The organism is Xanthomonas prunicola, from assembly GCF_025266575.1.
GTDB lineage: Bacteria > Pseudomonadota > Gammaproteobacteria > Xanthomonadales > Xanthomonadaceae > Xanthomonas > Xanthomonas prunicola.
On sequence record NZ_CP096142.1, the window covers coordinates 1,722,400 to 1,780,070 of the forward strand.

At 65.0% G+C, this 57,671-nt stretch carries 30 protein-coding genes, 2 other RNA genes and 1 pseudogene (2 of these 33 only partly in view); 12 read left to right on the forward strand and 21 right to left on the reverse strand.

Annotation, left to right across the window (positions count from 1 at the left end):
- The 6 genes from M0D43_RS07480 to xerD all read right to left on the reverse strand — a co-directional run.
- A protein-coding gene (locus M0D43_RS07480; RefSeq protein WP_252164139.1) for a diffusible signal factor-regulated S8 family serine peptidase crosses the window boundary here: on the reverse strand, window positions 1-1,869 show its 5' portion. The gene continues 15 nt to the left of window position 1, outside the view; the window shows 1,869 of its 1,884 coding nt (coding positions 1-1,869); it begins with the start codon at window positions 1,867-1,869; its stop codon lies off the left edge, out of view.
- Between the two features lie 221 nt (window positions 1,870-2,090).
- Window positions 2,091-9,119: an ESPR-type extended signal peptide-containing protein gene (locus M0D43_RS07485; RefSeq protein ID WP_252164140.1), complete on the reverse strand. Its 7,029-nt coding sequence runs from the start codon at window positions 9,117-9,119 to the stop codon at window positions 2,091-2,093.
- A gap of 477 nt (window positions 9,120-9,596) precedes the next feature.
- Complete coding sequence (locus M0D43_RS07490; protein WP_260808070.1) at window positions 9,597-9,746, reverse strand: hypothetical protein; 150 nt, start codon at window positions 9,744-9,746, stop codon at window positions 9,597-9,599.
- Between the two features lie 270 nt (window positions 9,747-10,016).
- Window positions 10,017-14,063: a phosphoribosylformylglycinamidine synthase gene (gene purL / locus M0D43_RS07495; RefSeq protein ID WP_252164142.1), complete on the reverse strand. Its 4,047-nt coding sequence runs from the start codon at window positions 14,061-14,063 to the stop codon at window positions 10,017-10,019.
- Window positions 14,064-14,441: 378 nt separating this feature from the next.
- Window positions 14,442-15,239 carry a DsbC family protein gene (locus M0D43_RS07500; RefSeq protein ID WP_252164143.1) on the reverse strand — a complete coding sequence of 266 codons (798 nt, stop codon included), beginning with the start codon at window positions 15,237-15,239 and terminating at the stop codon, window positions 14,442-14,444.
- Window positions 15,240-15,733: 494 nt separating this feature from the next.
- Window positions 15,734-16,705, reverse strand: a complete 972-nt coding sequence (gene xerD, locus M0D43_RS07505) for a site-specific tyrosine recombinase XerD (RefSeq protein WP_252164144.1) — start codon at window positions 16,703-16,705, stop codon at window positions 15,734-15,736.
- Between the two features lie 393 nt (window positions 16,706-17,098).
- Here xerD and M0D43_RS07510 point away from each other — a divergent pair, with 393 nt between their 5' ends.
- Both M0D43_RS07510 and M0D43_RS07515 read left to right on the forward strand, forming a co-directional pair.
- On the forward strand, window positions 17,099-17,566 hold the full coding sequence (locus M0D43_RS07510) for an RDD family protein (RefSeq protein WP_260808071.1): 468 nt from the start codon (window positions 17,099-17,101) through the stop codon (window positions 17,564-17,566).
- Between the two features lie 34 nt (window positions 17,567-17,600).
- Window positions 17,601-17,692, forward strand: a non-coding RNA gene (locus M0D43_RS07515) — sX9 sRNA.
- Window positions 17,693-17,820: 128 nt separating this feature from the next.
- On the opposite strand, the gene M0D43_RS07520 is transcribed toward M0D43_RS07515, so the two are convergent.
- Genes M0D43_RS07520 through lptF form a run of 3 tightly spaced genes read right to left on the reverse strand, consistent with a single transcriptional unit; the run spans window position 17,821 to window position 20,385 of the window.
- On the reverse strand, window positions 17,821-18,198 hold the full coding sequence (locus M0D43_RS07520) for a hypothetical protein (RefSeq protein WP_252164146.1): 378 nt from the start codon (window positions 18,196-18,198) through the stop codon (window positions 17,821-17,823).
- Window position 18,199: 1 nt separating this feature from the next.
- Entirely contained in the window at window positions 18,200-19,306 is a 1,107-nt protein-coding gene (gene lptG / locus M0D43_RS07525) for an LPS export ABC transporter permease LptG (protein WP_101363074.1), read from the reverse strand.
- On the reverse strand, window positions 19,303-20,385 hold the full coding sequence (gene lptF / locus M0D43_RS07530) for an LPS export ABC transporter permease LptF (protein WP_252164147.1): 1,083 nt from the start codon (window positions 20,383-20,385) through the stop codon (window positions 19,303-19,305). The genes lptG and lptF overlap by 4 nt, the downstream gene beginning before the upstream one ends.
- A 107-nt stretch (window positions 20,386-20,492) precedes the next feature.
- Here lptF and M0D43_RS07535 point away from each other — a divergent pair, with 107 nt between their 5' ends.
- From M0D43_RS07535 to M0D43_RS07550, 4 genes are all read left to right on the forward strand, one after another.
- Window positions 20,493-21,965: a leucyl aminopeptidase gene (locus M0D43_RS07535; RefSeq protein WP_252164148.1), complete on the forward strand. Its 1,473-nt coding sequence runs from the start codon at window positions 20,493-20,495 to the stop codon at window positions 21,963-21,965.
- Window positions 21,965-22,336 (forward strand): hypothetical protein, encoded by a 372-nt coding sequence (locus M0D43_RS07540; protein WP_252164149.1) that lies wholly within the window; start codon window positions 21,965-21,967, stop codon window positions 22,334-22,336. Before M0D43_RS07535 ends, M0D43_RS07540 begins: the two co-directional genes overlap by 1 nt.
- Window positions 22,336-22,761, forward strand: a complete 426-nt coding sequence (locus tag M0D43_RS07545) for a DNA polymerase III subunit chi (RefSeq protein ID WP_003490202.1) — start codon at window positions 22,336-22,338, stop codon at window positions 22,759-22,761. Before M0D43_RS07540 ends, M0D43_RS07545 begins: the two co-directional genes overlap by 1 nt.
- Before the next feature lie 112 nt (window positions 22,762-22,873).
- Entirely contained in the window at window positions 22,874-25,795 is a 2,922-nt protein-coding gene (locus M0D43_RS07550; RefSeq protein WP_252164150.1) for a valine--tRNA ligase, read from the forward strand.
- A 406-nt stretch (window positions 25,796-26,201) separates the two neighbouring features.
- Here M0D43_RS07550 and M0D43_RS07555 read toward each other — a convergent pair whose 3' ends face one another.
- Window positions 26,202-29,081 carry a TonB-dependent receptor gene (locus M0D43_RS07555; protein ID WP_252164151.1) on the reverse strand — a complete coding sequence of 960 codons (2,880 nt, stop codon included), beginning with the start codon at window positions 29,079-29,081 and terminating at the stop codon, window positions 26,202-26,204.
- A gap of 280 nt (window positions 29,082-29,361) precedes the next feature.
- Here M0D43_RS07555 and M0D43_RS07560 point away from each other — a divergent pair, with 280 nt between their 5' ends.
- A complete protein-coding gene (locus tag M0D43_RS07560; RefSeq protein WP_252164152.1) occupies window positions 29,362-31,335 on the forward strand; it encodes a transglycosylase SLT domain-containing protein in 1,974 nt (657 codons plus the stop codon).
- A 527-nt stretch (window positions 31,336-31,862) separates the two neighbouring features.
- Window positions 31,863-33,137, forward strand: a complete 1,275-nt coding sequence (locus M0D43_RS07565; protein WP_252164153.1) for a multifunctional CCA addition/repair protein — start codon at window positions 31,863-31,865, stop codon at window positions 33,135-33,137.
- Window positions 33,138-33,391: 254 nt separating this feature from the next.
- Here M0D43_RS07565 and M0D43_RS07570 read toward each other — a convergent pair whose 3' ends face one another.
- Entirely contained in the window at window positions 33,392-35,956 is a 2,565-nt protein-coding gene (locus tag M0D43_RS07570) for a TonB-dependent receptor (RefSeq protein ID WP_252164981.1), read from the reverse strand.
- Window positions 35,957-37,800: 1,844 nt separating this feature from the next.
- On the opposite strand from M0D43_RS07570, the gene pgaA reads away from it, so the two are divergent.
- The 4 genes and pseudogenes from pgaA to pgaD form a co-directional block, all read left to right on the forward strand.
- Window positions 37,801-39,843, forward strand: coding sequence for a poly-beta-1,6 N-acetyl-D-glucosamine export porin PgaA (gene pgaA, locus M0D43_RS07575; protein WP_252164155.1), 2,043 nt, complete (start codon window positions 37,801-37,803; stop codon window positions 39,841-39,843).
- A 1-nt stretch (window position 39,844) separates the two neighbouring features.
- Window positions 39,845-41,743: a poly-beta-1,6-N-acetyl-D-glucosamine N-deacetylase PgaB gene (gene pgaB, locus M0D43_RS07580; RefSeq protein ID WP_252164156.1), complete on the forward strand. Its 1,899-nt coding sequence runs from the start codon at window positions 39,845-39,847 to the stop codon at window positions 41,741-41,743.
- A 1-nt stretch (window position 41,744) separates the two neighbouring features.
- Window positions 41,745-42,998, forward strand: coding sequence for a poly-beta-1,6-N-acetyl-D-glucosamine synthase (gene pgaC, locus M0D43_RS07585; RefSeq protein ID WP_260808072.1), 1,254 nt, complete (start codon window positions 41,745-41,747; stop codon window positions 42,996-42,998).
- Window positions 42,995-43,597, forward strand: a pseudogene (gene pgaD, locus M0D43_RS07590) (poly-beta-1,6-N-acetyl-D-glucosamine biosynthesis protein PgaD); the annotation flags it as partial. The gene pgaC and the pseudogene pgaD, both read left to right, overlap by 4 nt.
- 364 nt (window positions 43,598-43,961) lie before the next feature.
- Here the strand turns inward: pgaD and M0D43_RS07595 are convergent.
- The 10 genes from M0D43_RS07595 to M0D43_RS07640 all read right to left on the reverse strand — a co-directional run.
- A non-coding RNA gene (locus M0D43_RS07595) (sX9 sRNA) lies at window positions 43,962-44,037 on the reverse strand.
- Window positions 44,038-44,098: 61 nt separating this feature from the next.
- The gene (gene nagA / locus M0D43_RS07600; protein WP_252164158.1) at window positions 44,099-45,253 is read right to left on the reverse strand and encodes an N-acetylglucosamine-6-phosphate deacetylase; all 1,155 of its coding nucleotides are present in this window, start codon (window positions 45,251-45,253) and stop codon (window positions 44,099-44,101) included.
- 2 nt (window positions 45,254-45,255) lie between these two features.
- Window positions 45,256-46,284 carry an SIS domain-containing protein gene (locus tag M0D43_RS07605; RefSeq protein ID WP_101362719.1) on the reverse strand — a complete coding sequence of 343 codons (1,029 nt, stop codon included), beginning with the start codon at window positions 46,282-46,284 and terminating at the stop codon, window positions 45,256-45,258.
- A 6-nt stretch (window positions 46,285-46,290) separates the two neighbouring features.
- Window positions 46,291-47,358 carry a LacI family DNA-binding transcriptional regulator gene (locus M0D43_RS07610; RefSeq protein ID WP_252164159.1) on the reverse strand — a complete coding sequence of 356 codons (1,068 nt, stop codon included), beginning with the start codon at window positions 47,356-47,358 and terminating at the stop codon, window positions 46,291-46,293.
- 40 nt (window positions 47,359-47,398) lie between these two features.
- Entirely contained in the window at window positions 47,399-48,676 is a 1,278-nt protein-coding gene (locus tag M0D43_RS07615; protein WP_252164160.1) for a sugar MFS transporter, read from the reverse strand.
- Window positions 48,677-48,720: 44 nt separating this feature from the next.
- A complete protein-coding gene (locus M0D43_RS07620) occupies window positions 48,721-49,443 on the reverse strand; it encodes a GntR family transcriptional regulator (RefSeq protein WP_252164982.1) in 723 nt (240 codons plus the stop codon).
- A 258-nt stretch (window positions 49,444-49,701) separates the two neighbouring features.
- On the reverse strand, window positions 49,702-50,862 hold the full coding sequence (locus M0D43_RS07625; RefSeq protein WP_252164161.1) for an acyltransferase family protein: 1,161 nt from the start codon (window positions 50,860-50,862) through the stop codon (window positions 49,702-49,704).
- Window positions 50,863-50,983: 121 nt separating this feature from the next.
- On the reverse strand, window positions 50,984-53,380 hold the full coding sequence (locus M0D43_RS07630; RefSeq protein ID WP_252164162.1) for an alpha-N-acetylglucosaminidase: 2,397 nt from the start codon (window positions 53,378-53,380) through the stop codon (window positions 50,984-50,986).
- A complete protein-coding gene (galA, locus tag M0D43_RS07635; RefSeq protein WP_252164163.1) occupies window positions 53,377-56,271 on the reverse strand; it encodes a beta-galactosidase GalA in 2,895 nt (964 codons plus the stop codon). Before galA ends, M0D43_RS07630 begins: the two co-directional genes overlap by 4 nt.
- 153 nt (window positions 56,272-56,424) lie before the next feature.
- Window positions 56,425-57,671, reverse strand: partial view of a TonB-dependent receptor gene (locus M0D43_RS07640; protein WP_252164164.1) — the 3' portion only. 1,453 nt of this gene lie beyond the right edge of the window; the window shows 1,247 of its 2,700 coding nt (coding positions 1,454-2,700); its start codon lies beyond the right edge, outside the window; the stop codon is at window positions 56,425-56,427.

A 57,671-nucleotide genomic window follows, 5' to 3' on the forward strand; every position in this document is an offset into this window, starting at 1 on the left:
GAGCGTCAGCTTCGCGTAGCTCGCCGCGCCGACCAACTTGATGTAGTAAGTGCCGGCCTTGGGTGCAGTGAAACGCACGGTTTCGCTATTGCCCGGACGGGTCGACTTGGCGTCGTAGCTGGTCGCGCTGGGCTCGGCCGCGTAGCTGACGTACATCGACACATCGCCGGTGCCGCCGTAGGTCATGAAGCTGAGCACAGCACCGGCCTTGGCTTCGAAGCTGTACAGCGTGGAGCTGCCGGCGGCGCCGCTCAATCCGGCAACCGGTGCCTTGTTGGTCAGTTCGATGGCGCTGGGTGCGCAGCTCTCGGTGGCCGGGTCGCATGGCTCTTCCAACACCGCTTCCAGCGCGGCCTTGGCATCGACGATGCCGCTGCCGATCGGGGTGCTGGCCGGCGGGGTCACCGGGAAGCGGCGGCTGGTCTGCTTGAGCAGCGCTTCGACCGCAGCCGGGGTCAGCGGGCCGTCGCCCAGGCCGATTGCAGCGCTTTGCACCAGCGCAACGACGCCAGCCACATGCGGCGAGGCCATCGAGGTGCCGCCTAGACCCATATAGGTATAGCTACCTGAGGTCGGCGTGGTCGCACCGGTGTAGCCGGCCTGCCAGATGTAACCGCCCGGGTTGCCGTCCACGCTGCCGCCGCCGCCGGGGCCGGACACGTCCACCTTGCTGCCGTAGTTGGAGTAATAGGTGATGCCGCCGGTGATGCGCGTGGCGCCAACGGTGATGGTGTTGTTGCAGCTGGCCGGCGAGTGGTTGGCCGCATCTTCGCCACTGTTGCCGGCCGCCACCACCACGGTGGTGCCGCGCGACACGGCGCCATTGATCGCCAGCTGGGTGGCCGAATCGCAGGCGCCGCCGCCGCCCAGGCTCATGTTGATCACTTCAGCCGGGTTGGTGTTGGTCGGCACGCCTTCGACGGTGCCGCCGGAAGCCCACACGATCGCATCGGCGATGTCGGAGGTGTAACCGCCGCAACGCCCGAGCACGCGTACCGGCAGGATGGTCGCCTTCGGCGCCACGCCAGCCATGCCCACACCATTATTGGTCGCTTCAGCCACGGTTCCCGAGACATGGGTACCGTGCCAGGAGCTCTCCTGCGCCACCGAGCCGGTATAGCAGACGTTGTCGGCCTCTTCCCAGTCGCCGTAATCGAGTGCGCCCGGCACGCGCGCATCGGTGGGACGACGCGAGACTTCGGCGTCGGTGATGAAGTCATAGCCCTGCAGGATATTGTCAGCGAAATCGGGGTGGCCCGGCAGGATGCCGGTGTCCAGCACCGCCACCACCACGCCCGCACCCTGCGACAGATCCCACGCACCCGGCGCATTGATGCCGCCATTGGGGTTGCTCAGATGCCACTGGTACTGCGCGTACAACGGGTCGTTGGGAACCAGCTGCGGGCTCACATCGGTGGCGGGGACGCTCTTGCTGATGTCGATCGGGCGCAGCATGCGGTCGATCTGCACGTCGGCCACGGACGGGTCGTTCTTCAGTTCGATCACCACCTTGTCCACCTGCGCGGCGCTCAGCGTGCTGGACAGCTTGATCAGGTCCGAGCCGATGCCCAGCTTGCGCACATACGTCGCCTTGGCGGCGGCAGCGCTGCTGCGCGCGCCAGTGCTGACACCAACGCGGCCCACAGCGGCCTGCACGGCGCTCAGCTTGCTACTGCGATCGGTCGCAGCAGCGGCGTTGTCCTTGTAACGCACGATCAACCGGCTACCGAACGCTGCGCCGGCCGGAGCTGCCTGGGTCGGTTCCTTGACCAGCAGTTTTGGGGCAGCAGCAAGGGTGCCAGACGCACCAAGGGCCATCATCAGGATGGCGCCGGTCAGCGGGTTGAGACGGAAATTCTTGTCGATCACGGTGAAGTCCTCTTCGTATTTTTCGTGAATCAGGCTTGGAGCAGCCAGCGCAATCGCTGCGTACCGCGGTGCGGTTCACGGCGTCCTTGTCGGCCACCCCTGGTACGGCCATCACTCCATGCGAATCCGTTGGCCGGCCCAGCCACGGTCCTTGCCCGCCCCCTCAGGCCTTACAGATCGCGACGACGCACCTGGCGCCGCCGCGTTTGATGCAACCGCGCTTACCAGCCGAAACCGGCACCCACGCCGACCGAGCGGTCGTCACCACTGAGCGCGCCGCCCACGGTGACCGTGGCGCGCGGGCTGATCGCACGTTGGTAGCCCACCGACAGTGCCGACTCGCCGTTCTGGAAGCCGACACCGGCACCGATGCGGTTCTGCGACGCGATACCCGCCACGCTGGCGGACATGTTCAACATCGCCGAGCTCATCGCGCCCTGGCGATCCAGACGACGGTTCTGTCGGCGCAGACGATCTTCGATATCGCCCTGGTAGCTTTCGAAGCTGTCGGCCATCGCGTTGTAGCGGCTGTCGGTGTAGCTGTTGGCCGCAGCAACGCCGTTATCCAACTGGCCCTTGTTGACCGCATCGGTGGCACGCGTGCCGGCGGCCACATTGGCTACCTGACGCTCGCCGCCGACGCTGCCCACCGACACCGTGTTGGCACGATCTGCAACCGACCCCTGACCCAAGGCGACGGCACCTTGTGCAGTGGCACGTGCGCCCTGGCCGATCGCGGTACCGGAAGCCGCGGTGACCTGCGCGCCTTCGCCCATCGCCACGGCATTGGTTGCCACGGCCGCGATCTGCGTATTGGCACCCACCGCAGTGCTGCCATCGGCATTGACGCGTGCATTGCTGCCGATCGCGGTGTCGTTGGGGCCATGCGCATATGCGCTGCCGCCGATTGCCGTGCCGGTAATGTGATTCGCCACCGCAGCGGTACCGACCGCCGTGGACGTGGCTGCCGGCGTGACGCTGCCGACACCAGCGGCAGTGGGTGTGCCCTGCACCGCGGCTGTTGCCTCGCTCGCAGTGCTTGTGACATTGCTGGACACATCGCTGACCGCAGTCGCCGCCACTGCCGGCACTGTTGCGGTGCGCAGCGACGCGGTGCGTGCAGCGGTGTTGGCGGGAGTGCCACCACTGCGTGCATCCAGCTCGGTGACCTTGCTGTCCAACGCAGTCAATGCGGCACCAACGTTGTTGTAGCTGGCACCCTGGATCACATACGTCGGCGCCACGAACACGCCTTGCGCGCCGATCGCCGCACCGCCGCCGAGGAAGCTGGCTGCATTGCTCAACGATTGGAACAACTGGCCGCCATTGACCGCATCGGTGCTGGCACTGGCAATCGCGCCGGTGCCGACGTTGACGATGCGGCGCGTGGCCGGGCCGCCGCGACCGTTGCCGCTACCCACCGACACCGTATTGGCGTCATAGGTGCGCGAGCCCGAGCCCAGTGCCACCGAATCGGCACCGCTGGCACCGGCATTCGCACCAAGCGCCACGGAATTGCTGCCGCTTTCGCGCACGAAGGAGTTGTAGCCCAGCGCAACGCCGTTTTCGCCGATGGCGTTGGTCTGCCGGCCCATCGCGGTGCTGTTCACGCCGCTGGCGCTGCTGTCCACCCCCATCGCGCTTGCACCAGTGGCCGACGCGCGGCTGCCGGAGGCAATCGCCACGCTACGTGCACCCGTGGCAGCAGCGCCGGAGCCGGCCGCAGTGCTGCGGTCGCCGGTCGCCGTGGCTACCGCGTCGCCGGTGGTCTTGAACTTGCTGGTGGTGTTCTGCACATCGGCCGATACCGCATCCAGCTGTCCCTTGTTGACCGCATCGGTCGCCACCAGGCCATCGCTGACGTTGACGATGCGGCGCGTCGCCGGGCCGCCGCGACCATTGCCGCTGCCGATCGACACCGTATCGGCTTCATAGGTGCGCGAACCCGAGCCCAAGGCCACCGAATCAGCACCGGTCGCGCCGGCATTGGCACCCAGTGCCACGCCGTTAACTGCGCTCTGGCGCACGAACGAGTTGTAGCCCACCGACACCGCGTTTTCGCCGATGACGTTGACCTGACGACCGACGCCGGTGCTATTGATGCCGGTGGCCGATGCATCCACACCGATCACACTGGCACCCACCGCATTGGCGCGGCTACCGCCGCCCAATGCAAGCGTGTTGTCGGCAAGCGCGGCTGCGCTCTGGCCCAACGCAGTGGCATTGACGCCGTCGGCATAGGAGTTCCAGCCGATCGCGGTAGCGTAGTCCGCAGTGGCCCAGGCACCGGCACCGAAGGCCGCTGCACCCGTGCCGGAGGCCCGTGCCGGAATGAAGCCGAAAAACGTGCTGCCGCCGACGGCCACACTCTCATCGCCGGTGGCTTCGCTGAATTCGCCAACTGCAACCGCGCTGGCACCGGAGGCCAACGCAACGGCGCCGACGGCGGTGCTGTAATCACTCGACGCCACTGCGCCGTAGCCCAGCGCCGACGACAAGCGACCGCTGGATTCGCTGTAGCCACCGAAGGCGGCACTACCGACATTGGATGCGGTACTGCGGAAACCCGCAGCGATGGCCTGATTATCGGAGGCCACCGCTTCGCTGCCGAGGGCGGTGGTGTAGGTCGAAATCGCCTGCGCACCCGCACCGTGTGCGGTGGCGCCGATATCGCTGGCCAATGCGTTGCTGCCGACCGCGCTGCTGTTTTCGCCCAATGCCTGGGCATTGCTGCCCAACGCGGCCGCACCGATACCGCCAGCCACTGCGCCGACGCCTACTGCAGTGGCGTTGTCGACCACGGCTTGCGCGCCCGCACCCAATGCGGTGGCACCGTTACCGGTGGCATTGGCGCCCTCGCCTGCCGCCAGGGCGTCATCGCCCTCGACATAGGCACCGGCATCGCTGTCGGCACTGCCACTGGCCTTGAAGTACTTGCTGGTGGTTTGCGCGGTTTCGGCAACGGCGTTGAGCTGATTCAGATTCACCGCGTCGGTACCCTGCGTACCGGCCGCAACATTGGTGATCTGACGCTCGTTACCAGCACTGCCCACCGACACCGCGAAGTCGCGATCGGCGACCGAGTCGGCACCCAATGCCACGCTGCCTTCGCCGGTGGATTCAGCGAAGTTGCCCAGCGCGGTGCTGTTGAGGCCCGGTGCCCAGGCCGCGCCACCGACCGCAGTGGAGTAATCGCCGGAGGCTTCGGTCGGCAACAGACCGAGCAAGGCACCACCAACCGAGACGCTGTGGTAGCCACTGGCCACACTGCCCTGGCCGGCCGCAACGCTGTAGCCGCCGGTAGCAGCTGCATCGCCGCCCACGGCAACGGTGTTGGAGCCGCTGGCAGTGCTGAAATTCCCCAGCGCCGTGCTGTTGAAACCGCTGGCGGTGGAATAGCCACCCAAGGCGGTGGAGTAATTGGACGTGGCTTCGGCACCGAAGCCGAACGCCGCGGCGCTGGTGCCGTTGGCGACGCTCTCCGCGCCGACGGCGGTGGCCGATTCGCCGCTGGCGCTGGCGAAATAGCCCATGGCAGTGGATTCGCTGCCCTGCGCTTCGCTCAGCGAACCGACCGCCAGCGAGCCATCGCCATAGGCGCCGGCGGCGGCGCCGAGTGCGGTGCTCTGCGCGCCGGCCGCTTCGCTTTCGCCCCCAACGGCCACGGCATAGTCGCCGCTGGCCTGGCTGAAGGCGCCATTGGACACACTGCCGAAGCCGCTGGCCGCTGCGTTGTAACCGGCCGCATTGGCGTATTGCGCGGTGGCGCTGGCGCCGCTACCGATGGCCACAGCGCCGATCGCGGTGGCTTGGCTGCTGGACCCGAACGCGCTGCTGTAATCGCCTTCGGCCGTGGCATTGGAGCCGGCGGCGGTCGCGTCCTCGCCCTGCGCATCGGCCGTGCCGGTGCCGGTGCCGGCGAACAGGCGCGCGGTGTTTTCAGCGGCGCCAGCGACGGCGTTGAGCTGGTCCAGATTCACCGCATCGGTGCCCTCGGTGCCGGCCGCAACATTGGCAATCTGCCGCGCGCTACCGGCCGCGCCCACCGACACCGTGTTGGCGCGATCGGCGACCGAACCCGCACCCAGCGCAACGCTATCGTCGGCAGATGCCACCGCACCGCTGCCGAGGCCGATGCTCCGCGTACCCGAGGCGTTGGATTGCCAGCCCAACGCGACGCTCTCGGTACCGGGCGCATAGGATTGGCCGCCAAGCGACGTGGCGCTTGTACCCGCCGCATTGGCGTAAGTGCCCAGGGCAACCGACGAGTAGTTGCTTGCCTGCGCATTCGCGCCGAGTGCCGTGCTGTAGTAACCATCGGCCACACTTTCGGTACCGATTGCGGTGCCGCTATCCCCACCCGCCACACTGCCAAAGCCCGTCGCCGTTGCTCCGCGTCCACTTGCGGCACTGGAGCCGCCGACGGCCGTGCTGGAATATCCCGATGCCATGCTGTCGCTACCCAGCGCGGTGGCGTTGTCATCAACGGCACGGCTGTTGTTCCCCACTGCCGTGGCAGAGGGTGCACTGGCGCTGGCGTAGCCGCCGATGGCCGTGGAGTACGCAGCGGTTTGACTGCCCGCGCCGAGCGCAATGCTCTGGTCGCCGTCAGCCTGCGCTCCCCAACCCACTGCGATGCTTTCATCGCCGGTCGCATCGGATTGGCCTCCGAGCGAAATGGCACGCGGACCAAATGCATTTGCGTAGGTACCCACCGCAATCGAGCCGGTATCGGCCGCAGCCGCGTTCGCGCCCACTGCCGTGCTGTCGTCACCGTAGGCGAGACTTTCGGTACCGATGGCGGTGCCGCCGCTGCCCCACGCCACGCTGGCAAAGCCCAATGCGGTCGATGCGGTCCCATTGCCGATGCTTTCGTAACCGATCGCTGTGGCACCGCGGCCATTGGCGATGCTGGTGCCGCCCACGGCGGTGCTGAAATAGCCCGATGCGTTGCTGTCGCCGCCGAGTGCGGTGGCGTAGTCGTCGCCGGCATTGCTGTTGAACCCCACTGCCGTGGCATTGGCAACACTGGCGTTGGCATTGCTGCCGACCGCCGTGGTGCCCAGCGCGGACGCCTGGCTGCTCGCGCCGAGCGCGATGCTGTCGTCGCCGGACGCGGTGCTGGCGCCGCCCAGCGCAACGGTGCGCTCACCGAAGGCACTGCTGTTTGCGCCGATCGCGGTGGATGCAGTGCCACCGGCGGCGGCGTTGGCGCCGAAGGCAGCGCTGTCGGTACCGAACGACACGCTTGCACCACCCACGGCGGTGCTGGTGTCGCCGAACGCCACGCTACCCACGCCCAGCGCAGTGGAATCCGCGCCGTTGGCGATGCTCTCGTAACCCAGCGCCGTCGCGCCGCTGGCAGTGGCCTGGCTTGTGACGCCCACGGCGGTGCTGGCATCGCCCGAGGCGCTGCTGTTGCCGCCGAGCGCCGTGGTGTTTTCCGCGATTGCGGTGCTGTTGAAACCGACTGCCGTGGCGTTGTCGGTGGTGGCATTGGCGCCGCTGCCAACTGCAGTTGCACCCTGCGCAGATGCCGCGCTGCTCGAACCCAGCGCGGTGCTGTAGTCGCTGTCGGCCAATGCGTTGGAACCAGCAGCCACGCTGTCGACGCCTTGCGCGATCGCAGCACCATCGCCGGTGGCGACGAAGGAGCGCGCAGTGGTGGACGCAACATCGGACACTGCGGTGAGCTGGTCGAGATTCACCGCATCGGTGCCTTCGGTACCGGTAGCGACATTGGTGATCTGGCGCTCTGCGCCATCAGCGCCCACCGACACGGTATTGGCGCGCGTGGCGACCGAGTTGGCGCCCAAGGCAACCGAATTGGCGCCGCGGGCGGTGCTGTAATACCCCAGCGCCGTGCTCAGTTCGCCGCTGGCCCAGGATTCCGGACCCACGGCGGTTGCGCCTTCGCCCGGTGCATACGCGAAGTAGCCCACGGCGGTGGCTTCGGTGCCGGAGGCTTCGCTCAGCGTGCCGACCGCGGTGGTGTAGGTACCCGACGCAATCGCGCCGGCGCCCAGCGCGGTGGAGGCTTCGCCACTGGCCTGGGTCTGCACGAAGAAGCCCAGACCGGGAATCAGATCGACCGGGCCGCCGACTGCGGTGCTGCTGGTGCCGCTGGCGCTGGTTTGGGTGCCGACGGCAGTGGCGTAATCGCCTCCCGCATTGGCCACCGCACCGAAGGCAGACGCCTGCGCGCCTGCTGCGTATGCGCCCACGCCGAACGACGATGCAGCAAAGCCATCTGCATTGGCGCTGGCGCCGACCGCGGTGCCGCCGACGCCGGCGCTGGTGGCACCAGTGGTGACCGGCACACCGCCGTTGGTGATCAGCGGCTGGCCGTCTTCATTGACCGCCGCGCCGCCCACGGCCACGCTGGCCGGGCCATTGGCCTGCGCGTTGTGACCAAATGCTGCGCTGTTCTGCCCGGATGCCAGCGCATTGGCGCCGACCGCAGTGGCGTTGGTGGCGACCGCATTGGCGCCGGTTCCCAGCGCCGTGGTCGCCGTGCCGACGGCATTGGCACCGTCGCCTGCAGCGAGTGCGCTGTCGCCTTCGACATAGGCGCCCACGCTGTCTTCGCCCGGGGTTGCCTTGAAGAACAGCGCGGTGTTTTCAGCCACATCGGCCACGTCACGCAACTGCGCCACGTTGACCGCATCGTTTGCGTTGACACCGGCAGTGACGTTGGTGATGCGGCGCGTCGCCGGGCCACCGCGACCATTGCCGCTGCCCACCGACACCACGTCGTCTTCGTAGGTGCGCGAGCCTGCGCCCAGCGCCACCGAGTTTGCGCCGCTCACGCCGGCATTGGCACCGAGCGCCACGCCGTTTTCGCCGCTCTGGCGCACGAAACTGTTGTAGCCGATCGCCACGGCGTTTTCGCCGATCGCATTGGTCTGGCGGCCGATCGCACTGCTGTTGACGCCACCGGCGCTGCTGTCGGCGCCGGTGGCCACGGCGCCGGTTGCGCTGGCGTGGCTATTGGCGCCGATGGCGGTGGCCTTGCTGGCCGGTGCCGACGCGCCGCGCCCCACTTCCACCGATTGCGCACTGGCGGGAAGTGGCGTGGCGAATCCGGCGCCACCCGCCAGGGCGATGGCAGCGGTCAGTGCCAGGCGGTGGCGGCGATCGATGAACGAGGCTGACGCAACGGCTCCGGGGCTGTCACCGCTGGCCAGTTCCGAGGCTACGGCCCACACACCAAGCGATTTGTTCCAGACCTTGCGATAAATCCGATTCATCGACGCACGACTCCTGAGTTGTTGGACTGGTTTTGGCGAACACCAGGCAGCGAAAGGCGTTCCAGCCTGTGATTCACCGCAGTTATTCGCGCTACGGGCCTTGCGGCGGGACGACTTGCGCCTGCTCCCTGGATAGTCAAAAAGTGAACGCTACCCAACCATAGAACTGAGCAAAGTGTTAACAGCCGTCATTTCAGGCGTCAAGTTTTTGACATAAAGCGAAGATAAGTGCGCGTTTGATCACAGTTCTGGTTGCTTTTATTAGATTTTTGATAAATCTTTGGAAAACAGCGACCTAGATCATGTCCTTAGAGACATTTCAGAGCTGAATAGGCAGAACGGGAAAAGACAAAAACCCCCGCGCGCAGGACGCCGGCAGGCGCGATTGCGCAAAAAGGCAGGGGTGGCGTGTCGATTCTGTGGCCAACGTGCCGCACCAGTAACACACCGCCATCTGACGCGCGGGACAGCCATGCCTCAGGCAATTGCCGCCAAGGAACTGACGATGCTGCGGGACGGCGGCGCCAGGCGTCGGATCATTGGCGCGCCAACAGGCTGGCCGCTTTGCAGGCCGTGCCCTTCAATCTGATGGATGTCGGTGCCGACACGCAGCGTGGTGAAGCGCATCGTCTGGCCAATGCCGCATGCATGGATGTAGCGGCGCCCAAAACGCTGTTGCGGAGAATCGCGATACCTGCGAACAACGTGGCGCTTTTAAAAAAAAACCATCGTGGTCGATTCGCTTGAGCATCCGCCAGTGACCGCAGCACTCGGCGAAGCGTCAACCGCCCGGCAACTGCAGGCGCGGCGCGCCGTGCCAAAACGACAACGGCCGCGTGCATCGCTGCACACGGCCGTCGAGTGAGGCATCAGCGGCTACAGATCAGCCGCACGCCATCAACCGCACCACACACGCGCGTTGCGGAACATCCGCAGCCACGGCGAGTCGTCGCCCCAGTCGGCCGGATACCAGCTCAGGTTTGCGCTGCGCGGCGTGCGCTCGGGATGCGGCATCAGGATGGTGACGCGACCGTCGCTGCTGGTCAGCCCGGTGATGCCGTCAGGGGAACCGTTCGGATTGAGCGGGTACTGCGACGCCACCGCGCCATCGCCATCGATGTAACGCAATGCCACGCGTGCAGCGGCCTGGTCCACGGCCGTGTCGAACTCCGCACGGCCTTCGCCATGCGCCACCGCCACCGGAATTCGCGAACCCGCCATGCCGCGCAGGAAGATCGATGGCGACTCCACCACTTCCAGTAGCGCAGTGCGCGCTTCGAACTGCTCACTGCGGTTGCGCAAAAAGCGCGGCCAATGCTCGGCACCGGGAATGATGTCTTTGAGCTGGCTGAGCATCTGACAGCCATTGCACACGCCCAGCGCGAACGTCTCGCTACGCGCGAAGAACGCGGCAAACGCATCGCGCAGCGCCGAACGCTCCAGGATCGAAGTGGCCCAGCCACGACCGGCACCCAGCACGTCGCCGTAGCTGAAACCGCCGCACGCCGCGAAGCCGACGAACTCGCGCAAATCCACGCGGCCTTCGATCAGGTCGCTCATGTGCACGTCGTAGGCACGGAAACCTGCGCGCTCGAAGTTGTAGGCCATTTCGATCTGCCCGTTGACGCCCTGCTCGCGCAGGATCGCCACCTTGGGCCGTGCACCAGTCGCCACGAACGGCGCGGCCACATCTTCGGATGGATTGAACACCAGCTTCGGACGCAGGCCCGGCGCCTTGAAATCACGCGCCAGCGCGCGCTCTTCGTCGGCGCTGTCCGGGTTGTCGCGCAGCTTCTGCATGGCATGGGTCACCGACCACCATGCATCGAACAGCTCTTCCCAACGCCACTCGGCCAGCACGCGGCCCTGCCCGCTCACGCGGATGCGCGGCGTGCCGGTGGGCCGTGCGATGCGCTGCGCGCATTCGGTCAACGCGTGGCGCTCGACCAGATCGGCGAACGCGGCGCGGTCCTCGCTGGCGATTTGCACCACTGCGCCCAGTTCTTCGTTGAACAGGCTGCGGAACGCATCGTCGCCCCACGCATCCAGCGTGATATCCAGACCCTGCCGCGACGCGAACGCCATTTCGCACAACGCAGCAAACGCGCCGCCATCGCTGCGATCGTGATACGCCAGCAACAGCCCGCTGTCGCGCGCATCGCGGATCAATTCGAAGAAACTGCGCAGACGCTGCGCATCATCCAGATCCGGCACGTCACCACCGAATGCAGGCAACGCCGCGTCATCGGCATACACCTGCGCCAGCACCGACCCACCCAGACGCTGCTTGCCACCGCCCAAGCCGATCAACCACAACTCGCTATCTTCCTCGTTGCGCAGCAACGGCGTCAGCTGCGTGCGCACATCGCCGACCGGCGCGAATGCACTGATGATCAGCGACACGGGTGAAACGCTTTTCAGCGTTTCACCGGGAATCGGGAATCGGGAATCGGGAATGGTTGAAGCGGAGGGCTCTGGCGTTTCGCCATTCCCAATTTCCGATTCCCCATTTCCGGCAACCCACTGCGCCTGCATCGACAGCGAATCCTTGCCCACCGGCACGCTCAGTTCGAGCGCGGGACACAGTTCCATGCCGATCGCGCGCACGGCGTCGTACAGCAGGGCGTCTTCGCCGCTGTGACCGGCGGCGGCCATCCAATTCGCCGAGAGCTTGATGCTGTCCAGCCGCTGCACCGGTGCAGCGCACAGGTTGGTGATTGCTTCGCCCACTGCCATGCGTGCGGACGCGGCGGCGTTCAATAGCGCCAGCGGGGTGCGCTCGCCAATCGACATCGCCTCGCCTTCGAAGGTGTCGAAACCGGCCATGGTGATCGCGCAATCGGCCAGCGGCAGCTGCCATGGGCCGATCATCTGCTCGCGCGCGGTCAACCCACCCACGCTGCGGTCGCCGATGGTGACCAGAAAGCTCTTGGACGCCACGGTGGGATGCGCCAACACGCGCAAGCCGGCCTCGTGCAAATCCAGCCCAGCGGTCTGCAACACCGGCCACTGCGGCGCCGGCGGATGCACCGCATCGCGATGCATCTTCGGCGCCTTGCCGAACAGCACATCCATCGGCAGGTCGATCGGGAGCGGGGAATCGGGAGTGGGGAATGGGGAATAGTGAGAAGCGACATCGGCAGCCGGCAGCGTGCTGTTGCCATTCCCGATTCCCAATTCCCGATTCCCGGCGTCGAGGACGCCATAGCCAACCACCAGCCGCTCCTCGGCGGTGGCCACGCCGACGGCGGCGAACGGGCAACGCTCGCGGGCGCAGATGGCGGCAAATTCGTCCAGGCGCGCCTGCGGCACGCCAAGCACATAGCGTTCCTGCGATTCGTTGCACCACAGTTCCAGCGGCGACAACGACGGGTCGTCGGTGAGCACGCGGCCCAGGTCGATGATGCCGCCTACGCCCGAATCGTGCAGCAGCTCGGGAATGGCGTTGGACAGCCCGCCTGCGCCCACGTCGTGGAACCAGCGGATCGGGTTGTCGATCCCCAGCGCCACGCAGCGGTCGATGACCTCCTGGCAGCGGCGTTCCATCTCCGGGTTTTCGCGTTGCACGCTGGCAAAGTCCAGCGCTTCGGCGCTGTCGCCGGCCGCCACCGAACTGGCCGCACCGCCGCCCAGGCCGATCAGCATCGCCGGGCCGCCGAGCACGATCACCGCATCGCCCGGTTGCAGGCGCAGCTTTTGGACCTGGTTGCGATCGATCGCGCCCAGGCCGCCGGCCAGCATGATCGGCTTGTCGTAGGCGCGGGTCAGGCCCGGGCCTTCGGCCAGCTCGAAGCTGCGGAAATAGCCGAGCAGATTCGGCCGGCCGAATTCGTTGTTGAATGCAGCACCGCCCAGCGGGCCGTCGAGCATGATGTCCAGCGCCGGGGCCATGCGCGGGTTCAGCGCGCGCGGCGCTTCCCACGGCTGCGGCAGGGTCGGGATGCGCAGATGCGAGACGGTGAAACCGGTCAGGCCGGCCTTGGGCTTGCCGCCGCGGCCGGTGGCGCCTTCGTCGCGAATTTCGCCGCCCGCACCGGTAGCCGCACCGGGAAACGGCGCGATCGCGGTCGGGTGGTTATGCGTTTCTACCTTGATGGCGAAGGCCGACGGCAGCACCGCCTCGGCGCGGTACTCGCCACTGGCCGAATCCGGGCGATAGCGCGCGGCCGGCACGCCTTCCACCACCGCGGCGTTGTCGCTGTAGGCCGACAAGGTGTGTTGCGGGGTTTGCTGGTGGGTGTGCTTGATCATGCGGAACAGCGAGCGTTCCTGCGGTTTGCCATCGATGGTCCAGCTGGCGTTGAAGATCTTGTGCCGGCAGTGCTCGGAATTGGCCTGGGCGAACATCATCAGCTCGACATCGGCCGGGTCGCGGCCCAGCTCGGCGAAGCGTTCGCGCAGGTAGTCGATCTCGTCCTGCGCCAGCGCCAGGCCGAGGTCGCGGTTGGCCTGCTCCAGCCCATCCAGCGGCACGCGCTGCAACTGTCCGCGATCGGGCACGTTGAACAGCGCTTCGGCGGCCGCGGCCGAGCCGAGCAGCGATTGCGTCATCGGGTCGTGCAGCAGCTTGGCCACGGCGGCCTGCATCGCTTCGTCGGCCGGCCAACCGGCCAGATCGATGCGGGTACCGCGCTCCACGCGCTGGATCGGCTGCCCGGCGCCACGCACCAGCTCGGTGGCCTTGCTCGACCACGGCGACAAAGTGCCCAGGCGCGGCACCACGTAGCGGGAAGAGGCATCCGCATCGCGCGCGGCGGGCGCGGCGTTGGCCTGCAGGATCCGCTGCAAGGTGGCCTGATCGGGCGACTGCCCGGCGTCGGCGCGGATGAAGTACACGTGCCAGGCGCCGGTGATGCGCAGCGCGGGGACGAGGGTTTGCAGGCGGGTTTCGAGCCGAGCGCGGCGGAACGGCGAAAGGGCGGAAGCGCCCTCGAGGACCATCATGTCCGGGGAACCGTGTCAGAAACGGGGCTGCAGATTGTAACGGAGCTGATGGATCGACGCCGGACTGAGCGTGCACTGGGTGGGTTGATGGGGCCGTGTCGCGGGGCCAACGCAAGTCCTGCGCGACACAGGTGACCGTGGCTGGCGGACTCGCGGGCGACGAGGCTAGCGCTGACGCAATGGCTGCTGGCTGCTCGACAGCATGCCCGCGCGCTGATTGGTAGCTGGGCGAATTGCCAGGTTCAGGCCCCCGATCCCGCCAGCCTGCCCCAAAAAACGCGGAAGGCCGGAATGCATCTGCACTCCAGCCTTCCGTTCGCTCACGCCGGCCACCGAAGTGACCCGCAAAGCGGCATCACACCGCCGCTTCGCCATGGATCAGCGACTGCCGCCTGCGGTGGCGACAGCGCGCTTTTCCAGCGCCTCACGCAGCTGCGCTGGCGGCAGGTAGCCACCGAGCTGGGTGCCGTCGGGCGCGAAGATCGCCGGAGTACCGTTGACGCCCAGGCGCTGGCCCAGGGTGTATTCCATCGACACCGGGTTCTTGCAGTCCTTGGAGGCCACCGGCTGACCGGACTTGGCGGCCGTCAGCGCCTGCTTGCGATCGGCCGCGCACCACACCGCGATCATTTCCTTGTGGTCCTGACTGCCCAGACCCATGCGCGGGAAGGCCAGGTATTCCACCGCGATGCCCTGCTTGTTGAGCTCGCCGATCTCACTGTGCAGCTTGCGGCAGTAGCCGCATTCCACGTCGGTGAAGACGGTGACGGTGTATTTCGGATTTGCCGGCGCAAACACGATGCGGTCGGCCTTGGGCACGGTCTCCAGCTGCTTGCGACGATACGCCAGCAGGCCCGGGCTGGCGGCGAACTGCTTGTTCTGGATATCGAACGGCTGTGCCTGGATCAGATAACGGCCGTCATCGCTGACGTACAGCACCTGCCCGCCAACGACCACCTCACGGAACCCGGGGAACGGCGCGGCACCGATGTAATCGGGTTTGAAATCCGGGTCCAGCGCCTTGAGCGCGGTGCTCACGCGCTGGTCCACGCTACCGGTGGTGGCGGGCGCGGTGGCGGGCTTGGCGCCGGCAGTGCTTGCCGCAGGCTGCGACGATTGTGCGCAGGCGGTAAGACTGATCGCGCCCAGCAGCGCGGCGATGGCAAGACGATACATTCACGCATCCAGATGGAATGGGGTGGCTGGATTCTCGCACAGCGCAGATGAAGCCAGGCAGCGGCCGCGACATTTGTGAATCACAGCAGGCGAACAGTTGCTGCGCGGATTGGACAAACGCCATACAAACCGCGGTTCGGCAGGTCTGGCGGCCAGGCCCCGCATTCGCATTCGCATTCGCAGTCGCAGTCGCACAGCGCCATGGAGATTCCCCCAGAGCGTGGCGCCCGTTCTCTCTTGCTGTTCGGGGGCCGCAGCCGCGTGGCGTCCGGCGATGATCGCCAGCGTGAGGCATGTCAAGAAGGAGCGCGCGCTGCCGCACGACGCCAGCCAGACTGCGAGACCGTCACAACCGCCGAGCGCAGCTGATGATGCATCGCAACGTCAGCCACGCGTTATTCGTGCTGCCGCTGATCCAACCGGGCCCGTCTTCCCCGCTCGACCCTCGGCGCATCACCCGTGCGCCCATGCGCCACTGGTCAGCGCAGTGCGGACTAACCGCGCGGATGATGGCTGGCGTGCAGCTTCTGCAGATGCTGGCGCGCTACCAGCGTATAGATCTGGGTGGTCGACAGCGAACTGTGGCCCAGCAGCATCTGCAGCGCGCGCAGGTCGGCACCGTGGTTGAGCAGATGGGTGGCGAAGCTGTGGCGCAGCCCGTGCGGGCTGACCTTCCCCGGATCGATGCCGGCCACCGCAGCGTAGCGTTTGACCAACGTCCAGAATTGCTGACGGCTGAGCGGTTGGCGGGCGGCGTCGATGAACAACGGCACCTGCCCGTCCACCGCCGCCACCGGCGTGTTCGCGGCCAGCAGCGGGCGCGCTTCACGCAGATAACGCTCCAACCAGTGCTGGGATTCCTCGCCCAGCGGCACCAGCCGGTCCTTGCTGCCCTTGCCGGTCACCCGTAACACGCCCTGACGCAAATTCACCCCGACCGCCGGCAGGTTGACCAACTCGCTCACCCGCAGGCCCGCGGCGTACATCAGCTCCAGCATGGCGCGGTCGCGCAGGCCCGCGGGGCCATCCACCTCGGGGGCGGCCAGCAGCGCCTCGATCTGGCTTTCAGTCAACGCCTTGGGCAGCGAGCGCGGCAACTGTGGCGGGTCGATCAATGCTGTCGGGTCGTCGCTGCGCACGCCATCGCGCAGATGCAGCCCGTAGAACGCACGCAAGGTCGACAGCAGCCGCGCCGTGCTGCGGGGAGAGTAATTGGCCTGGGCACGCCAGCGCAAATAATCGAACAATGCAGCGCGGTCGATGCCGAGCACACCCCCGCCGGCACCGTCGCGCCAGCGCGCCAACCCTTCCAGATCGCGCCGATAGCTTTCCAGCGTCTGCCGCGCCACGCCCTGCTCGGCCCAAAACCGGTCGAGAAAACGTTCGATCACACCGGCATCGGCCGCCTGCAGCGGCGGTAGCTGCTGAGTGAGTTGGCGGCGTTCGGCGGGACTGCTGGCAGACATCGCAACAGCATAGAACGTGTCGCGCGCTTTGCGGGTGGATGCGTCGTTGGTCGCCGGTGCATGGCTTGCCTGGATGCGCTGCGTGCCGCTGACAGTGCGTTACGCAACGTGGTCACACGTAGCGATGCATGCATCGGCCGAAGGGAGAACGCCCACGCACAACGGGACACCGGGGATGCAGCGTCAACGCCACCGCACTTTGTCGCCAGGGCGGATGGATCACACGCACATGGATGCGCTCAATCGAACACCGGTCGCTGGCGCACCAGCCGTTGCGCCAGCATTCCATCGAGTCTGGCGCGATGTATCGAGTGCGTCAGCGCGAGCAAACACCAAAACGCACCTACCGCAGCGCGGCGTTGCACCGTGCTTGTCGACCGTTATGCTCGCGCCATGACTTCGATCGCTGCATCCGATTCCCCCCAGCCGGCCGCCCTGCTGCACTGGCGGCTATTGTCGATGTGCTACGACGCCTGGCCGGTGCTGGCGCTGTGGATGCTGATTTCGGCCGGTTTCACCTTGGGTTTCACCCTGGCCGGGCACCCGGCGCGCGAGAACATCGCACCGTTCAGTGTCTGGCAGTGGCTGCTCTGGCTGTGCTGCTGGGTCGCCGCCGGGGTGTACGCCACGCTGAGTTGGCGCCGCGGCGGCCAGACCCTGGGCATGCGTCCCTGGCGACTGCAGTTGGCCGGCCCGCAAGCCTCCTGGCGCGCGCTGTGGATCCGCTATGCGGTGGGCACGCTGTCGCTGGCCTTGGGCGGACTCGGATTCTGGTGGGCCTGGATCGATCGTGATCGTCTGACATGGCATGACCGCGCCAGCGGAACCAGAGTGCAGCGGATGGTCAGACCCAAGGCCTAAGCTCACCGCCGGTGCAGCCGATGCTCGATGCGGCAAGGGCCGCTCGTATTCTCCGGTTCTGAGCGCGCCGCCCGGACCCACCTGAGGATTGCTCTCTACGTCTTCTGGCGGCTCACACTGTCAGCCGGCGCAGTGCGGCACGCGCACGGCGTGAAGGACGCCCAACTGGGACCAGACGACAGCGACGTATCAAGCCACCGACCTGACGGTTGGATGTGGAGCAGGCGGCGACGGAACGGACCCTGCAAGTCCAGCTAATCGAGGTCGCCTATAGCCGCAAGGACGGCGGCAGGAGAGTGAAACTCACTGTCCGCGCTCATCCTTGTCGGATGGCTTTTCCAAGCCGGGCCATGATCTCTGAAGGTGTTCTCCAGCACGCTGCCCAACAGATAAAGCGCCAGGAACATCGGCGCCACCATCAGCGTATAAGCCGTCGCCCAGGATAGCTGGACCGGCAGGCGCGTCAGGCCCAGGCCATCTGCAACCATCATCTGCAGCATCACCGGCAGTTGTTTCCATACCAGTTGGGTCTTGTAGTCGACCTGCGGGTCGTGCGCAAAGCGCTGACAGAACGCAATCAGTGCCGCATACGGCACGCACATCGCCAATCCGGCCAGGCTCAGCCGGCGCACGTCAGCTACTGCGCCGCCGGAACAACCACGCCGACACGCCCAGCATCACCATCGGCGGTAGCGCATAGGCGATGCGGTAATCGAGCTTGAGCGCGCCGGCCATGCGGCCGAAAAACAGCTGCAGCAGCCAGAAGCCCAGCGCGAACAGGATGCCCAGGAACAGACGCTTGCCCAGACCGCCGCTGCGCAGCGAGCCGAACGAGAACGGAATTGCCGCCATGCACAGCGCCAACACGTTGACCGGATAAAACCAACGGCTCCAGTACTGATCCTCGTAATCGCGCGCGTCCAATCCATTGCGGCGTCGGTATTCGATGCTCTGCTCCAGATCGTGCGCGGACAGATTGCGTGGCTTGGCCAGTCCAGCGGCCAGCGCTGCTGGATTCAATTGCGATTGCCACGGCAATTCGGGGAAGGTTTCGCGCTGCACCGAGCGTTCCTGGAAGGTATCGCGACGTACCTGGCGCAGGGTCCAACGGCCATCGCGGTGCTCGGCCACCGACGCGTAGGTCAATTGCTGCATCCTGCCGCTAGGATCAAGGTGATACAGCCGTACATCGTGCAGATCCAGTGCGGTACCGCCGCCATCGAGCAACTTCTCTTCGCCACTCAAGGCGTTGAGGAAAGTGTCGCCCTCACGTGCCCACAGACCGGCATAGCGCGAAGACGCCATATCGCTGTTGTAGCGGGCACTGGCCTTGAGCGTGTCGGCCTGGTTCTGTGCCCACGGCCCGATGGTTTCGCCACTGATCACCATGCTGGCGGTCAGCAACGCCATCGCTGCAACGACCGAGGCGGACATGCGTTTGCGCGACACGCCCAGCGCGCGCAGCGCTGTCAGCTCGGACGTGGCAGCCAACTGGCCCAGGCCCATCAGCGCGCCAATCACAGCCGCAGTTGGAAACAAGGTGTAGGCCCGGCGCGGCACGGTGTAGGCCACGTAAGCCACCGCATGGCCGAAAGTGTAGCTGCCCTGGCCGATGTTCTTGGCCTCGCTGGCGAAGGCGTTGACCAAGTCCAGCCCCAACAGCACCGCCCACGTCAGCAGCACGGTGGACAGCACCACCCGGCCAACATACCAATCATGGACCCGCGGCGTCAGCTTCATGCGCGCGCCCTCGGCCGACGCACGCGGCCATCGCGCGCATACGCCCACACCGCCACTGTCAGCAGCGGCAGCGTCAGCCACCACAGGCCCAACGCTGCCGGGGTCTTGCCGTTGGCGATCCACTGGGTGCCGACGATCATCAGATTGGTGCCGACCATGTAGGCCAGGAACGCCAGCATGATCCGGCCATAACGCTGCTGCCGCGGCGCGCTGCGCGACAGCGGCAAGGTCAGCAAGGCAAACGCCAGCGCCAGCAGCGGCGGCGCCAGGCGCTCATGCAGTTGGGCACGCGCAGCGGGCCGCTCGTCGGACAGCAACTGGGTGGTCCACATCACTTCCGGGTCGTTGGCATCGTGCACACGGGTGCGGTCGGGCAAAGCGATGTCGCTGCTGGCGAACTTCATCAAGCGATAGTCCAAAGTCGCGCCGTCGGCCGGGCCTTCGGTACGGTAGCCATCGTCCAGGCGCAGGTAACGGTCGGTCTTGCCTTCGAAGAACATGGCGCCGCGGTCGGCGGTGACCACATCGATGCGGTCGTTCTGCTGCCGCTGCATGAAGACCTTGCCCAGGCCCTTGCCGTCGGCAGAGATCGTCTGCATGTACACCACCCCACCGCCGGACAGGGGTGTGAACTGGCCCGATTCCAGGCCAGCCATCAGCACGCTGCGGTTGGCATCTTCCAGCATCGCCTCGGCCGTGCGGCTCGCCCAGGGGCCCAGCCACAGCGAGCACAGCCCGATGATCACCACCACCGGCACCACCAGCATCAGCATTGGTCGCAACATGCGCCTGGGCCCGACACCGATGGCGGTAATGACGGCCATTTCTGAATCGCGGTATAGCCGCGCCAGCGCCAACAGCAGGCCCAGCATCAACGCCAGCGGCAGGATGATGGGCAGGTAGGCCACGAACTGCAGCCCCACCTGCGACAGCAGCAAGCGAGCGGGGATGCGGCCGTCGGCGATATTGCCGAGGATATCGACCAGCACACCACCGACGCTGACGACCAGCAGCACGATCAAGGTGGCCAGGAAGCTCTGGGTGAAATCGCTCAGCAGGTATCGATCGAGCTTCGGCATGGGGTGGGCTTGTTTTAAACTCTCGGATTCGTTCGCGGCGGCGCCAGCCTAGTCCGGTTGGCGTAAACAGCCCGCGATTGTACGGATTTGCCTACGGAATCTGATCAATGGCCCTGCAATTCACCCTGAACCAAGACGCGCCGGCAAGCGCCGCCGTCGACTGCATCGTGGTTGGCGTGTTCGCCGACAAGACCCTTTCGCCCGCTGCCCAGGCGCTGGACAGCGCCAGCCGGGGCCGTTTGACCGCCTTGGTGGCGCGCGGCGACGTGGCCGGCAAAACCGGTAGCACCACCCTGCTGCATGACCTGCCCGGCGTCACCGCCCCGCGCGTGCTGGTGGTCGGGCTGGGCGAAGCCGGCAAGTTCGGTGTAGCGCCCTACCTCAAGGCCATTGGCGATGCGGCCCGCGCGTTGAAGACCGGTGCGGTCGGCACCGCCCTGCTCACCCTGACCGAACTCACCGTCAAGGCCCGCGATGCCGCCTGGAACATCCGCCAGGCCATCGTCGTCAGCGACCACGCCGCTTACCGTTACACCGCCACGCTGGGCAAGAAGAAGGTGGATGAGACCGGCCTGACCACCCTGGCGATCGCCGGCGACGACGCCCGCGCGCTGGCCGTGGGCGTGGCCACCGCCGAGGGCGTGGAGTTCGCCCGCGAACTGGGCAACCTGCCGCCGAACTACTGCACCCCGGCCTACCTGGCCGACACCGCTGCCGCATTCGCCGGCAAGTTCCCCGGCGCCGAAGCCGAGATCCTGGACGAGGCGCAGATGGAAGCGCTCGGCATGGGCTCGCTGCTGTCGGTGGCACGCGGCTCGGCCAACCGCCCGCGGCTGATCGTGCTGAAGTGGAACGGCGGCGGCGATGCACGCCCGTACGTGCTGGTCGGCAAGGGCATCACCTTCGATACCGGCGGCGTCAACCTCAAGACGCAGGGCGGCATCGAGGAAATGAAGTACGACATGTGCGGTGGCGCCAACGTCATCGGCACCTTCGTGGCCACGGTCAAGGCCGAACTGCCGATCAATCTGGTGGTGGTGGTGCCGGCGGTTGAAAACGCCATCGACGGCAATGCCTATCGCCCGTCGGACGTGATCACCAGCATGTCCGGCAAGACCATCGAGGTCGGTAATACCGACGCCGAAGGCCGCCTGATCCTGTGCGATGCGCTGACCTACGCCGAGCGCTTCAACCCGGAAGCATTGGTGGACGTGGCCACGCTGACCGGCGCCTGCATGGTGGCCCTGGGCCACCAGACTGCCGGGCTGATGAGCAAGCACGACGACCTGGCCAACGAACTGCTGGCCGCCGGCGAGCACGTGTTCGACCGCGCCTGGCGCCTGCCGCTGTGGGACGAGTACCAGGGCCTGCTGGATTCCACCTTCGCCGACGTCTACAACATCGGCGGCCGCTGGGGCGGCGCGATCACTGCCGGCTGCTTCCTGTCGCGCTTCACCGAAAACCAGCGCTGGGCGCATCTGGACATCGCCGGCGTGGCCAGCGACGAAGGCAAGCGCGGCATGGCCACCGGTCGCCCGGTGGGTCTGCTGACGCAGTGGTTGCTGGATCGCGCGGCCTGATGTCGCCACGCGCTGCACTGGCGCTGATTGCCGGCTTCTCCGTTGTGAACGGAGCAGCCAGCGCGGTGCCGGGCTGGACCAGCCCCGGCATCGACCTGCTCTGGATCGTCGTGCAGATTGTGCTGTTGTTTGTCTGGCTGGCGGCCGACAGCCGCCGGCTCGGCTACCGCCGGCCGGCCTGGATGAATATCGGCATCGTGGCGTTCGCCGTGCTGTTCCTGCCGGTGTATCTGTACCGTTCGCGCCCGCCGGGGTGCCGCCTGCGTGCATTCGGCGGCCTGCTGTTGGCCGTGCTCGGCTTTGCTGCCCTGTTCGTGGCCGCCGGCATGGCCACCGAATTCTTGCTCTCCTCTCGCTTTGTGACCGCCTGATGCCCCGTGCCGACTTCTACCTGATCGCCAAGCCGCGCTTTCTCAACGAACCGCTGCGGCTGGTTTGCGAGCTGGCGCGCAAGGCCAACGACGCCAACCTGTCCACGCTGATCCTCGCTCGCGACGCGGAGCAGGCCGAGGCATTGGACGACCTGCTGTGGGCGTTCGACGACGAAGCCTACGTGCCGCACCAGATCGCCGGCACCGATGAGGAAGACGAACTGGCGCCGGTGCTGATCGCCGCGCCCGAGTTCGCCGCGCCTTCGCGCCCGCTGGTGATCAACCTGCGCGACGACCCGTACCTGGGCGCCTGCGACCGCGTGCTCGAAGTGGTGCCTGCCGACCCCGCCGCCCGCGAACCGCTGCGCGAACGCTGGAAGCAGTACAAGGCCCTGGGCCTGGAACTGACCAAGTACGACATGTGAATCGGGAATCGGGAATGGGGAATCGAAACTTGGCTCCCTCCCATTAGACCGTCACCAATCAGCACTCCCCGCTTGACCCATTCCCTATTCCCGACTCTCCATTCCCTGCCTTATGACCACCCTCGCTTCCAGCTACGACCCCTCTTCCTTCGAATCGCGCCTGTACGCGCAGTGGGAGGCAGCCGGTTATTTCGCACCGTCCGGCAAGGGTGAGCCGTACACCGTGTTGCTGCCGCCGCCCAATGTCACCGGCACGCTGCACATGGGCCATGCGTTCCAGCAGACGCTGATGGATGCGCTGGTGCGCTATCACCGCATGCGCGGTTTCGACACGCTGTGGCAGGTGGGCACCGACCATGCCGGCATCGCCACCGAGATGGTGGTGTCGCGCAACCTGGCGCTGGAAGGCAAGGGGCAAACGCGCGACTCGCTGGGGCGCGAGGGCTTCATCGCCAAAGTGTGGGAATGGAAGGCCGAATCCGGCGACACCATCGAGCGCCAGATGCGCCGGCTGGGCACCTCCAGCGACTGGTCGCGCAGCACCTTCACCATGGACCCGCAGCCGTCGGCCGCGGTCAACGAGGCGTTCGTGCGCTGGTACGAGCAGGGCCTGATCTACCGTGGCCAGCGCCTGGTCAACTGGGACCCGGTGCTGAAGACCGCGATCTCCGATCTGGAAGTGGAAAACGTCGAGGAAGACGGCTTTTTGTGGTCGATCCGCTACCCGCTGGCCAACGGCGTGACCTATGAGCACGTCGAGCACGATGCGGACGGCGTCGAGACGCTGCGCGAAATCCGCGATTACCTGGTGGTGGCCACCACGCGTCCGGAAACCATGCTGGGCGATACCGCAGTGATGGTGCATCCGGAAGACCCGCGCTACGCCACGCTGCACAGCGCCCGCATCGTGCTGCCGCTGACCGGCCGGCAGGTGCCGGTGATCACCGACGATTACGTCGACCGCGCCTTCGGCACCGGCGTGGTCAAGGTCACGCCTGCGCATGACTTCAACGATTACCAGGTGGGCATGCGGCACTCGCTGCCGATGATCAACATCCTCACGCCAGAAGCAAAGATTATCGGTCTTTCTAGCTATCGCGAGCGTCGTGAGACTGAAAACCCCCGTGAGCCAATTTTGACATTGGAGCGCGACGCTCTACCTTTCGACATAGGAATTCCAGAGAAGTATTGGAATCTTGATCGTTATGAAGCTCGCAAACTTGTCCTAGCCGATCTAGAGGACGAAGGTCGATTGGTGGAAACCAAGCCGCACAAACTGCAGGTGCCGCGCGGCGATCGCACCGGCCAGGTGATCGAGCCCTACCTCACCGACCAGTGGTTCGTGAAGATGGATGCGCTGGCAAAGCGCGGGCTTGAGCTGGTCGAAAGCGGCCAGATCCAGTTCGTGCCGCCGAACTGGATCAACACCTATCGCCACTGGATGGAAAACATCCAGGACTGGTGCATCAGCCGGCAGCTGTGGTGGGGCCATCGCATTCCGGCGTGGTTCGATGAGGCAGGCAAGTGCTATGTCGGCCACGACGAAGCCGAGGTGCGCGCGAAACACGGCCTGGGTGCCGACGTCGCGTTGCACCAGGACAGCGACGTACTGGAAACCTGGTTCTCCTCGCAGCTGTGGCCGTTCTCCACGCTGGGCTGGCCGGATGCGCACGCGATGGCCGAGCGCGGCTTCGAGCGTTATCTGCCGTCGTCGGTGCTGGTCACCGGCTTCGACATCATCTTCTTCTGGGTGGCGCGCATGATCATGGCCACCGACAGCTTCACCGGCCAGGTGCCGTTCCGCGATGTCTACATCACCGGCCTGATCCGCGATGCGCAGGGTCAGAAGATGTCCAAGTCCAAGGGCAACGTGCTCGATCCGCTGGACATCATCGACGGCATCAGCATCGAGGACCTGGTGGCCAAGCGCACCCATGGTTTGATGCAGCCGCGCATGGCCGAGAAGATCGAAAAAGCCACGCGCAAGGAATTCCCGGACGGCATCATCGCCCACGGTGCCGACGCGCTGCGCTTCACCATCGCCGCGCTCGCCACCCATGGCCGCGACATCAAGTTCGATCTGGGCCGCGCCGAGGGCTACAAGAATTTCTGCAACAAGCTGTGGAATGCCACGCGCTTTGCGCTGATGAACACCGAAGGCGCGCGCTTTGCCGGCGTGCCGCAACCGCGCACCGAAGCGGAGAAGTGGATTCTGGCGCGCCTGGACAAGGTCACCGCGGAAACGCATGCGCATTACGCCAACTATCGCTTCGACCTGCTCGCGCAATCGTTGTACGAATTCGCCTGGAACGCGTTCTGCGACTGGTTCGTGGAGCTGGCCAAGCCTGCGCTCAACAATCAGGACGCCGACGCGGCCGCCAGCACCCGCCACACGCTGCTGTATGTGCTGGAGTCGTTGCTGCGCCTGTTGCATCCGCTCACCCCGTTCGTCACCGAAGAGTTGTGGCAGCAAGTCGCACCGCGCCTGGGTATCACCACCGCGACGATTTCGCTGCAGAGCTTCCCGCAGGTTGGCGATGTCGATACCAGTGGCTATGCCACCGCCGAAGCCGATGTCGAATGGCTGAAGTCGATGGTGTCGGCGCTGCGCCGCGTGCGCAGCGAATTGAACGTGCCACCTTCCAAGCAGGTGCGCTTGCTGTTGCAGGCCGGCACCGCTGACGACCGCCCGCGCGTTGCCCGCTTCGCCTCGCAGCTGTCGTTCCTGCTGAAGCTGGAAACCATCGACTGGCTGGACGCTGGCCAGGCCACACCGCCGTCGGCTACCGCCATCGTCGGCGAACTCACGTTGCTGGTGCCGTTGGAAGGCTTGGTCGACATGGATGCCGAACGCACTCGCCTGGACAAGGAAATCAAGCGCGTGGAAGGCGAGATCGGCAAGTGCAACGGCAAACTCGGCAGCGCCACGTTCGTGCAGAACGCACCGGCCGCCGTGGTCGAACAGGAGCGTGCGCGCTTGAACGACTGGACCATGCAACTGACCGGCTTGCGCGAGCAGCGCGCGAAGATCTGAGATCGTCGATCAGCTGCTAGCGTGTCGAGGGTGCGGTGCCCTCGCCGCTCGCCGGACACGCCGTGCACCCATCGCTGCGGGCTCGTTGGCGGCATCAATGCCGCCAACGAGCCCGCAATCGGCGAGCATGCTGCACCAGACAGTTAGTCGGTGGCTTTCTTAAAAGCCATGAGCTTGCTTGGCTTGAATTGGCAAACGCACGGGACACGCAGGTCCGCCAGCATGGCTGTCATGCCTTGATTCCGGACATGCATACCGACCAGCTCGACGAGTCCTGGCCCGCTCACCGGCGCAGGCGCCTTGCGGCGTGTCCCGCGATGGTGGGCGGTAAGGGGCATGCAGTGAAGTGACACATCACGCCTTTCCCGATGCCCTCGGCCCACCGCACCAACCATGCGCTGTCGAACTAGAACTTCAAATCCACACGCGCATACCAGAACCGTCCACCGGGGATATCGTAGGTGGATGCGTCGTAGCCATTGAGGGAGCACGACAGGCAGATCGGCGGATCTTTGTCGAACACGTTGTTCAAGCCGGCCGTGAGTTGCAGGCCCTTGAGCCAATCGACGCGATAGCCCACCTGCGCATCGTGATAGGTAATCGCATCCAACCGGTTGATTCCCACCGACGGATCAGAGCACACCGCAAACTCCACGGCGTCGCCGCATTGCTCGGTGAGTTTTGAGATGTGCCGCGCGGTCCACGATGCCGTCCAGTTGCCCAGCGACCAACCCAGTACCGCGTTGCTGGTCCACTCCGGAATTGCGCTGTCGACCACCTCGATACCCGGCCCTTGCGGCTGCCGCTGCCCTGCCGCACCCAGCGCCTGGTAACGCCCCACCAAGGTGTTCTGCCACGATAGTTTGAAACGCCCGAATGCGGTTTCCGGCAGGGTCCAGAACAGATCCACGTCCCAGCCATCGGTCTTGATCGAGCCCAGATTGGTCAGCCGATTGTTGAAGGCATTGATGCCGCCGGTCGATGCCCGCCCGATGCCATTGCAGTACACGGTGTCCAGCGTATCCACGCACAGATCCAGCTGCGTCTGCGCATTGATCGCCTGGATGGCACCGTCCACATGATGGCGATAGAACGTCACCTCCAGATCGAGGCGGTCGGACCAACTGGCATTGCTCGCAAAGCCGGGGCTGAAGACCAAGCCCGCACTGAAACTGCGCGAACGCTCCGGGTCCAGTTGCTCGTTACCGCCGGTGGTCACCGAGATCTGCTGATTGGCTTGCTGATAGCCGGCAGGCACCCCGAGCGCCGCACAGTTGGCCGCACTGCCACGCGGCGCGGTGCCGCCCAGACCGATCGAACACGGGTCCGACAACTGCAGATCCGCACGTGCCGCCGAACCGAACAACTCGCCGATGGTGGGCGCACGGAATCCTTCTGCATAACTGGTGCGCAACACCAACTCATCGGTGACCTGCCAACGCAGACCGTACTTGGGCGTGAACTCGCCGCCGAATGTCGAATAGTCCGAATAGCGCCCGGCGATATTCAGATCGAGTTTGTCGCCCAATGCAGAGTTGGCGAAGATCGGGATATTGAGTTCGAGATAGGCTTCGTTGACGTCGTAGCTGCCCGAGGTGGGCAACGATGGCACGCCGTTGTAACGCCCCGCCACGGTGAGCGGATCGGGTTGATAAGAGCCTTCGTACTTGCGGTATTCGTAGCCGCTGGCGAATGACACCGCACCGCCTGGCAACTGAAACAACTCACTGCTGAGGTTGGCGGTGAACAGGCTCAATTCATTCTGGCTACGGTCGTGTACCACCGGTTGGATCCAGCGCAACATCTCTGGCGTGATGCTGCCGGCGCCGCTGAAGATATCCAGCGGCACGCAGCCGGCCACTGCCGCGCAGGCCGCCGGGTCGCCTAGCGCCAGGTTGATGTTGTAGAGGTTATAGCTGCCGTAGTTGGTCTGTTCGGCTTTGTTCTTGCTGTACATGCCGTTGACGTCCCAGAACCAGGTCCGCCCTGCACCTTCGAATGTACCGACCAAGCCGGTGCCGAAATACTGCGTGTCGACCTGTTGCTCGTAACGCCGCGGCCCGCCTTCCACCGGCCGCCGACCGATCTGGATCAGGTTGGTGGCCGAGTTCAGATCGAACCCGAACGGATTGAACGGATTGCGCGCAGAAATCACGATGTTGTCGGCCAGCGGATTGCCGGTGCCCGCATCGGGGCCGAGGAAGATCGGTTCCGGTGCGGCCTGATTGGTCGATTCGCGCCGGTTACCCAGCGCCTTGACGTACCACTGCACGTCGTCGTTGAAGTAGTAGCGGAACTGCGCGAACACGCCCTTGCGCTCGGATGGTGTCAGCAACAGATTCTGCTCGGCGAAGTTGTAGCGGTCTGCGGTGCCGAAGCAGTGATAGTCGTCGCTGCGTGTACAACCACCGCTGCCGTCGTATTGCGGTGCGCCCACGCCGGCATTGGGCGTCAGGTTCTGGCGCACGCCAGTATTGGGATCGACGAACTGGAAGCGGCCATCCGGTGTTGCCGAGCTGGCGAAGGTTAGCCCGGTGCCAGGAATCGGAAAGCGGGCCTGCGCGCGATCGCGCGCATAGATCGGATCCTGCTTGACGTAGCTTGCGCCAAGAAACAGGCTGAAATTCTCGCCACTTTTGCCCCAGGCCAGATCCATGCCCTGGTTGGCGCCATCACCCTTGCCGTATTGCCCGTAGTTGAGCGTGACCTGCGCACCGTCGAAGCTGCGACGGGTAATGATGTTGACCACACCGGCAATCGCATCCGAGCCGTACAGCGACGAGGCGCCGTCTTCAAGCACCTCGATGCGCTCGACGATCGCCAGCGGAATGGTGTTGAGATCGGTGGACGAACCCACGCCGGAGGCCGAGGATTCATTGACCCAACGAATGCCATCCACCAACACCAGCACGCGCTTGGAACCGAGATGACGCAGATCCACCTGCGCCGAGCCCGCGCCCACACCGCTGCCATCGGGCGGAAAGCCGAAGTTGCCGGAAGAATTGAATTTGGCATTGAGTGCCGAACCGGACGCGGTGAGCTCCTGCAGCACTTCGCCGATCGACGTCAGGCCGGTGCGCTCGATGTCGGCGCGGTTGAGCGTCTGGATCGGTACCTGACCCTGCAACTCGGCGGTTTTGATGCGCGTGCCGGTGACCTGCACGCTGTCGAGCGTGCGCGTGCTCGGTGCGGCCTCGGGCTGCTGCGCACAGGCAAATGTGGGCATCAGACACAACGACAACTGCACGGCCAGGCATGACCGGCGGGGGTCAATCAGACGCTTCATCCTTTCTCTCTCCAGAAGGATTCGTAAGTGTCCGCATGCCCCCGTGCCCTGCGGTCCGCCCCAATTCTTAAACGAAACATTAACGCGCCGCAACTGGCAGTGCAGCAGCGCGCATGGGCCGCACGCGCATGCCACGACGTGTCTTTGGCATGCGCGTGCGTGTCTTTGGCATGCGCGTGCGTGCGTGACGCGCCGTGCATGTCAGCAGGTGCGGCGTTTGCATCAGGTCCGCGATGCATATTCACTCAGGCGCTCAGGCGTGCTTCGGTATTATCGCGGCATGACTTATGCCCCCCGCCTTGCCACTGTTTTCATCGGCCTGCTGTGCCTTGGCAGCACTGCGCTGCATGCACAAACGCTCGACCCGCAACTGACTGCCATGCGCGATGCCATCGCGGCCGCAGAGCGCGGCCAGAGCGATGCGGGCCAGCTCGCCGCCTTGAGTCGTCACCCGCTCTATGGATGGCTGGAGTTCGCCGCGCTCAAGCGCACTATCGACACTGTCTCCAATGCGCAGGCACAGGGGTTTCTGCAGCGCTATGCCGGCCAACCGGTGGCCGAAAGCTTCCGCAGCACCTGGTTGCCGGCAGTGGCGCGTCGGCAGGACTGGAACACGCTGCTGGCCAACTGGAAGTCCACTGACAACCTCGGCCTGCGCTGCGCACAGCTGACCGCGCGCCTTGCCACCGGCAAGGCCGATGCGCAGTGGAGCCGCGATGCGCTGACGGTGTGGCGCAACGGCAAGGCGCTGCCCGATGCCTGCGATGCAGTGGTTGCCGGGCTGGAATCGCGTGGAGAACTCACTCCCGCGCTGCGCTGGGAGCGGGTGGAAGCTGCCGCCGATGCGCAGCTGCCTGCGGTCATGCGCACGGCTGCACGCGGGCTGCCCGCCGCCGATCTGGCACTGGCCACCGATTACGCTGCATTTCTCGACAAGGTACACCCGCGTGCACTGAGCTGGCCGAAGACCGAACGCAGCCGCCGCATCGCGGTCGATGGTCTGGCCAAGCTGGCCAAGAGCGATCCGGATGCTGCCGAACAGCAGTTGCCCCAGCTCGCCACCGCGCTTGGTTTCAGCGAGGCGCAGCGCGGGCAGGTGCTGTATCAGATCGCGTTGTGGACCGTCGCCTCGTATCTGCCGGATTCGGCACGTCGGCTCAACGCCGTGCCAGACGCGTCCTACGACGAGCGCCTGCACGAATGGCGCGCACGCGAAGCGATGTCGCGCGGCGACTGGCCGGCAGCGTTGGCTGCGATTCGCAAGATGCCGGCAAGCCAGCGCAGCGATTCGCGTTGGCAGTATTTCGAAGCACGCCTCGCCGAAAAGACCGGTGCTGCCGCGGCCGCACAGCCGCTGTACCGCGCCGCCGCGCAATCGCCGACCTTCCACGGCTTCCTGGCCGCCGACCGCCTGCAGCAGCCGTACAGGCTGTGCCCGTGGGAGCCAAACGACAGCCCGCAGGCGAAAGCGGCCGTTGCGCGCGACCCGGCCTTGATCCGCGCGATCGCCTTGTTCCAGATCGACCGCCCCGGCTGGGCCGTGGCCGAATGGAACGATGCCGCCACCCGCTTCGACGACACCCAGCGCCGTCTGGCAGTGGAAGTGGCCAGCGACAACGGTTGGTTCGACCGCGCGGTGTTCGCGCTCGGCAAGCAGCCGGACGAACAACGCCTGTACGCATTGCGCTTTCCACTCCATCACGACGACACCATTCGCCGCGAAGCGGCCAAGAACGCAATCGACCCGGCCTGGGTCGCCGGAGAAATTCGTGCCGAAAGCATCTTCAACCCGCGCGCGCGCTCACCGGCCAACGCCATGGGCCTGATGCAGGTGTTGCCGGGTACCGGCGCGGCCGTCGCCAAGGGCATCGCCTTGCCCGGCTATGCCGGCGCCACCAGCCTGTACGACCCGGACACCAACATCGCCATCGGCACGGCGTATCTGCGCCAGTTGCTCAACACCTATGGGCTGCCCTACCTCACCATCGCCGCCTACAACGCAGGTCCCGGCCCCACCGGGCGCTGGCAGTCGCAGCGGCCGAATTTCGAGCCGGACTTCTGGATCGAGACCATCAGCTACAAGGAAACCCGCGAATATGTCGCGCGCGTACTGGCCTTCAGCGTGATCTACGACTGGCGCCTCAACGGCGACATGCTGCCGCTCAGTGACCGACTGATGGGCAAGCTGGTAGACAAGCGCCTCAAACCGGTGTGTACACCGGGCCAGGCTGCGAATAACGCGGCGCAGGATTGAGCCAAGCCAGGCGACCTGTTCGGCCGCTGGATCTGGTCGAAAACGCGTTGCCCTTCCCGCTAGCCGGACACGCCGTCAGCCCATCCCTGTGGACGCATGGCGCATCCATGTCGCCAACGGTCCGGCAATCGGCAAGGACACCGCACCAGACAGTTGACTAGTGCCCTGTTGAAGAACGCGCACACAGCGTCGCGGGTTTGCTTGCTGCTTTGCTGAAAACTGCGCACCGACCAACTCAGCCGGTGCTTGCCCGCGTACCGTCGCGGGACCCTTGACGGCAGGGATGCCGCTCCGGAGCCTACAAGGACGTCCTTGCGGCGTGTCCCGCGATGCTGGGCGGGCAACGGCCGTGCAGCCGACACGCAGACCTGCTGCCGTACAACCGATCCTTCTACACCCCCAACCACCGCGACACGAGCAAGATGCTCCACTGCCATGGCTTGGCCATCCCAAAGCCCGGTCAAACACCCGACAGCTGTAGCTGAGGATTACTGCGACCAGCGCACTGCATCGGGCATCATGTGCTGATGAAGATCTATCTTGTTGGCGGCGCAGTCCGCGATGCATTGCTTGGTCAGCCGGCTGGCGACCGCGACTGGGTGGTGGTCGGTGCCGACCAGGCGCAGATGCAAGCGCAGGGCTTCAAACCGGTCGGCAAGGATTTTCCGGTGTTTCTGCACCCGCGCAGCGGCGAGGAATACGCGCTGGCGCGTACCGAACGCAAGTCCGGCCGCGGGTATCGCGGGTTTGTGGTGGATGCCGATCCGTCGGTGACACTGGAAGAGGATCTGCTGCGCCGCGATTTCACCATCAACGCGATCGCGCGCGATGAGGACACAGGGGAGTTGTTCGACCCGTACAACGGTGCGCGCGATCTGCACGCGCGCGTGCTGCGGCATGTTGGTCCGGCGTTTGTCGAAGATCCTGTGCGCGTGTTGCGTGCAGCGCGCTTCATGGCACGGCTTGCGCCGCTGGGCTTCACCATCGCGCCGGAAACTGCGGCGCTCATGCGGGAAATGGCTGCCAGTGGCGAATTGGATAGTCTGGTGCCAGAGCGTGTCTGGCAGGAGCTGCGGCGCGCATTGACCTGCGCACACCCCTCGGCGTTTCTGCGCACGCTGCACGACACCGATGCACTGCGCGTCATCCTGCCGGAAATCGATGCGTTGTACGGCGTGCCGCAGCGCGTCGAATTCCATCCGGAAGTGGATACCGGCATTCACCAGGAAATGGTCAGCGATATGGCCGCGCGGCTGGCACCGGGCGATGCGCTGATCGGCTTTGCCGCGTTGACCCACGACCTGGGCAAGGCACTCACGCCACCAGAGCAATGGCCGCGCCACGTCATGCACGAACAACGCGGCGTCGCGCCATTGCAGGCGCTGTGCGAGCGGCTCAAGGTACCGCAGGACTATCGGCAACTTGCCGTCACCGCCTGTCGCGAGCACCTCAACATTCACCGCCTGGCGGAACTGCGCAACCGCACGGTGCACGAGCTACTGGTGCGCTGCGATGCATTCCGTCGACCGGAGCGCATTGCGCAACTGGCATTGGTGTGCGAGGCCGACAAGCGCGGCAGGCTGGGCAGCGAAGAGGCCGCCTATCCACAAGGCGAAGAACTGAAGCGGCTACATGCCGCCGCCCTGGCGATCAACGCACGCGACCTGGCAGCCGACGGTCTGCAAGGCCCGCAAATCGGCGAGGCATTGACCAAGGCGCGCATCGCGGCGATTGCCGACGCACGTCACCGCAACAAGCACAACGATGCCAGCAGCAGCGACGATGCTTCTGCACGTTCCTGATCGGCATCTTTAGCGGGTAGCGCGTTATCGATGCACCTCAGGGACAGGTGTGCGCCGCTGGTGTACGGCATTGCGGTTGCACACCTTCTCGACCGCCCTCTCGATCAAGCAAGCGCCCACGCGGCGTCGTGCCGTGCTGCCAAGCTTGGACGACCCAACCGTGACGGACACCCGAAGGTGCCGACTCCAGGCGTTCTCGTCCGCCCCCCCTACTTGGCAACGAGCGGCTGCATCGCGCAGCCGCTCGGCATCCCTCACATCTTGAAATTCAGGCTCAGCATGAAGGAGCGGCCGTTCTTGTAGATGTAGTACGGCTGGTTCTTGTTGCCGATGTAGCTGAAGTAGGTTTCGTCCAGCAGGTTGGTGGCTTCCAGCGCCACGCGTAGCCGCTCGGTGGCCTGATAGCCGAACGAAGCATCGACCTGGGTGAAGGCATCGGTCATCTGCTGGCCATTGAGCCGACCGATCTGGGTGAAGTATTCCGAGCGCCAGCCCAGATTGACGCGCGCACTCCACTTGCCCTGCTCGTAGTACGGGCTGATGTTGTACGCATTGCGCGAGTTGTACGGCAGGCTGTAGTCGCCATCGGTGCTGGAATCGGAATAGGTGTAGTTGGCCACCACGCCGAAGCCATTGCCGAAATTGTGCTGCAGATTGAGCGCCACACCGCGCACCTTGGCATCGCCGGCATTGGTGGGCACCGATGTCTGATACGTGCTCGCCCCGCCAGTAGCGTTGTTGAAGAAGACGCGATCCTGCACGGTGGTCAGGATGTAGTTGGAAATGTCGCGCGAGAAGAATTCACCACTGAGCAAGCTGCTGTCGGAGAAATACCACTCCAGCGATGCGCCGAGGTTGGTCGACTCGTACGGGCTCAGACCCGGGTTACCCGTCGACGCGGTCAGCGTAGTGTCGTCGGTTGCCACATATGGGGTCATGTTGGTGTAGCGCGGCCGCGCGATCACCTTGGAAGCAGCAAAGCGCAGCATCAGGTCGTCGCGCAGGTCGTAGGCAATGTTGAACGAAGGCAGCCATTTGCCGTAGCTGCTAAGGTAATTGACCGGCGTGTAGCCGCCGCCCGGCGCATAGCTGTAACCATCGGTGGAATCGCGCGAATGCACATAGCGCACACCGATGTTGCCGCGATAACGCTCGCCGGAGAAGTTGCCCTGCAGGAACCACGCACGGTTTTGCTCTTCGATGCTGTAGTTGGCGGCATAGCTGATGGGCAACCCGTCATCGCCTTCCAATCCGTTGATATACCGACTGATCGCACCGCTGTTGATGGTCGACCAACGTTGCATGTCGGCGCTGGTCGATAGCCCATCCAGATAGCCGGACGGCGTGGTGCCCGGCGAGAATGCCGCCAGCGTACTGCCATCGTTCGGGGCCCAGGTGCGGCTGTAGGACGACTGCCCGGTGGCATGATTGGTGAGCTTGATGCCGGTGAGGATCTGCGTAAAGGGCCCCCACTCCACCGCATGATCGAAATCCAGCTGCAGATAGCGCTCTTTGTCGTACTGCGGGCTGTGGCTGGCCGAGGCATTGTTGAGTTGCATCGCTGCCGCATTGGTGGGGTCGGTGCTGTAGTCCATCGCGGTACGACGCCCGTCGATGTTGTAGCTGTACCCGGCAAGATTGCGGAACTGGATGCCGTAGATGCGCTCGGCACCGCCTTGCGAGCTGGTGTAGCCCACCTGGCTCGACGCATTCCAGCCATCGCCATGCCAGTCGGCACGCAAATGGATGCTGCCGGTGGTGACATCGCTGTTGCGCAGGTAGCCGTCCAGATAGGTGTTGGACTGGTCGCCGAAGGTGCCCGAAGTGGCCACGCCGTTTTCGAAGCCCAATGCCTGTGCGTCGCCGGGATTGGAGCCCCAATAGCCGTAACGGCTCTGGTTGTAATTGTCGAAACTCTCCTTGACGTACAGACCGGTCAGGTTGAGCTCGAAATCGCTATCGGGTTTCCATTGCAGCGCTGCGCTGACGCCATCGCGCTTGCGCGTCTGCTGAAACAACGCGGTGTTGATCGAGGTGGGAAACACACCGGTGTTGTTGCCCACCACTGCAGGCGGAAACGCTGCGCCTGCGACATTGTCGTAGCCAAAGATTTCCACGCCATCGCGGCGCAGCACCCGCTGGGAATGCATCACCGAGGTGAGCAGGCCCAAGGTTTCGTCCTGGTTCTTCCAGCTATACAGCGCCGATGCGTTGGGCTTGCCTTCTTCAGACCGGTCGTTATAGCCGTAGCTCACCGTGCCAGTCAGCGCATTGCGCTCCAGATCCAGCGGTTTGCGCGTATGCACGATCACCGTGCCGCCGATGGACCCTTCGTCGATGCGCGCTTCCGGCGTCTTGTAGACCTCCATCAGCCCCACCACTTCCGGCGCCAGCGTGCTGTAGTTGAACGAGCGGCTGTCCGGGTCGTTGGGGTCGCCGCCCCAACTGGTGGAGGCAATGGTCTGGCCATTGAGCAGCACGCGGTTGAGCGCCGGGTCGGTGCCGAGAATACTGACCTTCTCGCCTTCGCCGAACTGGCGGTCGACGGTGATGCCCGAGAGCCGCGACAGCGACTCGGCGACGTTGGTGTCGGGGAATTTGCCGATGTCTTCGGCGCTGATCGCATCGACGATCGCATCGGCATTGCGCTTGACGTTGAGCGCCTTGCCCAGGCTGGCCTGATAGCCCACCACCTTGATTTCGTCCAGCGTGGATACCGAGGGACTGGCCGGCGCCTGTTCCTGCACAGATGCGGGTGCGGATTGCTGTTGTGAGGGCGCTGGTACGGGCGGTTGCTGTGCAGACGCCGGCAGCGCCATCGCGCCACCAACCCCTACGCCACCGATCAGCAAGCCGCGGAGCGCCGCGCTCAATGGCGCGCGTAGTGGCGACTGCCTATGGACCGCATTGCCCGAAACAACGCCACGCGCCTGCAGGGCGTTGGCTGCAACGGCGCTCGGAAAACGCCATCTACTTGCGACCTGCGACGTTGCGCAGGGACGATCATGCGCCTGCATCGGCTGCGCAGTGGCTGTGCGGATTGATTCAACAGACAACGGAAACAAACGGGGAAACAGCATTGTGTTGACCTCGTGGCTGATACGTCAGGTCGCAACCCTCAAGTTGCACTAGGACGCGCGATGCACGCGCCATGCCACGATCCGTCCCCTGTGCCGGACCGCAGCAAGCGATCCGCGCCGCCTTTGCCGCGCAAGGATCGAAACACCAGTCGATGCAGATCGGCCGGCGGTGGATTGATGGAACGGAAGACACTCCTGATCACTGATAACGTTATCAGTGAAGATGCCCTCCACCATGGGCACTGTCAACCTGACGCTTCCAGCGGGCGAGTTCAGACAAGAAGCATTACTTGCGTTGGCCACGACGGACCACTAGCGTGATTCTTGCGCGATGGCACGATAGAACCATGCTACTGCCACGTTCCAGGTTGCCCAGCGCCGCCTGGACCCAGCGCCGACCTGGCGGTGCGGTTGCCGCACCGCCAGCAAGGATGTCGAACGTGGCGTGCGCTCGGCCGGGATCCTCAACAAGAAGGGAGCCAGGCGACCGGGTCAGCAGGCCCACTGCCTGCGCGGTGCTCCGATGGCGGCAACCGGCGGACGTGCAGGGAGAGTGCGGGGATAATGTCGATGTCGGCTTGTCGGCCTTGCTCGTGGCACGTCTGCCTGGTCGATGCACGTCAGCTGCATCTCTTGCATCCGTGGCCCGCAGCGTTGGCCGGGGCATCGTCGAAGCTGCGGGTGAGCATCGTTGCGCGCGCCCGTACCAGGGGCTGATAGCCGCCGAAATTTTCAGTATTCAGCGTTTTCCTACTGCACCTGGTCGCACAAGATGCCGATCGTGATGATGTACCGGAGTCTTGTGCCTATGGTTGTCGCTGCGATCACCGCGAGCGGGCGGCTGCGCGGATCGTGTCGACCGACCAGCAACGACGCCTGGAACCTCGCCAATGGATGACGACTGTCTGCATTGCAGCCCAGTCTTGCGCGGTCACCGGACACCTTGCCAAGCGAACCGGCCATGTCGTCGCCATCGCCATACCAATCACCCAGTGCGTGCTTCCGGCGATGACGCCATCAGCAAGCCTCAGCGTCGCCGAGAATCAGACCGTTGCAGCAATAATTGCCGGACCTTCTTTAACTTTGTGGAATTTACATCTGTAAAAATGTATTCGTGCACACATTGACGGCGCGGTCGTTCACTTCCAGAACGATATCCGGCCAGGTATCTGCATGCAGACGAAGCGAACGCACAGCTTGCCCATACTTGCAAGCCGGACCTGGTGCGCTCATCGCTACGCTCGCCCCCCTTGCGCACGATCCGCGAAATGATGCTGCGTTGCCTGCCTCTCCGCAGAACCGGCACCAACGAATGACACAGGAGGTCAGAACCTGACGCGCCTCATGCCCGGCATGCGTCGCCCCTAAATCACCACCCGCGACAGAAAACGGTCGCAAGGCCCCACCACGGTCATCGCCAGCTCGAATCGAAGGCCATGAACGACAAAAATATGGCGCAAAACCGCCGTATTCGATGCGATACCGGGCGAAAAGCGCGATAAACATCGGAATGTCGCAACTGGCACATATTTTGCTTTTTTTCCGATCCTTCAATTCGCAAGATAGCGGCGCTTGGAATCTTCATGACTGTCAGAAAATTCCCGCTCGCTGTCTGCGTATGCCTGACATGCGCCACGGTGACGCCCAGGGGACACGCAGCCACCTCAAGCCTGGGCGCGTCGCGTGCCGACCGGCTTGCCGAGATCAGCCGTTACCGCGATCAGGCTCGCTGGATCGACGCACTCGCCGCGGTCGAGCGAGCCCAATCGGAACAATCCGACGACGCCCTGCTGTACAAGCTGCAGACGCTGACGCTGAGCGACATCGGCAATGCCTGGCTCGCCTGGCAGTTGTGCAAGGCGCGCCCGGACCTGTTTGACCAGGACCAGAAAGCGCACCTGGAGTCGAACTACCTGGCCAAGCTGGTGAACTGGAGTCTGGCCTATGGCGAAAGCGAAGACACCCGTCTGACCGAGGCCGAAGACGCGCTGGCGCAGATGGAGCAGTACGTGCAGCGCGAGGCCCGCCCGCCGGCACAGGTACCACTGCGCATCCGCATGGATCGCCTGATCCTACTCAACCGTCTGGGCAGGCATTCCCAGGTGCGCGACGAAGCCAACGCCCTGCAACGGGAAGGCCATTCCCTCCCCGACTATGTGCTGCCGGCGGTGAGCGATTCGACGATGGCGACCCGGCACCCGGCCGAAGCGATCCCACTGCTGAAAACCGTCCTGAAGAACGACCCGGGGCGCTCCCAGTCACGCTCGCAGCTTGTCTACGCATACTTGGAGACCGAACAGGCGGAACAAGCAATCGACTACCTGCAATCCTGGAAGAAGGACGAGCCAGCGTGGCGCTGGGGCGGCGGCAAGAGCCGCTATGCCAACTGGGCCCGTTACGAAGCCGACCTGAACATGGCCATGATCCACGCCTACAGCGGCGACCTGCCCACCGCGCAGCGGGCGCTGGAAGGCCTGCTGGCGGTCGGCCCCGGCAACGGCGGCCTGCAGACCGCACTGGGCAGTGTGTATCAGATGCGTGGTTGGCCACGTCGGGCGCTGGAACGGCATCAGATGGCCTACACGCTGGACCCGCGCGATGTATCGCCACGGATCGGCATGTACGAATCCTATATCCAATTGCAGCGCGACGACCTGGCCCGCCCCCTGCACGACAGCCTGCTCGCCCGCTATCCCAACCAGCCTTCCGTGCTGCACATGGACCGCGACTGGCGCGCCCACGGTGGCTGGCAACTACAGGCCGCCGCCGAAGGCAGCCACAGTTCGAGCGGCGGCGGGAACTCGCCACTGGGCAATAACGACCAGCACTACAGCATGGAAGCGGACTCGCCGATCCTGGACGACCGCTGGCGTCTGTTCGCCTCCGCCGACCGGCGCTCTGTCACCTTCCAGAACCGCTACATCGATCCCTTGTGGCTCAGTGGCGGCGTGCGCTATCGCTTCGGTCACATTGATGCCGAAGCCGCCATGGCGCATCCCAGCGACAACATCGGAGAGGCCGGCCTGCGCGCCAGTGTGGGCTGGCAGTTCAACGACCAGTGGCATGCCCGCATGGCCGCCGCACGCAACGATGCCGAAGCCTCCATGCAGGCGCGCATTTCGGGCATCACCGCCGACAGTGTGGCGCTGGCCCTGGACTACACCCGGGACGAACGCATGCACTGGCGGCTGGGCGGCAGTCAGTTCCGCTACGACGACGGCAACCGCCGCGACACCATCAGCAGCGCCATCGAGCAGCGGCTACTGAGCCAGCCACGCCTGCTCATCGATGGCGTGGGCAGCGTCTACGCCAGCCGCGGCAGTCGCGATGATGCGCCCTATTTCAACCCTTCGCATGACCGCTCGATGGAGCTCGGTCTGCGCATCAACCAGCAGCTATGGCGCCACTACGAACGCGGCTTCCGCCAGCGCCTGACCGTCTCGGTGGGAGACTACTGGCAGCAGCGGTACGGCAGCTCGCTGATTCCCAGCGTGGCCTATCGCCACGAATGGCAGCTCGGCCAGGGCCGGACATTTGAATACGGTGCGAGTTGGTCACGTCCGGTCTATGACGGCCGGCGCGAACGTCATCTCGGCGTCGATGCCGCAATGCACTGGGGAGAGTGAGATGGAAATAACGCTTCGCAATCTGATGCGCGTACTTGTGTTGGGTCTGCTGATGTCGATCCTGCCCGTGCAGGCCAAGTCGCCGGTCGACCCGGATGCCGTCGACAATGGCCTGCTGGTCCTGAGCTACCACGACATCCGCGACGATGTGCGCGAGAAGGCCGATGCCGATGCCTATGCAGTCAGCACCCAGAACTTCGCCGCGCACCTGGACTGGCTGTCGGCGCACGACTACCACCCCATTTCGCTCTCGCAACTGATCAAGGCCTCGCAGGGCAAAGCCAAACTGCCGCCGCGGGCGGTGCTGCTCACCTTCGACGACGGACTGCGCAGCATGTACACCCGCGTCTATCCGCTACTGCGCGCCTATCACTATCCGGCGCTGGTGGCGGTGATCACCGACTACGTGGACATGGCGCCTGATCGCACCATCGACTATGGCTACCGCCCGTTCGGCCACGACGATTTCCTCACCTGGGACCAATTGCGCGAGATGCGGGCCAGCGGCCTGATCGAAGTGGCCAGCCATACCGACAACCTGCATCACGGCGTGCAGTCCAATCCGTACGGTAACCAGGCCCCCGCGGTGAATACCCGGATCTACGACCCCACGACACAACGTTACGAGGACGTCGGGCAATACGCCGAGCGCCTGCGCCAGGACCTCGGCCGCAGCGTGCAACGCATCGAGCATGAGCTGGGCGTGCGCCCACGGGCGATCGTGTGGCCATATGCGGCCTACAACCAGATGAGCAACGACATCGCCGAGCAACTCGGCATGCCGGTCTCCTTCGATCTGGAAGGCCGTAGCACGCCGGTCACTCACGACCTGCATGGCCTGGCGCGCCTGCTGGTGACCAACAATCCGACCGTGACAGGACTGGCGTTCGAACTACGTCGCAACCCTGCACTGGATGGAACCCGCGCGCTGCAGATCGATCTCGATTCGCTCTACGACAGCGATCCGGCGCAGCAGGCCCGCAACCTGGACACGCTGATCGACAGGGTCAAACGCATCGGCCCGACCCACGTCTATCTGCAGGCCTTCGCCGATCCGGACGGTAACAACACCGCCAGTGCGCTGTACTTCCCCAATCGGCACATGCCGATGCGCGAGGATCTGTTCAATCGCGTCGCCTGGCAGTTGAAGACCCGTGCCGGAGTGAAGGTCTACGCCTGGCTGCCGGTGCTCGGCTATGAACTGCCCGACCCGAAGCAACGCGAGGCACTGCGCATCCACAGTACCGAACGCGACGGCATGTACCGCCTGGATTTCACCAACCCGCAGGCGCGGCAGATCATCAAGGACATCTACGAAGACCTGGCCATCAACTCGTACATGGAGGGCATTTTGTTCCATGACGATGGCTACCTGCGCGACACCGAATTACCGCAGTTACCGCGGGAAGGCCACGACGGTCTCCGCACCCAGGCGCTGATCGACTTCACCATGGAACTGCGCGACAGCGCGCAACGCTGGCGGCCGAAGCTGGGCACGGTGCGCAATCTTTACGCACAACCGGTCCTGCAACCGCAGAGCGCGGCCTGGTTCGCCCAACGCCTGGATCTGTTCAACCGGGCCTATGACCGTACCGCCCTGATGGCCATGCCGTGGATGGAAGGCAGCCACGACCCGGAACGCTGGCTGGACACTCTGGTGGCGGCCGTCCGCGCGCAAGACCCGGAAATGAGACACACCCTGTTCGAACTGCAGACGGTGGACTGGCACACCAAGACGCCGATCAGCGGCGAGCGCCTGATCGCGCAGATCCACCGCCTGCAGTCACAGGGCGTGCGCCATTTTGCGTGGTATCCGGATGACTTCATCGGCAACAGGCCGTCGACGGAGGACGCACGCGCGGCGATGTCCGCACGCAACTTCCCTTACCCGGACAAGTGACATGGACACGTCCGCATGGCTGTACGGCCTGTTCCAGTTCGCCTTCTTCTATCCGATCATGATGGCGTTCTTCTGGATCTCCGGCGGCCTGTACTACTTCTTCCGACGCGAACGGAAGTCGCGGCCACGCAACGACCCACCACCAATGGGCCAGTACCCTTCCGCCAGCCTGCTGATTCCCTGCCACAACGAATCGGACAATCTGGACGACACCATCGGCAGCGCACTGGCCCAGCGCTACCCGGACTTCGAGGTGATCGCCATCAACGATGGCAGCCGCGACGATACCGGCCCGCGCCTGGACATACTGGCGGCACGGCATCCGCGTCTGCGCGTGATCCACCTGAACCGCAACCTGGGCAAGGCCAACGCGCTGCGCATGGGTGCGCTGGCAGCGCGCTCGGAGTACCTGATCTGCATCGATGGCGATGCGATGCTGGAAGAATTCGCCATGCACTGGATGGTCTGGCACCTGTCCAGCGGTCCACGAGTGGGCGCGGTGACCGGCAATCCCCGCATCCGCAATCGCTCGACCCTGCTAGGCCGGCTGCAGGTGGCCGAGTTCTCCTCGATCATCGGCATGATCAAGCGCGCGCAACGCGTCTACGGCCGCATTTTCACCGTGTCGGGCGTGATCGCGGGATTCCGTCGCACCGCGCTGCACCGCATCGGCTACTGGGCCGACGACATGATGACCGAGGACATCGACATCAGCTGGCGCTTGCAGCTGGATCACTGGGACATCCGTTACGAGCCCAATGCGCTGTGCTTCATCCTGATGCCGGAAACCCTCGAGGGCTTGTGGCGGCAGCGCCTGCGCTGGGCCCAGGGAGGCGTGGAGGTGCTGCTGCGCCATGGCCGCTCCCTGTTCAGTTGGCGCAAACGACGCATGTGGGGCGTGCTGCTGGAATACATTCTGAGCGTCCTGTGGGCTTACAGCATCGTGTTGATCGCGGTCCTGTGGGCGCCACGCCAGTTCTTTGCGCTGCCGACAGCGGTAAGCATCCACGGACTACTGCCGCAGTGGCACGGGGCGGCCATGGTGCTGGTCTGCCTGTTGCAGTTCGCCAGCAGTCTGATCATCGACCGTCGCTACGAAAAACGAATTGGCCGCAACTATTTCTGGGTGATCTGGTACCCAATCGCATACTGGTTGCTCAGCCTGTGCACGACTGTGGTCGCCTTGCCCAAGACCCTGCTCAAGCGCCGCGGCAAGCGCGCAATCTGGGTCAGCCCAGACCGGGGAATCCGATGAAAGCCCCCCACACGGACGCGACCAAGCCTGAAACGGAGCGCTTCAATTCGCACTTGATACGGAAACCGCATCAGCAGTCGCTTCTGCAACGTGTCGCCTGGAGCATTCTGACCCTGGCCGGCTGGGGCATCTATCTCTCGCTGTGGGCACCGCTGGCGTCCACGCTCTGGGAACTGTTGAACGGACGACTGACCTGGGCGCAAGCGCACGGACAGGATCGATACCTGGACCCGTTCATGGTCGTGGCGCTACCGGGCCTGCTGATCTGCTGTCCCGCGTTGCTGATCGGATGGGCCGAATACAACCGCCTCCGCTTCAGCGGTGAGGAGCGCCGTACGGCGTTGACGAATGTGGAGCGCAGTGAGATCGCCCGTTGCCTTGGCGCGAGCCAGGCGCTGGCCGAGCAACTGGCCACAGCCAAGGCGGTGACCCTGCATATGGACGAACATGCACGACCGGTTGGCATGACCATGCAGGCGCTCCCGCCACCGCATCACGACCCCCGCACCGGCAGCGGATCGGTCGTGCCGTCTCAGTGGCGCACCAGTCCATCGCGCCGCAGCCCGCAACGCGCCGCAGCAAGGAAGTCCAGACCCAGCGGACGTAACGTGCAAAGGGCGGAGTCGGGATGCCGATCTCCGTTGTCCAGGCCGAGCGCTCCGGCATCGGAGCAGCACGAGCAGGCATGCACCACCGCCGCGCGCCGCCAGCGCCCCCCTCAGCATTGGCGGTATCGGCGGCAGCACCGAGCTCAGTGCAGTCCGAACCATAGCGGCGGATATGCGCGCGCGCCGCTCCCTGATCCGGCACCATCATGATCGCCAGCAAGCACGTCGCCGAGCACGTCCATGCCCTATGACCACGTGTTGGGTGCACTGACCAGAGCGAGCGACAGCCGAGCTCGTACGCGACGGCTGCGTCGCCTGCCAGCGCGCGCAGCTGTCCGTCCTTCGGATTTAGAGCGGCTAACAAAACGTAGCGAGCAGCCGTCAGGTGGGCGCGGACGGCGCGCAGGAACCGGAGTGTACGAGTGGTACATGCCGATTCCGAGCACCGGCCGCGCCCGCCTGGGGGCTGCGCAGTAGTTTTGCTAGCTGCTCTTAGTCGCGCTGCCCAGCGATCCAGGTGCCCAGCACCTGCACGTCGGCATCCACCAGCACTAGGTCGGCCTGGTAGCCTGGCGCGATGCGGCCGAGACGTTCGCCAAGGCCGATGCATTGCGCGGGGTAGGTCGAGGCCATGCGTGCGGCTTCGGCCAGATCCACGCCCAGCCATTGCACGCTGTTGCGGACTGCGGTGGCCATGTCCAATGCCGACCCTGCGAGCGCACCGTCCGCATTGCGCACCACCCCATCGACAGCAGTGATGCTTTGGCCATACAGATCGAAGCTGGGGCTGTCGGCGCCGACCATCGGCATGGCGTCGGTGACCAACAGCACCTTGCCGCGCGGTTTGGCCGCCAGCGCCACACGCAGGCTGGCCGGATGCACGTGCACGCCATCGACGATGACGCCACACCACACCTGCGAGTTTTCCAACGCGGCGCCGACAGCGTTGGGCTCGCGCCCGGCCAGCTGCGACATCGCGTTGTACACGTGCGTAAATCCGCTCACCCCGGCAGCGATGCCGTCGCGTGCCTGCTCGTAGGTCGCCGCGGTGTGACCTGCGAACACGATCGCGCCGCCGGCAACGAAGGCACGAATATCATCCAGCGGCACGCGCTCGGGTGCGAGCGTGATCAAGGTGACGCCGTTGTCCAGCGACGTGTCGATGGCAATCTCGTGCGCGTCAGGCAACCGAAACTTGTGTTCGTCATGCGTGCCCTTGCGTGCAGGACTGAGGTACGGGCCTTCCAGATGGATGCCGAGCACGCCGGGGACGCCTTGCGCGATGGCTGCGCGGGTGGCCTCGATCGCTTCGGCCATCACCTGCGCGGTGTCGCTGATCAGCGTCGGCAGCATGCCCGTCGTGCCGAAGCGGCGATGCGCCGCGGCAATCGTGGCCAGCGCCTGCGGGTCGCGCGCATTGTTGAACAGCACCCCGCCGCCGCCATTGACCTGGATGTCGATGAAGCCAGGCAGCAAGGTCGCGCCGCCCAGATCCACGCGCGTTGCGGTCTGCGCGACGCGTACGTCGTCGGCCGGCACGATCGCCTGGATCTGCGCACCGTCCAGCAGCACGACCAGGCCATCCTGCAGGCCGTCATCGGTGAGTACGCGCGCATTGCACAATGCCTGAGTACGGGAAGCATCCATGTTCAAACGGTTTCCGTGACCTTGTTCAAGTGCGGCGGAAGATCGGGATTGTTGCCGCGCTGCAGCGCCAGTGCATTGATCGCACGATAGAAGCTCTGCACGGTCAGCAGCGGCGCACACGCCGGATGCGCGGCCTCTGCCAGCGGCAAATCGCCGCCGGGCGCGGCCAGCCACACCTGCGCGCCCCGCGCGCGGAATTCTTCGGCCAGTGCGCGGGTGCCGGCACCGGTCTCGTCAGGCTGCTCGAACACCAGCACCGGGAAGCCCGGCCCCACGAGGGCCATGGGCCCGTGTTTGACCTCGGCCGAGCTATAGGCCTCGGCATGCAGGCCGCAGGTTTCCTTGAACTTCAATGCCGCTTCCTGCGCCGCGCCCAGGCCCAGGCCGCGGCCGAGCACGAACAGGTTGTGTGCAGGCACCAAGCCAGCGGTGAGTGCCGACCAATCGGCCTGCCAAGCGCTGCGCAACTGCTGCGGCAATGCATCGAGCGCGGCAAGCAACGTTGGGTCGTTCTTCCACACTGCGCCCAGTTGCAGGACTGCTGCCAGCGAGGCGAGATAGCTCTTGGTGGCGGCCACGCTTTTTTCCGGGCCGGCGCCCAGCGGAATCACCACTTCGGCCAGCTGCGCAAGCGGCGAATCTTCCACATTGACCAGGGCGACCACGCGCGCGCCGGCGGCCTTGGCGGCTTCGGCATTGCGCAGCAGATCGGGACTTTTGCCCGATTGCGAAATCACGATGTACAGCGCACCACGCAGTTGCAGCGGCGCTGCGTACACCGAGCCCACCGATGGCGATGCGGAGGCGGTGACGATGCCGAGTTGCGTCTCGAACAGGTATTTGGCATAGGTCGCGGCGTGATCGGAGCTGCCGCGCGCGCAAGTCACCACGAACGGCGGCGGGTTATCACGCAACGATTGCGCAAGCGCAGCGATGGTGCTGGCGTTACGCGCGAACTGTGCAGCAACCACATCGGCGGTCTGCGCCGCTTCGCGGAACATCAAGGTGTCGGTTTCGGTGGGAAGGCTCATCGTGGCTCAGGCGGATTCGGGGGGAAGGAGTTTGCCGGTGGACGCAGGCGCCGGCGCGGTAGAGCCGCGCACCACCAGTTGCGGCACGAAGCCACGGTTCTGCAATTGCGCGGGTTGGTCGTCGTAGGCATCGCTACGCAGCTGGCTGATCAACAGGCGTGCAGCATGCCGCGCGATGTCGTCGGTGGCCTGCTTGGCGGTGGTCAATGCCGGCCACGACTGCCGCGAAAACGGGCTGTCTTCGAAGCCGGCGATCGACAACTCATACGGCACGTTCATGCCAGTGGACTTGGCCGCGGCCAGCACGCCGGCGGCGATTTCGTCGTTGCTGCCGAAGATGGCGGTGGGCGGCTCGCGCAGCGACAGCAACCGACGCGCGCCACGGAAGCCATCGTCGAAGGTGTAGTCGCCGGGAATCACCAGGTGCTTGTCCAGCGCAATGCCATAGTCCTTCAACGCCGCCTCGTAGCCGGCATAGCGCTCGCCGCTGGAGCGATGCTGCGGGCCGCCCCACAGGAAGCCGATGCGTTGATGGCCGAGCTGGATCAGATGCTCGGTGATTTCATAGGCGGCATCGCGGTCGTCGATATACACGCACGGGCCGTCGCCCGGATCATCGGTCGAGGCGATGATGCGCACGCTCTTGATGCCGCGTGCCGCCAGGCCGGCGAGCAGTTCGGGGCGTTCGGACATCGGCGCGGTCAACACCACGCCTGCCAGACGCGAGCGCTGCACCCATTCGGCCAGTTCTTCGGCCAGCAACGGCGAGGTGGAATCGCAGGGATGGATCTGCAGGCCGAAGCCGGTTTCGCGGCACGCGGCCAGCACGCCGTTCTGGATGCCGATGATGTGGTACGGGTTGGGGTTGTCGTAGACCAGACCGATCACGAACGGCGTGCCGCTGCGCAGATTGCGCGCGGACGGATCGGGTTCGTAGTCGAGATCGGCGATGGCGCGCAGCACGCGCGCGCGCGTGGTTTGCATCACCGACGGCTCGTTGTTGATCACCCGCGACACGGTCTTCAACGAGACCTTGGCGCGTTCGGCGACATCTTTGATGGTGGGCCTGCGCATGGATGTACCTTGTCCGTCGGAACGCATCATGCCGCCGCGATCACTTGGCCTGAGCCGGCAGGCCCACGCGATGGCCGCGCAGCGAATAGAACAGGATGTACAGATAGCACGGCACCATCAGCGCAGCGAACACCACCTGGAAGTCGTAATGCTGTTTGAGAATGGCGAACAGCTGCGGAATGATCGCGCCGCCGGCAATGCCCATCACCAGCAGCGCCGACCCGATCTCGGTAAAGCGACCGAGGCCGCGAATGGCCAGCGGAAAGATCGCCGGCCACATCATCGCGTTGGCGAAGCCCAGCGCGGCGACGAAGCCCACCGACACATAGCCGTGTGTGAGCAAGGCACCGAGCGAGAACAGCACGCCCAGCACGGCCGACACGCTCAGGTAGCGCGCCTGCGAGATCACACGCGGAATCAGCACCAGGCCGGCGATATAGCCCAGCAACATCGCGCCCAACGTGTAGGAGGTGAAGATCTTGGTGCTGTCCAGCGGCAGATCGAAGCCGTGGCCGTAGGTGCCGATGGCATCGCCAGCCATCACTTCCACGCCCACATAGACGAACAGACACAGCACGCCCAGCCACAAATGCGGGAACTGGAAGATGCTGGATTTCTGCACGCCGGCCTTGGTGCCCGGCGTGGCATTGGCTTCGGAGGCCTTGAGCTCCGGCAGCGGCGAGAACAGGACGCCGATGGCCAGCAGCAACAGCACCCCGGACATCACCAGATACGGTGCGTGGATTTGCGCAGCAAACGCAGTCAGCAGGGTTTCCTTGGTTGCCGCGTCGGCACTGGCCACCTGCGCGGACAGATCGCCAATGCCGTGCAGCACCAGCGAGCCGATCAGGATCGGCGCCAGGATGCCGGCGATCTTGTTGCAGATGCCCATCAAGGCGATGCGGCGCGCGGCGCTTTCGATTGGCCCGAGAATGCTGATGTACGGGTTGATCGCCGTCTGTAGCAACGCCAGGCCGCTACCGATCACGAACAGGCCGCCCAGCGCGCCCGGATACCAGCGCTGCGTCGCGAACTGGCCGAAGCCTGCTGCGCCAACAGCCATCACCACCAGACTCAGTGCCAGGCCTTTCTTCATGCCGGTGCGCTTGAGAATCCACGACGAAGGCAAGGCCAGAAAGAAGTACGACAGGTAGAACACCATCAGCACCAGGAAGGCATTGACCTCGTTGAGGTCGAACGCCAGCCGCACGAAGGTGATCAGCGGCCCGTTGATCCAGGTGAAAAAGCCGATGATGAAAAACAGCGCGCCGACGATGGCGATCGAGACAACGGGATTTGCAGGCCTGGCGGTAGTCATGGATCGGCTGGCTCTATAGGTTGTCGTAAGGAATGCCGTCGGCGTCAGCGGCGCAGTTCGGCGACGAAATCGTAGAAATCGTTATGGCAATAGGTATCGGTCAATTCGATCGCGCTGCCGTCGCGCGCATAGCCCACGCGCACTACGTGCAGAATCGCCTCGCCGGTTTTCATGCGCAGGTGTTCGGCCAACCGCGCCGGCAAATTGATGGCGCGGAAGTATTGCAGCGCGCGTACCACCGGCGTGCCCTGCGCATCCAGATAGCTATAGAGCGAATCGCCGATCTGCTGCGGGTCGGCGACGATGCGTTGCGGCAATACCGCATGTTCGTAGGCCATCACGCGGTCGTCGGCACTGCGCAGACGCGTCAGCGAGGCCACCGCCGCATCCGGCGACAAGCCCAGCCGCAAGATCTCTTCGCCATGTGCCGGGCGTAGCCGCCGCTCCAGCCAGCGCGTGCCGGGCTCATAGCCCTTGATGCGCAGCGTTTCGCTGAAGCTGGTCAAGCCGCTGAGCTGATGCTGGATCTGGGTGGTGACGAAGGTGCCGGCGCCCTGCCGGCGCGAGACCAGGCCCTGTTCGACCAGCACATCCACCGCTTGGCGCAGGGTGACCCGCGAGATTTGCAGCCGCTCGCACAGCTGGCGCTCGGCCGGCAGCGCCTCGCCGGCTTTCCACTGACCGCCACGGATGGCGTCGGTGAGCTTGGCGGCCAATTGCAGATACAGCGGTGTCGGCGCGGAAGCCTCCAGCGCCAGCGCATCCATCCTGGGGTCGTCGTCCGTCCTGGCGTTGGTTCTCGGTTTGGCCATGCCCGTCCTCCGGACCGACGTAGATTTGTTAGGTCCAATATAGTACCAATTTGCCCCGCGCGCACCAGGCCGTGGATGACCGCGAACGTGGGCGACAGCGTGCCCTGCGGTGCCACGACGCGTAAACCGCATCGGCTTGGTCGGCGTCGTGCAGGCGTGGACAGAGCGGGTCAGCGCATTGCAACCCGGCGCATCGCCGGGTTGGCGGTGCCGTCACAGCCGCAGATACCAGCGCCGCCGATCCATCCACCACCCCACGGCGCAGCACACCAGCGTGTAGCTCAGTGCGCACAGCAGCGAACCAAATGGACCCGGCGCAATGGTCTGGAACACGCGGGTCCCGGCCCAGGCATACAGGTCCAGGCCGGAGCTGCCGGCCGGGATCAGCCGCAACACCACCACGAACAATTCGGAGAACAGGTAGATCGCCAACGGGTTGCGCCCCAGCACGGTGAACAAGCCGCTGCCGCCGATCCAGCCGCGCAACTCCAGCAGGTACACCAGGACGCCCAGCGCCAGTAGATCCAGGCCGACCGTGCAGGCGACAAACGACCCGCTCCAGAGTTTCTTCGACAATGGCCAGGCGGGCGCCCAAAGCAGCGCCAGCAGCACCAGACCCACGCCAGCCAATAATAAAGTGCGCGTGCTGGCAATGGTCTTGCCGTATCGCTGCAGGAAGCGCCCACACAGATAACCGGCCAGCACGTTGACCGTGGCCGACAGCGTGCCGAGCAGGCCCTCAGGATCAAAGCCACCGTCCTTGCGATACAGATGCTCGCGCCCGTATAGCCACAGATCCAGGCGAGTGCCCGCATTGCCGGTCTTGCTCAACTCCGCGCCGGGTTGGCCGAAGACATACAACACTGCCCAATAGCCCAACAGCAGTGCTACGCAGGCGGGCGCAATGCCGCGTGGCGGCAGATAGCGCACCAGTAATGCCGCAGCCAGATAGCACAGGCCGATCCGCTGCAATACACCGGTCAGACGAAGTTGATCGACCGCCGTAAACGCCCATCCCCCATCGGGCTGCAGGTGGAAAAATGGAAACCAGTACATCAGCACACCGCACAGCACGATCAGCGCAGCGCGTTTGCTCACGCGTCCGAGGAACTGCAGATGTGGCGTGTTCGTTGCTAGCGCAAAACTCATCGCGCTACCAACGGCGAACAGGAACGAAGGAAACACCAGATCGGCCAACGTGAAGCCAAACCAGGCCGCGTGGGTCAGCTGCGCGTATGCCTGGGCGCCAGGCCCGGCGGTGTTGACCAGAATCATCAGGAAGATGGTCAGGCCGCGGAACACATCCAGCGAGAGGAAGCGTTCGCGCTTTGGTGGCGCGGTTGCAGTGGCAGCCGCGGGCGTGGGTGCGCTCATTGCACTCCCTCGCCCACGTCGTCGAGGTGGACGCAGCATGTGCACGCACTGCTCGTGGCCTGGACGCTTACATCGAGGCAACTGCGCTCACGTATCAACACCATGTGCAATATAGACGTATTCATTGAGCGGTCCCTCGCATGGCGCCTTGAACGGCCCCGTAGGCACTTTCCTGCCGCTCGCCTTGCCCGTGACCCTGCGAAGCGCTTTGCGCTGGATCGCTTGCATCCACCTGCATCAGCAAGGTATGCAGCAAGCCCAGTGGATCGCGCGGTGGCTGACGCTTCGGCAACGCGTCCTGCGCGGCCCATTGACGTTCCCATGCTGCAAGCTGCTTATCCACTATCGGCGCGTCGAACGGCGTGCCGGCCTTACGTGCAGCACGATATGCGCTAAGAAAGCGCGTCCAGCGCTGCAGATAGAAATCCGCGTACATGCCCTGCCACGCCTTGGACGCGTAATCGGCAAGATTGCCGTCGCCGCCCCAGACACTGACCTGCGCACGCGCATTGCCGACATAGGTGCGACGCAATCCGGCGTCGTTGCCGGCTGCAGCGGCGGCCTGGCCGGTCCAGTCGGCCAAGGTTTCGTGTTGACCGCCGACCAGCGCATCCAGCCCCTGTACAAGTTGTTTCGTACGCGCCAGTTGTGCATCGCCGCGCGCGAAATCGCCGGCGTTGTAGGCCTGCACCACCGCCTGCAATTGACGGTCCGCCTGCAGGCTCAGGTAGTGACGCGCGTCTTCGATCAGATCGTAGCGGTAGAGCGGCGCGTCGGTATAGCGGTCGGCTTGCTGCAGCAACGCGTCGATGGCGCGGCGCAGGCGTTGCGGGTCGCCGGGGCGGTCGTCGAAGCCGACGATGTCGGCGGTCGGCCGCTTGAACAGCAGGTAGGCACCGGCACGCTTGTTCCACCAGCGTGGCGACCAGTAGCGAGTCTGGTAAATGCCTGCTTCCAGATCAGACCATGCGCTCAGCAAGGCTGCATCGCTGCGGCCGTAGCGCGCGCGCAGATAGTGCGTGAGCCACTGCGACCACGGTTGTTGCGGGCCCTCCCAGGCCATCGCGTAGAGATAGTCGTAGACCACCGAGTTGCTGTGCAGCCCTTCCGGAAACACGCCAAAACCGCGCAGATTGCGCTTGTCCGGATCGGCCAGCAAGGCTTGCAGATCCTGCCGATAGAACGCGAAATCGCCATACAGCGGATTGCTGGCGCCGTAGTTGTGCACGTAGCCGTAGATCCATTGTTTGTTGTCGAATGCCTGCGATGCCTTCCAGGTGCCGGGGTAGCGGTCGTTGCCGATGTCCAGCACCATCAAGCGCGCGTCGGGCACCTTGCCGAGAAACGCAGCGATCGCCTGCGGTTGCCAAAATTCGCGGTCGGCACCGAACAGCCAGCCCTGCATCACCCAGGTGGCTTGCGGATTCACCTGCGCGATAGAGCGATACAACGCCTGCCCGTACTCGGCCAGGCGTGCATCGCGTTGCGCTGGCGGTACTGCTTTGGCGCGTGCGGCATCGGAGTTGGCGATGCTGTCGCCGTACTTGGCGGCGACCACGTCGCTCCCGTCGTCGGCCACTGGCGGCAGCATTTCGTTGAAGGCATCGGCCAGATAGAACTGGCCTGCACCGTAGGTCTGTGTGTACAGCTCCAGGAACCGCCGCGCGACCTTGGCAAACAACGGATCGCGCGGATCCAGCCAATAGGTTTCGTGAAAGCCTTCCCACGCGCGCATGCGGTAGATGCGTGCATGCGGATGCGCCTGCGCGAACGCCTTGGGCACGTAGCCGGCAAATGCCGGCAGCACCGGCTGCATGCCCAGCTCGCGCATGCGCGTCAAGATCTGCTTCTGCAGCACGCGTTTGCTGTCGATCCATTGTTGCGGTAGCGGCGCGCGATAGCCCTCGATATTGCCCATGCGCTGCCAGGGTGTGAACGCCGGACCGGAGAAATACTCCGCCAATGCATCATCGCTGACATCGAACTGGCGCCACAGCGCCTGCCAGATCGCTTCCTGACCCTCCATCGCCAGCGGCATGTCGATGCCATGCAAGGCCATCCAATCGATCTCGCGCTGCCAGCGCGGCCAATCCCAGAACGGCGTGGTGTACCCGTAAGTGCAGGTGTTGAGGTAGGCGCGGTGGGCAAATGGCGTGCGTACTTGGCCACTGCTGTAGGCCGGCCATTGCGCCGGTAGTGCCACGCGATCGCCTTCCCAACTCATCGACGCCGCACCGGCCTGGCCGAGATACACATAGGCGCCACGCGCCAGGGCTACCTGCGAAGAGCCGGCAATGCGCACCGTGCCGCCGCCGGCGTCGATGCGATACCAGTCCGCGCCATCGCCGCGCGGTGCCACGGTCATCTCGAACTGATCGGCACGCGTGCCGATCAGCCGTTGCAGCACCGCCTGCGCGGGCGGTGCGGCCAGCACGGTGAGGGGAGTGGCGAGCAACGCACCCAGCACCACGGCGAACAGGCGCGCAGGCGACGACGGGAAAAACAGTGAGGCGGTCATGGCGAGTTCCGATAATGCACGGTGACGACGTCGTGGAATCCAAACGGTTGATCGGCAGCGACCTGCAGAATCACCGCCAGCGTGCGCTCGCCGGCCGCGGGTGCAAGCGCCACTGTGATCGGTGTCCCTGCCGCTCCCTGGGCAACCGCGCGGCCATCCAGAAATACCTGCGCCGGCCCGCTGAGGCGGCCCAGGTCGAGCATGCCGCCGTGGGTTTGCACGCCCTGCCAGGGCGTGAAGTGGGTGCGGTACAACACATGGCCGGCACGTTCGGGAGCGCTTTCCAGCGTACCGGGCAGTGTATTGCTCCAGCTGTTGTTGTCGTTGGGACGGCGCGGGAGATCTGGCGCCGGCGGCTGCGCGAATGCAGCGGTGTGGCGCCAGCTTTCGACCACCATCACCGGCGCCGCGATCGGCACCGACGCCGGCAGCGGCACCGACGTGCAGCCGATCTCAAGCACTGCATCGCGCAATCCCGGGCTACGCGCCTGTAGTCGTAACACGCCTGCGCCGCGCCCGGCCTGCACGATTGCCTGCGCCAGACCGTTGAACAGGGCCACTTGCGTGCTTTGATCGGACGTATGCGCATTTGGGTCGCCATTGCCGACACCCAGCAGCCGGCCACCGCTGATCTGTAGCGTCAGCACCGCATTGCAATCAGGCACGTGACGCCCCTGCGCGTCCACCGCTTCCAAGGTCACCGGTTGCGCATCGCGACCATCGCCGCGTAGTCCGCTGCGGTCGGCGGTGAGTTTGAGCGCGACCGGCGCACCGGTGGTTTCCACGCGCGTGCGCGCTACTTCGCGTCCATCGCGCCAGGCCACCGCTTCAAGCACACCCGCCGCATAGTCCACTTGCCACTGATTCGAGTGCGCACGATCCACCGCTTGTTTTCCGAGCCAGCGGCCGTTGAGCCACAACTCCACCTGCTCGGCATTGCAGAATGCCATCACGTTGATGGGCCGGCCTTCACGGTCCGGCCAGTTCCAGTGCGGCAACAGGTGCAGTACCGGCGCATCGTCGATCCACAAGGCGCGGCGCAACCAATAGGCACCCTTGGCAAATCCGCATTGGTCCATGATGCCGAAGAACGACCCCACCGATGGCCATTCGAACGGCGTGGGTTCGCCGCGATAATCGAAACCAGTCCACACGAAACTGCCGGCGACGAACGGGCGTTCGGCAATCAGCTGCCAGGCGCGGCGATGGGTATTGCCCCAGTCCGCGGCCAGGCTGTCGTCTTCGGCCACCACGTGCGCCTCCAGATCGGTGAACCACGCACCACGCGTCTGAAACGCGCTGGTGTCTTCGCTGGACAGCATCGGCGTGCGCGGACGTGCCGCATGCACACGGTCGTAGTTGGACTGCCGATAGTTGAAACCGAGCACGTCCACCACATCGGCTGCGCCGCGGGTGGCGAACATGCCATCGTTCATGCCGGCGGTGATCGGGCGGGTGTCGTCGAGCGCACGCACGGCGCTGGCGGCACGCGCCATGATCGCGTAACCGGTGGCGGTGCCCTGCAGCGGCTCCTCGTTGAGCAGCGACCACAGGAACACGCTGGGATGGTTGCGCTGGCGCCGCACCATGTTGCGCAGCAGCGCCACATAGTCGGGCGCGGGATTGAACAAGCGGTTCTCGGCCATCACCAACATGCCGAGCCGGTCGCAGGCCTGCAGCAGTTCCGGCGCCACTGCGTGGTGCAAACGGATGGCATTGCAGCCCATCGACTTCAACCGCTGCAGACGAAAGACATGCAGCGCATCAGGCAGCGCCACGCCGACACCGGCATGGTCCTGATGCAGGCAGACACCCTTGATCTTGAGCGGACGGCCGTTGAGGAAAAAACCAAGATCGGCATCGAAGCGCAGGCTACGAAAACCGACGTCGCACGCAGCACGGTCACTGCGACCGTCTGCGCTGCGCACCTCGGCTTGCAGGCGATACAGCACCGGTGTTTCCACGCTCCAGCGCTGCGGCCGCGGCACGGCGATGCCGATCGCCGCCTGTGCAGTGGCGAAGGCAGCGAGCCGCAGTTGCGTCTGGCCATGCGCCACGACGGCGCCATGCGCATCGTGCAAGACGACATCTATCCAGGCGTCAGCGGGCTGTTCGCCGCTGTTGACAAGGTCCAACTGCACCGGTACCTGCCAGACATCGCCTGGACCTTCGCGCGGCACCGCTGCCAAGCCGTCGCCGGCGATATGCAGGGGCGCACGCAGCACCAACCAGGTATGCCGATAGATGCCACCGCCTTCGTACCACCACCCATCCATGGCCTCGGCATCGACGCGGATGGCGATGCTATTCACTGCATTGCCATAGCGTGCGACCGGTGTGAGGTCGATGACCAACCCGTTATAGCCGCTCCAACTCCGCGCCATCAGCATGCCGTTGACCCACACCGTGGCATGGCTCGCGATACCGTCCAGATGCAGTTCCACCGCCTGGCCGCGCACGGATTCTTCCAGCCGCAGCGTGCGTCGGTACCAGGCAATCCCGCGCGGACGATAGCCTTGCGCGATGTTGGCGTCGGCGCGCACAGGTTGCTCGACGACAAAATCGTGCGGCAATTGCAGCTGTCGCCAGCCGGTATCGTCGAAGTCCGGCGCCGCTGCGCCCCAGGCCCGGCCAGCCTTGGCATTGGCGTAGGTCTCATCCTGCCCCAGCAGGTGCGGAAACGGCACATCGCCGGCATGGAAGCGCCACCCCTGGTCAAGATCCAGCCATTGGCCGCAGACATCTGTCGCCGATGTCTGCGGCGTGGGGCGCGGCGTGGCGCTATTGCCGACACGTGGGGTGTGCGCGGCTGCCGCGCCAGACACCAACGCGGGCACGCCAAGAAGCGATGAGGCACAGACGCTGCCAGCGAGGAACTCACGCCGGCGCATGGCAGCATCTGGTCGACTGCATCGCATGCACGCCACGTGGCACACGCATTGCCAGCACTGCACCGCTCGCTTCCCCTGCACCAGCACCGCTGCCCTCACTGCTGGCCACCGCATGCCACTGTGCACGGCGGCCCGAGGCACTCTGCCCCCGCATCAAAGCATGTCCCACTGCATCGACAGGTAGTAGCTGCGGCCGGTGACGCCGGTCATCTGCCAGCGGCTGGGGATGTCCTTGTACGCTTCTTCCTTTCGGTTGGTGAGATTCAGGCCGCCCAGCTGGAAACTCAGCTTGTCGTTGACCTGATAGCCAAGCACTGCATCCAATTGCGTGCGCGCCTTCATGATGTGGCCTTCGCGGGCGAAGAAGCTGTCGCTGCTGTCCTGTTCGTACTCGCTGCGATGATTGAGCGACACGCGTGCCGAGTAATGCGCGCTCTCCCAGTACGCGGTGGCGTTCCAGGTTTGTTCGGACAGGTTGCGGATCTTGAAATCGGTATCGCGCTGGGGAATCACTCGGGTGAAGTTGGTGGTGACCCCAAAGCCATCGATCGGCAACCAGGCATCCAGCGATTGCGTCCAGCCCAGCTCGTAACCGCGAATCTTGACCTTGCTCGGATCATTGGTGGTGGCGGTGATCTCGTAGATATCGCCGTTACTGCTCACACAGTCGCCGGCTGCATTGCTGGACAGCGCAGTGCCGTTGAAGGCGGCCGGGCAGACGATGCTGTTGAAGGTGCCGTTCTTGATGTTTTTCCAGAACCCGGCCACGGTCAGCGCGCCGCCGTTGCCGTAATACCACTCCAGACTCAGGTCGGCCTGGTCGGCGGTCAGCGCCTTCAGATCGGTCTGCCCCTGGGTGACGACATAGGTGGTGGTGCCGCCGGTATTGGTGCCGGTGGAGATCGTCGACGCGATGGCGGTGTTGCTGTCCAGAATCGGCCGCACCAGGACCTTGGCGGCCGCAAAACGCAGCAACACGTCTTCGCGCATGTCCAGCACCAGATTCAGGCTGGGCAACCAATTGGAATATTCGTACGGCGCGCGCGCGGTGCCCACCACCACATTGGCGTCGTCGCTCGCGGCTTGCGCCTGAGTCAGATAGGTGTCGGTGGTGCGCTTGGTATTTTCGTAGCGCATGCCGACGTTGCCGCGCAGACGCATGCTGCCGATGTCGGTGTCGATGCGCGCCATCGCATAGGCGGAGGAAATGTTGTTCTCGATGCTGTAGCTGCTCTGCGGTGCGAACAGCACCGGCACGGTGATGCCCGCGGCCGCCAGCGAGCGCGCATACGCCGCGACGTCCGGGGTGACCCAGCTGTCCTGCGAGGCCAGTTGTCCGTCGAGGAAGTTGCTGACCGTACTGCTGGCGGCAGACAGTTCCGGGAACATGTCGAAGCCCG

Excerpts from the sequence above, each read along its gene's own strand:
- M0D43_RS07485 (WP_252164140.1), bottom strand. The coding sequence starts at position 9,119 with ATGAATCGGATTTATCGCAAGGTCTGGAACAAATCGCTTGGTGTGTGG.
- M0D43_RS07490 (WP_260808070.1), bottom strand. The coding sequence starts at position 9,746 with ATGCGCTTCACCACGCTGCGTGTCGGCACCGACATCCATCAGATTGAA.
- purL (WP_252164142.1), bottom strand. The coding sequence starts at position 14,063 with ATGATGGTCCTCGAGGGCGCTTCCGCCCTTTCGCCGTTCCGCCGCGCT.
- M0D43_RS07500 (WP_252164143.1), bottom strand. The coding sequence starts at position 15,239 with ATGTATCGTCTTGCCATCGCCGCGCTGCTGGGCGCGATCAGTCTTACC.
- xerD (WP_252164144.1), bottom strand. The coding sequence starts at position 16,705 with ATGTCTGCCAGCAGTCCCGCCGAACGCCGCCAACTCACTCAGCAGCTA.
- M0D43_RS07510 (WP_260808071.1), top strand. The coding sequence starts at position 17,099 with ATGACTTCGATCGCTGCATCCGATTCCCCCCAGCCGGCCGCCCTGCTG.
- lptG (WP_101363074.1), bottom strand. The coding sequence starts at position 19,306 with ATGAAGCTGACGCCGCGGGTCCATGATTGGTATGTTGGCCGGGTGGTG.
- lptF (WP_252164147.1), bottom strand. The coding sequence starts at position 20,385 with ATGCCGAAGCTCGATCGATACCTGCTGAGCGATTTCACCCAGAGCTTC.
- M0D43_RS07535 (WP_252164148.1), top strand. The coding sequence starts at position 20,493 with ATGGCCCTGCAATTCACCCTGAACCAAGACGCGCCGGCAAGCGCCGCC.
- M0D43_RS07540 (WP_252164149.1), top strand. The coding sequence starts at position 21,965 with ATGTCGCCACGCGCTGCACTGGCGCTGATTGCCGGCTTCTCCGTTGTG.
- M0D43_RS07545 (WP_003490202.1), top strand. The coding sequence starts at position 22,336 with ATGCCCCGTGCCGACTTCTACCTGATCGCCAAGCCGCGCTTTCTCAAC.
- M0D43_RS07550 (WP_252164150.1), top strand. The coding sequence starts at position 22,874 with ATGACCACCCTCGCTTCCAGCTACGACCCCTCTTCCTTCGAATCGCGC.
- M0D43_RS07555 (WP_252164151.1), bottom strand. The coding sequence starts at position 29,081 with ATGAAGCGTCTGATTGACCCCCGCCGGTCATGCCTGGCCGTGCAGTTG.
- M0D43_RS07560 (WP_252164152.1), top strand. The coding sequence starts at position 29,362 with ATGACTTATGCCCCCCGCCTTGCCACTGTTTTCATCGGCCTGCTGTGC.
- M0D43_RS07565 (WP_252164153.1), top strand. The coding sequence starts at position 31,863 with ATGAAGATCTATCTTGTTGGCGGCGCAGTCCGCGATGCATTGCTTGGT.
- M0D43_RS07570 (WP_252164981.1), bottom strand. The coding sequence starts at position 35,956 with ATGGCGCTGCCGGCGTCTGCACAGCAACCGCCCGTACCAGCGCCCTCA.
- pgaA (WP_252164155.1), top strand. The coding sequence starts at position 37,801 with ATGACTGTCAGAAAATTCCCGCTCGCTGTCTGCGTATGCCTGACATGC.
- pgaB (WP_252164156.1), top strand. The coding sequence starts at position 39,845 with ATGGAAATAACGCTTCGCAATCTGATGCGCGTACTTGTGTTGGGTCTG.
- pgaC (WP_260808072.1), top strand. The coding sequence starts at position 41,745 with ATGGACACGTCCGCATGGCTGTACGGCCTGTTCCAGTTCGCCTTCTTC.
- nagA (WP_252164158.1), bottom strand. The coding sequence starts at position 45,253 with ATGGATGCTTCCCGTACTCAGGCATTGTGCAATGCGCGCGTACTCACC.
- M0D43_RS07605 (WP_101362719.1), bottom strand. The coding sequence starts at position 46,284 with ATGAGCCTTCCCACCGAAACCGACACCTTGATGTTCCGCGAAGCGGCG.
- M0D43_RS07610 (WP_252164159.1), bottom strand. The coding sequence starts at position 47,358 with ATGCGCAGGCCCACCATCAAAGATGTCGCCGAACGCGCCAAGGTCTCG.
- M0D43_RS07615 (WP_252164160.1), bottom strand. The coding sequence starts at position 48,676 with ATGACTACCGCCAGGCCTGCAAATCCCGTTGTCTCGATCGCCATCGTC.
- M0D43_RS07620 (WP_252164982.1), bottom strand. The coding sequence starts at position 49,443 with ATGGATGCGCTGGCGCTGGAGGCTTCCGCGCCGACACCGCTGTATCTG.
- M0D43_RS07625 (WP_252164161.1), bottom strand. The coding sequence starts at position 50,862 with ATGAGCGCACCCACGCCCGCGGCTGCCACTGCAACCGCGCCACCAAAG.
- M0D43_RS07630 (WP_252164162.1), bottom strand. The coding sequence starts at position 53,380 with ATGACCGCCTCACTGTTTTTCCCGTCGTCGCCTGCGCGCCTGTTCGCC.
- galA (WP_252164163.1), bottom strand. The coding sequence starts at position 56,271 with ATGCGCCGGCGTGAGTTCCTCGCTGGCAGCGTCTGTGCCTCATCGCTT.